Annotated in this window: 51 protein-coding genes and 1 pseudogene (2 of these 52 only partly in view); 26 read left to right on the top strand and 26 right to left on the bottom strand. The window is 71.6% G+C overall.

What is annotated here, in order from left to right; genetic code table 11:
* On the bottom strand, window positions 1–971 hold the 5' portion of the coding sequence (locus ACWIHY_RS25095; protein WP_454377921.1) for a zinc-binding dehydrogenase. Its footprint begins 1 nt before the window's first position; 971 of the gene's 972 nt are visible here — the first part of the coding sequence; it begins with the start codon at window positions 969–971; the stop codon is cut by the window's left edge — 2 of its three bases fall inside, at window positions 1–2.
* A 125-nt stretch (window positions 972–1,096) separates the two neighbouring features.
* Here ACWIHY_RS25095 and ACWIHY_RS25090 point away from each other — a divergent pair, with 125 nt between their 5' ends.
* Window positions 1,097–1,948, top strand: a complete 852-nt coding sequence (locus tag ACWIHY_RS25090; protein ID WP_454377920.1) for a GNAT family N-acetyltransferase — start codon at window positions 1,097–1,099, stop codon at window positions 1,946–1,948.
* 8 nt (window positions 1,949–1,956) lie between these two features.
* Here ACWIHY_RS25090 and ACWIHY_RS25085 read toward each other — a convergent pair whose 3' ends face one another.
* Window positions 1,957–3,087, bottom strand: a complete 1,131-nt coding sequence (locus ACWIHY_RS25085) for a TetR family transcriptional regulator (RefSeq protein ID WP_454377919.1) — start codon at window positions 3,085–3,087, stop codon at window positions 1,957–1,959.
* Window positions 3,088–3,202: 115 nt separating this feature from the next.
* Between ACWIHY_RS25085 and clpX the strand changes: the two genes are divergently transcribed.
* The 3 genes from clpX (at window position 3,203) to ACWIHY_RS25070 (ending at window position 6,687) form a co-directional block, all read left to right on the top strand.
* Entirely contained in the window at window positions 3,203–4,549 is a 1,347-nt protein-coding gene (clpX, locus tag ACWIHY_RS25080) for an ATP-dependent Clp protease ATP-binding subunit ClpX (RefSeq protein ID WP_454377918.1), read from the top strand.
* A gap of 125 nt (window positions 4,550–4,674) precedes the next feature.
* Window positions 4,675–5,685, top strand: a complete 1,011-nt coding sequence (locus tag ACWIHY_RS25075; RefSeq protein ID WP_454377917.1) for a hypothetical protein — start codon at window positions 4,675–4,677, stop codon at window positions 5,683–5,685.
* Between the two features lie 219 nt (window positions 5,686–5,904).
* Window positions 5,905–6,687: a VOC family protein gene (locus tag ACWIHY_RS25070; protein WP_454377916.1), complete on the top strand. Its 783-nt coding sequence runs from the start codon at window positions 5,905–5,907 to the stop codon at window positions 6,685–6,687.
* Between the two features lie 134 nt (window positions 6,688–6,821).
* On the opposite strand, the gene ACWIHY_RS25065 is transcribed toward ACWIHY_RS25070, so the two are convergent.
* Window positions 6,822–7,025, bottom strand: coding sequence for a cold-shock protein (locus ACWIHY_RS25065; RefSeq protein ID WP_454377915.1), 204 nt, complete (start codon window positions 7,023–7,025; stop codon window positions 6,822–6,824).
* 233 nt (window positions 7,026–7,258) lie between these two features.
* Between ACWIHY_RS25065 and ACWIHY_RS25060 the strand changes: the two are divergent.
* Together ACWIHY_RS25060 and ACWIHY_RS25055 are read left to right on the top strand one after the other, a co-directional pair.
* Window positions 7,259–7,673 (top strand): annotated as a pseudogene (locus tag ACWIHY_RS25060) (arsenic resistance protein); the annotation flags it as partial.
* A 199-nt stretch (window positions 7,674–7,872) separates the two neighbouring features.
* Entirely contained in the window at window positions 7,873–9,120 is a 1,248-nt protein-coding gene (locus tag ACWIHY_RS25055; protein WP_454377914.1) for an MFS transporter, read from the top strand.
* Here ACWIHY_RS25055 and ACWIHY_RS25050 read toward each other — a convergent pair.
* Entirely contained in the window at window positions 9,077–10,525 is a 1,449-nt protein-coding gene (locus tag ACWIHY_RS25050) for a dihydrolipoyl dehydrogenase family protein (RefSeq protein ID WP_454377913.1), read from the bottom strand. The two genes, ACWIHY_RS25055 and ACWIHY_RS25050, sit on opposite strands and share 44 nt — an antisense overlap.
* Window positions 10,526–10,641: 116 nt before the next feature.
* On the opposite strand from ACWIHY_RS25050, the gene trxA reads away from it, so the two are divergent.
* Window positions 10,642–11,037 (top strand): thioredoxin, encoded by a 396-nt coding sequence (trxA, locus tag ACWIHY_RS25045; protein WP_454377912.1) that lies wholly within the window; start codon window positions 10,642–10,644, stop codon window positions 11,035–11,037.
* A 73-nt stretch (window positions 11,038–11,110) separates the two neighbouring features.
* On the opposite strand, the gene ACWIHY_RS25040 is transcribed toward trxA, so the two are convergent.
* Genes ACWIHY_RS25040 through ACWIHY_RS25030 form a run of 3 tightly spaced genes read right to left on the bottom strand, consistent with a single transcriptional unit; the run spans window position 11,111 to window position 14,939 of the window.
* Entirely contained in the window at window positions 11,111–12,547 is a 1,437-nt protein-coding gene (locus ACWIHY_RS25040; RefSeq protein ID WP_454377911.1) for a benzaldehyde dehydrogenase, read from the bottom strand.
* A gap of 12 nt (window positions 12,548–12,559) precedes the next feature.
* Window positions 12,560–13,750, bottom strand: coding sequence for a 4-hydroxybenzoate 3-monooxygenase (locus tag ACWIHY_RS25035; RefSeq protein WP_454377910.1), 1,191 nt, complete (start codon window positions 13,748–13,750; stop codon window positions 12,560–12,562).
* A gap of 4 nt (window positions 13,751–13,754) precedes the next feature.
* On the bottom strand, window positions 13,755–14,939 hold the full coding sequence (locus tag ACWIHY_RS25030) for a thiolase family protein (RefSeq protein WP_454377909.1): 1,185 nt from the start codon (window positions 14,937–14,939) through the stop codon (window positions 13,755–13,757).
* A gap of 160 nt (window positions 14,940–15,099) precedes the next feature.
* Between ACWIHY_RS25030 and ACWIHY_RS25025 the strand changes: the two genes are divergently transcribed.
* A complete protein-coding gene (locus tag ACWIHY_RS25025; protein ID WP_454377908.1) occupies window positions 15,100–16,770 on the top strand; it encodes an IclR family transcriptional regulator domain-containing protein in 1,671 nt (556 codons plus the stop codon).
* Window positions 16,771–16,852: 82 nt separating this feature from the next.
* Here ACWIHY_RS25025 and ACWIHY_RS25020 read toward each other — a convergent pair whose 3' ends face one another.
* Window positions 16,853–17,887, bottom strand: coding sequence for a LacI family DNA-binding transcriptional regulator (locus tag ACWIHY_RS25020; RefSeq protein ID WP_454377907.1), 1,035 nt, complete (start codon window positions 17,885–17,887; stop codon window positions 16,853–16,855).
* Between the two features lie 133 nt (window positions 17,888–18,020).
* Here ACWIHY_RS25020 and ACWIHY_RS25015 point away from each other — a divergent pair, with 133 nt between their 5' ends.
* Together ACWIHY_RS25015 and ACWIHY_RS25010 are read left to right on the top strand one after the other, a co-directional pair.
* On the top strand, window positions 18,021–19,286 hold the full coding sequence (locus ACWIHY_RS25015; protein WP_454377906.1) for an MFS transporter: 1,266 nt from the start codon (window positions 18,021–18,023) through the stop codon (window positions 19,284–19,286).
* A gap of 38 nt (window positions 19,287–19,324) precedes the next feature.
* On the top strand, window positions 19,325–20,020 hold the full coding sequence (locus ACWIHY_RS25010) for an alpha/beta fold hydrolase (RefSeq protein WP_454377905.1): 696 nt from the start codon (window positions 19,325–19,327) through the stop codon (window positions 20,018–20,020).
* Between the two features lie 77 nt (window positions 20,021–20,097).
* On the opposite strand, the gene ACWIHY_RS25005 is transcribed toward ACWIHY_RS25010, so the two are convergent.
* Window positions 20,098–21,213, bottom strand: a complete 1,116-nt coding sequence (locus ACWIHY_RS25005; RefSeq protein WP_454377904.1) for a glycosyl hydrolase family 18 protein — start codon at window positions 21,211–21,213, stop codon at window positions 20,098–20,100.
* Window positions 21,214–21,284: 71 nt separating this feature from the next.
* On the opposite strand from ACWIHY_RS25005, the gene ACWIHY_RS25000 reads away from it, so the two are divergent.
* A complete protein-coding gene (locus tag ACWIHY_RS25000; RefSeq protein WP_454377903.1) occupies window positions 21,285–21,737 on the top strand; it encodes a type II toxin-antitoxin system PemK/MazF family toxin in 453 nt (150 codons plus the stop codon).
* Between the two features lie 28 nt (window positions 21,738–21,765).
* Here ACWIHY_RS25000 and ACWIHY_RS24995 read toward each other — a convergent pair whose 3' ends face one another.
* Window positions 21,766–22,647, bottom strand: coding sequence for a TIGR02452 family protein (locus tag ACWIHY_RS24995; protein ID WP_454377902.1), 882 nt, complete (start codon window positions 22,645–22,647; stop codon window positions 21,766–21,768).
* A gap of 156 nt (window positions 22,648–22,803) precedes the next feature.
* On the opposite strand from ACWIHY_RS24995, the gene egtA reads away from it, so the two are divergent.
* The 5 genes from egtA to ACWIHY_RS24970 all read left to right on the top strand — a co-directional run bounded on the left by egtA (window position 22,804) and on the right by ACWIHY_RS24970 (window position 27,532).
* Window positions 22,804–24,081, top strand: coding sequence for an ergothioneine biosynthesis glutamate--cysteine ligase EgtA (gene egtA / locus ACWIHY_RS24990; RefSeq protein ID WP_454377901.1), 1,278 nt, complete (start codon window positions 22,804–22,806; stop codon window positions 24,079–24,081).
* Window positions 24,078–25,439, top strand: coding sequence for an ergothioneine biosynthesis protein EgtB (egtB, locus tag ACWIHY_RS24985; protein WP_454377900.1), 1,362 nt, complete (start codon window positions 24,078–24,080; stop codon window positions 25,437–25,439). Before egtA ends, egtB begins: the two co-directional genes overlap by 4 nt.
* Window positions 25,439–26,194, top strand: a complete 756-nt coding sequence (egtC, locus tag ACWIHY_RS24980; protein WP_454377899.1) for an ergothioneine biosynthesis protein EgtC — start codon at window positions 25,439–25,441, stop codon at window positions 26,192–26,194. The genes egtB and egtC overlap by 1 nt, the downstream gene beginning before the upstream one ends.
* Window positions 26,191–27,156, top strand: coding sequence for an L-histidine N(alpha)-methyltransferase (egtD, locus tag ACWIHY_RS24975; RefSeq protein ID WP_454377898.1), 966 nt, complete (start codon window positions 26,191–26,193; stop codon window positions 27,154–27,156). Before egtC ends, egtD begins: the two co-directional genes overlap by 4 nt.
* Window positions 27,157–27,316: 160 nt before the next feature.
* Window positions 27,317–27,532: a dodecin gene (locus tag ACWIHY_RS24970; protein ID WP_069925839.1), complete on the top strand. Its 216-nt coding sequence runs from the start codon at window positions 27,317–27,319 to the stop codon at window positions 27,530–27,532.
* Between the two features lie 26 nt (window positions 27,533–27,558).
* Here ACWIHY_RS24970 and ACWIHY_RS24965 read toward each other — a convergent pair whose 3' ends face one another.
* Complete coding sequence (locus ACWIHY_RS24965; RefSeq protein ID WP_454377897.1) at window positions 27,559–28,050, bottom strand: phosphatase domain-containing protein; 492 nt, start codon at window positions 28,048–28,050, stop codon at window positions 27,559–27,561.
* An 88-nt stretch (window positions 28,051–28,138) separates the two neighbouring features.
* Here ACWIHY_RS24965 and ACWIHY_RS24960 point away from each other — a divergent pair, with 88 nt between their 5' ends.
* Window positions 28,139–29,164, top strand: a complete 1,026-nt coding sequence (locus ACWIHY_RS24960; protein ID WP_454377942.1) for an MsnO8 family LLM class oxidoreductase — start codon at window positions 28,139–28,141, stop codon at window positions 29,162–29,164.
* Window positions 29,165–29,207: 43 nt separating this feature from the next.
* Complete coding sequence (gene uvrA / locus ACWIHY_RS24955; RefSeq protein WP_454377896.1) at window positions 29,208–31,619, top strand: excinuclease ABC subunit UvrA; 2,412 nt, start codon at window positions 29,208–29,210, stop codon at window positions 31,617–31,619.
* A gap of 7 nt (window positions 31,620–31,626) precedes the next feature.
* Here the strand turns inward: uvrA and ACWIHY_RS24950 are convergent, their stop codons facing one another.
* From ACWIHY_RS24950 to ACWIHY_RS24920, 7 genes are all read right to left on the bottom strand, one after another.
* A complete protein-coding gene (locus tag ACWIHY_RS24950) occupies window positions 31,627–32,046 on the bottom strand; it encodes a hypothetical protein (RefSeq protein WP_454377895.1) in 420 nt (139 codons plus the stop codon).
* Window positions 32,043–32,516, bottom strand: a complete 474-nt coding sequence (locus ACWIHY_RS24945) for a protease inhibitor I42 family protein (protein WP_454377894.1) — start codon at window positions 32,514–32,516, stop codon at window positions 32,043–32,045. The genes ACWIHY_RS24950 and ACWIHY_RS24945 overlap by 4 nt, the downstream gene beginning before the upstream one ends.
* Window positions 32,517–32,527: 11 nt before the next feature.
* A complete protein-coding gene (locus ACWIHY_RS24940) occupies window positions 32,528–34,102 on the bottom strand; it encodes a peptidoglycan-binding protein (RefSeq protein WP_454377893.1) in 1,575 nt (524 codons plus the stop codon).
* A 61-nt stretch (window positions 34,103–34,163) separates the two neighbouring features.
* Entirely contained in the window at window positions 34,164–34,589 is a 426-nt protein-coding gene (locus ACWIHY_RS24935; RefSeq protein ID WP_454377892.1) for a type VII secretion target, read from the bottom strand.
* Between the two features lie 87 nt (window positions 34,590–34,676).
* Window positions 34,677–35,426, bottom strand: a complete 750-nt coding sequence (locus tag ACWIHY_RS24930; RefSeq protein ID WP_454377891.1) for a succinate dehydrogenase/fumarate reductase iron-sulfur subunit — start codon at window positions 35,424–35,426, stop codon at window positions 34,677–34,679.
* On the bottom strand, window positions 35,423–37,381 hold the full coding sequence (locus tag ACWIHY_RS24925; protein ID WP_454377890.1) for a fumarate reductase/succinate dehydrogenase flavoprotein subunit: 1,959 nt from the start codon (window positions 37,379–37,381) through the stop codon (window positions 35,423–35,425). The genes ACWIHY_RS24930 and ACWIHY_RS24925 overlap by 4 nt, the downstream gene beginning before the upstream one ends.
* 1 nt (window position 37,382) lies before the next feature.
* Window positions 37,383–38,087, bottom strand: a complete 705-nt coding sequence (locus ACWIHY_RS24920; RefSeq protein WP_454377889.1) for a succinate dehydrogenase — start codon at window positions 38,085–38,087, stop codon at window positions 37,383–37,385.
* A gap of 92 nt (window positions 38,088–38,179) precedes the next feature.
* Between ACWIHY_RS24920 and ACWIHY_RS24915 the strand changes: the two genes are divergently transcribed.
* On the top strand, window positions 38,180–39,097 hold the full coding sequence (locus ACWIHY_RS24915) for a LysR family transcriptional regulator (protein WP_454377888.1): 918 nt from the start codon (window positions 38,180–38,182) through the stop codon (window positions 39,095–39,097).
* On the opposite strand, the gene ACWIHY_RS24910 is transcribed toward ACWIHY_RS24915, so the two are convergent.
* From ACWIHY_RS24910 to ACWIHY_RS24900, 3 genes are all read right to left on the bottom strand, one after another.
* Window positions 39,067–41,292 carry a putative bifunctional diguanylate cyclase/phosphodiesterase gene (locus ACWIHY_RS24910; RefSeq protein ID WP_454377887.1) on the bottom strand — a complete coding sequence of 742 codons (2,226 nt, stop codon included), beginning with the start codon at window positions 41,290–41,292 and terminating at the stop codon, window positions 39,067–39,069. The two genes, ACWIHY_RS24915 and ACWIHY_RS24910, sit on opposite strands and share 31 nt — an antisense overlap.
* Window positions 41,289–42,101 carry an SAM-dependent methyltransferase gene (locus ACWIHY_RS24905; protein ID WP_454377886.1) on the bottom strand — a complete coding sequence of 271 codons (813 nt, stop codon included), beginning with the start codon at window positions 42,099–42,101 and terminating at the stop codon, window positions 41,289–41,291. Before ACWIHY_RS24905 ends, ACWIHY_RS24910 begins: the two co-directional genes overlap by 4 nt.
* Window positions 42,102–42,332: 231 nt before the next feature.
* The gene (locus ACWIHY_RS24900; RefSeq protein WP_454377885.1) at window positions 42,333–43,328 is read right to left on the bottom strand and encodes an SCO0930 family lipoprotein; all 996 of its coding nucleotides are present in this window, start codon (window positions 43,326–43,328) and stop codon (window positions 42,333–42,335) included.
* 784 nt (window positions 43,329–44,112) lie between these two features.
* On the opposite strand from ACWIHY_RS24900, the gene ACWIHY_RS24895 reads away from it, so the two are divergent.
* Both ACWIHY_RS24895 and ACWIHY_RS24890 read left to right on the top strand, forming a co-directional pair.
* Window positions 44,113–44,877 carry a bestrophin-like domain gene (locus ACWIHY_RS24895; protein ID WP_454377884.1) on the top strand — a complete coding sequence of 255 codons (765 nt, stop codon included), beginning with the start codon at window positions 44,113–44,115 and terminating at the stop codon, window positions 44,875–44,877.
* A 369-nt stretch (window positions 44,878–45,246) separates the two neighbouring features.
* Complete coding sequence (locus ACWIHY_RS24890; protein ID WP_454377883.1) at window positions 45,247–45,792, top strand: hypothetical protein; 546 nt, start codon at window positions 45,247–45,249, stop codon at window positions 45,790–45,792.
* A 103-nt stretch (window positions 45,793–45,895) separates the two neighbouring features.
* On the opposite strand, the gene ACWIHY_RS24885 is transcribed toward ACWIHY_RS24890, so the two are convergent.
* Window positions 45,896–46,381: a hypothetical protein gene (locus ACWIHY_RS24885; RefSeq protein ID WP_454377882.1), complete on the bottom strand. Its 486-nt coding sequence runs from the start codon at window positions 46,379–46,381 to the stop codon at window positions 45,896–45,898.
* A 322-nt stretch (window positions 46,382–46,703) separates the two neighbouring features.
* On the opposite strand from ACWIHY_RS24885, the gene ACWIHY_RS24880 reads away from it, so the two are divergent.
* Window positions 46,704–47,363, top strand: coding sequence for a class F sortase (locus tag ACWIHY_RS24880; protein WP_454377881.1), 660 nt, complete (start codon window positions 46,704–46,706; stop codon window positions 47,361–47,363).
* Between the two features lie 57 nt (window positions 47,364–47,420).
* On the opposite strand, the gene ACWIHY_RS24875 is transcribed toward ACWIHY_RS24880, so the two are convergent.
* A complete protein-coding gene (locus tag ACWIHY_RS24875; RefSeq protein ID WP_454377880.1) occupies window positions 47,421–48,254 on the bottom strand; it encodes a polysaccharide deacetylase family protein in 834 nt (277 codons plus the stop codon).
* A 122-nt stretch (window positions 48,255–48,376) separates the two neighbouring features.
* Between ACWIHY_RS24875 and ACWIHY_RS24870 the strand changes: the two genes are divergently transcribed.
* Window positions 48,377–48,838: a universal stress protein gene (locus ACWIHY_RS24870; RefSeq protein WP_454377879.1), complete on the top strand. Its 462-nt coding sequence runs from the start codon at window positions 48,377–48,379 to the stop codon at window positions 48,836–48,838.
* A 106-nt stretch (window positions 48,839–48,944) separates the two neighbouring features.
* Window positions 48,945–50,378 carry an amino acid permease gene (locus tag ACWIHY_RS24865; RefSeq protein WP_454377878.1) on the top strand — a complete coding sequence of 478 codons (1,434 nt, stop codon included), beginning with the start codon at window positions 48,945–48,947 and terminating at the stop codon, window positions 50,376–50,378.
* A gap of 100 nt (window positions 50,379–50,478) precedes the next feature.
* Here the strand turns inward: ACWIHY_RS24865 and ACWIHY_RS24860 are convergent, their stop codons facing one another.
* Entirely contained in the window at window positions 50,479–51,654 is a 1,176-nt protein-coding gene (locus ACWIHY_RS24860; protein ID WP_454377877.1) for a CapA family protein, read from the bottom strand.
* Between the two features lie 270 nt (window positions 51,655–51,924).
* On the opposite strand from ACWIHY_RS24860, the gene ACWIHY_RS24855 reads away from it, so the two are divergent.
* Together ACWIHY_RS24855 and ACWIHY_RS24850 are read left to right on the top strand one after the other, a co-directional pair.
* Window positions 51,925–52,467, top strand: a complete 543-nt coding sequence (locus ACWIHY_RS24855) for a sigma-70 family RNA polymerase sigma factor (RefSeq protein ID WP_454377876.1) — start codon at window positions 51,925–51,927, stop codon at window positions 52,465–52,467.
* Window positions 52,468–52,704: 237 nt separating this feature from the next.
* Window positions 52,705–53,169: a hypothetical protein gene (locus tag ACWIHY_RS24850; protein ID WP_454377941.1), complete on the top strand. Its 465-nt coding sequence runs from the start codon at window positions 52,705–52,707 to the stop codon at window positions 53,167–53,169.
* Here ACWIHY_RS24850 and ACWIHY_RS24845 read toward each other — a convergent pair.
* Both ACWIHY_RS24845 and ACWIHY_RS24840 read right to left on the bottom strand, forming a co-directional pair.
* A complete protein-coding gene (locus ACWIHY_RS24845; protein WP_454377875.1) occupies window positions 53,145–54,419 on the bottom strand; it encodes a sensor histidine kinase in 1,275 nt (424 codons plus the stop codon). The two genes, ACWIHY_RS24850 and ACWIHY_RS24845, sit on opposite strands and share 25 nt — an antisense overlap.
* Window positions 54,416–55,338 carry the 3' portion of a sodium/solute symporter gene (locus ACWIHY_RS24840; RefSeq protein WP_454377874.1) on the bottom strand. It continues 823 nt past the right edge of the window, so the window shows 923 of its 1,746 coding nt (coding positions 824–1,746); the start codon falls outside the window, past its right edge; the stop codon is at window positions 54,416–54,418. The genes ACWIHY_RS24845 and ACWIHY_RS24840 overlap by 4 nt, the downstream gene beginning before the upstream one ends.

The raw sequence follows: 55,338 nt of genomic DNA, 5'->3' as shown, positions 1-55,338 counted from the left end.
CACGCCGTCAGCACCACTTTGCCCTCGGTCTCACGCGCTTCGAGGGCGGCGTGCGCCTCGGCGGCCCGCTCGAGCGGGAAGCGGGTGATCAGCGGGACGAGCCGGCCTGCCGCCGCCTCCTCCAGCGCCCGGTCCGCCAGTTCGCGCGGGCCGCCGGCCGGGACCATGTTCGGACCGATCGCCCAGGTCGCCGTCAGCTGCCGCTCGACCAGATCGCGCGTCGTGATCGCGGTCGGCTCCCCCGCGGCCCAGCCGTGCAGCAGGAAACGGCCACCGGGGCCCAGCAGTTCCAGCGCCTCGCGGCCGAGCCGCCCGCCCACGCCGTCGAGCACCACGCTCACCTCACGGCCGTCCAGCGCCTCTCGGACATGGGCCGACCAGTCCGGGTCGCGGTGGTCGACGGCGACGTCTGCTCCGAGCGTATGGACCCGCTCCACCTTCGCGGGCCCTCCGGCCACTCCCACGACAACGGCGCCGGCCCGGCGTGCGGCCTGCACGAACAGACTGCCGAGGCCGCCGGCCGCCGACATCACCAGCACCACGTCACGGGAAGTCGGCCGCGCGACGCCGAGCACGCCCCAGGCGGTGGCCCCTGTCGTGATCATCGCGACGGCGGTCTCGTCGTCCAGGTGGTCGGGGAGCGCGTGCAGCGAGTCGACGGCGGCGACCGCCTGCTCGGCGTACCCTCCGTGCTCGAGTTGCGCGACGACCCGGCGGCCGAGCCAGTCGGCGCCGACGCCGGGGCCGACGGCCCCCACGACGCCCGCGACTTCGGCGCCCGGGGTGACCGGCAGGGCCGGCGGCTCATGGGGGCCGACGGCCCGGCCGCGGCGCAGAGTGGTCTCGATCAGGTGAACTCCGCTCACCCGCACGTCTATCCGCACCTCCCCCTCGGCCGGAACCGGCCCGGGGACCTCCTCGTACGTCAGGTTCCCGGCGGGGCCGAAAGCGTGCAGCCGTATCGCGTGCATGTCATACGCTCCTGAACTGGTTCGACCGGCGGGGAGCCTGCCGGGTTCAGGACCACTGTTGAACATCAACCGCGCTTGGGGTCAAGAGACCGTCCCCCGGGCCGACGACGTTCTGGGAGCGAGACGTGCCGTCATTAAAGATCGAGGTCGCGAGCGCCGACGACATCGCGCTGCTGGGTGATTGGGCCGACGCCGAGGGATGGAATCCGGGGCTCGGCGACGGCTGCGCCTTCTTCGCCACCGACCCGCAGGGATTCCTGGTGGGTCGCCTCGACGGCGAGCCCGCGGCCTGCATCTCGGTCGTGCGCTACGGCGCCGGCTTCGGGTTCCTGGGCTTCTACATCACCCGGCCCCCGCTGCGCGGCCAGGGGTACGGCATCCAGCTGTGGCGGGCCGGGATGGCACGGCTCGACGGGCGCAATGTCGGGCTCGACGGCGTGGTGGAACAGCAGGACAACTACCGCAAGTCCGGCTTCCGTACCGCCTGGAACAACATCCGGTACGAAGGTGTGCCCTCCGGGGGCGGCGCCGGAACACCGGCCGGCGTCACCCTGGTGAAGGCCCGGACCCTGCCGTTCACCCAACTCGCCGCGTACGACCGCCGGTTCTTCCCGGAGGCTCGCGACCACTTCCTGGCGACCTGGATCGCCGCACCCCGGCGCACCGCACTGGCGGCGGTCCGCGACGGGGAACTGGTGGGCCTCGCCGTCATGCGCGCCTGCCGCGCCGCCTCGCGCATCGGCCCCCTCTACGCCGAGTCGCCCGGGGTGGCGGCCGCGCTGCTGAGCGCGCTCGCGGCGGCGACACCGGGCGAGCCGGTGGCGATCGACGTACCGGACACCCACCCGGAGGCCCTGCGTGTCGTGGAACAGCTCGGGCTGACGCCTGTGTTCGAGACCGCACGGATGTACACGGGCCCGGTGCCGGGGATCGACCGCTCGGGCCTGTTCGCCGTCACGAGCCTCGAACTGGGCTGACGCCCCTGTCAGACCCGGCTCTCGTCCTGGCGCGTCGTGCCGGCGTGTCCGGCGGCGTCGGTCGCGGCCGCTGCCGCGTGACACGCGCCCCGGCCGTCGGCACGGGCGACGATCCGGCCTCCCGCGACACGGACCGCGGCCTCGGTGCCGTCGCTCACGGCCGGTACGCCGACCGCTCGGGCGAGGGCGCCCGACGCGTCGTACACGACCTGGAGCCGCGGCCACGCCGACGGCGGGAACGCCCGCCGCAGGCAGCCGCACAGGTCGGCGACGGCCAGCCGAGCCAGCGGCAGCAGCTCGGCCGGCTCGCCGGTGACGAGGACGGCGGTGACGGTGGCCCCGGGCGGCGCGGCCCGTACGGCCTCCTCAGCGGCTTCCAGCCGGTGGAGTCCGAGGACCGCCACCACGCCGTCGCCCGCCAGCCGGGCCGGCTCGCCGCGTACGGCGTCCATGGCGGGCGGCGGCGACCAGGGCTCGTCGGCCGGGCGCGCGCGCGGAATGTAGGGCAGGTGCGGCGGGGACCAGGTGTCCTGGAGGTCGAGGCCCGCCAGCCGCTCGCAGGCGCTGACGACATTGAAGGGCTCGAGGAACCCCGGCGCGGCGTCGGCCAGCTGGCTCGCGCCGTGCAGCGTGGTGAGGACGGCCTCCGCCCTGCGCACGAGGCGGGCGGGCGGTGCGCCGGAGGGCCTCAGCTCCTCCAGCGCCAGACCGAGCAGGATCGCGTCCAGCTTCATCAGCTGCGCGAACGACCGGCGGATCCGCTCCTCCGAGAGAACCTCCGACATCAGGTGCCGGCCGAGGCGGGGCGATCCGGAACGACCGCCGGTGTCGGCGCCGACCAGCGGCAGTCCGGCGACCCAGACGCGGGCGAGCGCGCCGAGGGCTTCGGGTGCGGTGCGGCCCGGTTCGGGGTGCGGAGGCTCGGGCAGGCGCTCGGCGAGGTCGGCCAGTACGGCGAAGTACAGCGCCCGCTTGCCGGGGAAGTTGGAGTACACCGCACCTCGGGTGAGGCCGGCGCGCTCGGCGATCGCGTCGACCTTCGCGCCGGGGAAACCGCGCTCGGTGAACTCGTTCCTCGCCGCGTCGAGCACTCTGGCGCGGTTGTGCTCCTGCAGCTCCGCCCTGCTGAGCCGGCCCATGGTCCTCACTTGCCTGCGCGTTGCTGTCCGTGTCGGTTCAAGATACCGTCGGCATCCAGATGGTGAGGTCATATGGTGAGGCCATCTGAATGCGACGAGTGAGGATGTTTTCCGGGTGGCACGAATCGGTGACAGCGGCGACCTGTTGAAGTGCACGTTCTGCGGGAAGAGCCAGAAGCAGGTCAAGAAGCTGATCGCGGGCCCGGGCGGGATCTGCATCTGCGACGAGTGCGTCGGCCTGTGCAACGAACTCATCGCGGAGGAGCCGGACGGCCCGGACGGGGACGGGCCGCGGAAGCCTCCGACGCCGCACGAGATCCGTACTTTTCTGGACCAGTACGTCATCGGGCAGGACGACGCCAAGAAGGCGCTCGCGGTCGCGGTCTACAACCACTACAAGCGCGTCGGTGCGGCGGCCGGCCGCAACGGCGGCCTGCGCGCACCGAGCGGACAGGGTGGGCAGGGCGGGCAGGGCGGGCAGGGCGAGGTCGAACTCGGCAAGTCCAACGTCCTGCTGCTCGGCCCCACCGGATGCGGCAAGACGTATCTCGTCCAGACCCTGGCCCGGATGCTGGACGTGCCGTTCGCGATCGCGGACGCGACGGCCCTGACGGAGGCCGGATACGTCGGCGAGGACGTCGAGAACATCCTGCTCAAGCTGGTCCAGGCCGCCGACTTCGACGTCAGGAAGGCCGAGACGGGGATCATCTACATCGACGAGATCGACAAGATCGCCCGGAGGAGTGAGAACCCGTCGATCACGCGCGACGTGAGCGGTGAGGGCGTACAGCAGGCGCTCCTGAAGATCCTGGAGGGGACGACGGCGAGCGTGCCGCCGCAGGGCGGCCGCAAGCATCCGCAGCAGGAGTTCATCGCCTTCGACACGAGCAATGTGCTCTTCATCGTCGGCGGGGCGTTCGCCGGCCTCGAGCGGATCATCGAGCAGCGGGCGGGCGAGCGCGGCATCGGGTTCGGTGCGCCGCTCCCGGCCGCCAAGGCGGACCGGGAGGCGGAGGGCTCCCTCGCCGGGGTCATGCCTCAGGACCTGCTGAAGTTCGGGCTGATCCCGGAGATCGTGGGCCGGCTCCCGATGTTGTCGGCCGTACGGCCGCTCGACCGGGCGGCGTTGGTACGGGTCCTCACCGAGCCGCGCAACGCGCTGATCCTGCAGTATCAGCGGCTGTTCGAAATCGACGGTGTGGAGTTGGAGTTCACCGAGGAGGCCCTCGACGCGATCGCCGGCCAGGCGCTGTTGCGCCGCACCGGTGCCCGCGCGGCGCGCACGATCCTCGAAGAGCTCCTGCTCAACGTGATGTACGAGGTGCCGAGCCGGGACGACGTCGCCCGTGTCGTGATCGACCGCGACACCGTGCTCGGCAACGTCGCCCCCGCGCTCGTACCGCGCCCCCGGCCCGGCGACGAGCCGGACCGGAAGGCGGGCCGCAACGACCGGACCGCTTGAGCCGGGCGAAGCCGAGGAGCGGGGCGATCCGGGCAGGCACCAGCACCTTGACTTGATACCCCCCAGGGGTATGGTGTGGGCATCGGCCGCGACTTCGGCAGCGGCTCATACCGCCAGGGAGCGTCATGAACACCGGACTGAGGATCACAGCCTTCACGGCGGCGGTCGCCGCGACCTTCGGCACGGCCTACGGCATCGGCAAGGGAGTCGGTCCCGTCGTGGCGGACGAGCGGCCCGCGGAACACGGTGGGCACGGGGAGTCGGAGGAGACGGAAGCCGCCGCAGGGGGCGGACGTGGTGAACACGACGCGGCGCCCGCCGTGGGCGGCCTGCAGATCTCGGAAGGCGGTTACACGCTCGCCCTGGAAACCCCCCGGGTCACCAGCAGCGACCGCACGAAGCTCCGCTTCTCCATCCAGGACGAGAACGGCCGCAGAGTGACCGCGTTCGAGCGGGAACAGGGCAAGGAACTGCACTTCATCGTCGCCTCCCGTGACCTCACCGTCTACCGACATCTCCACCCCACCCGCGCCGCGGACGGCACGTGGAGCACATCCGCCGACCTCCCCGCGGCCGGCGGCTACCGGGCCCTCGCCGACTTCAAGCCCGCAGGACAAGGCTCCCGGACCCTGAACCTCGGCGCCGACCTGGCCGTCTCCGGCACCTACGCCCCCAGAGCACTTCCCGCCCCGGCCACCACCGCCAGGACCGACGGATACGAGGTCGCTCTCACGGGCGCGCTGCGCCCCGGAAAGAGCGGCGAGCTACGACTGAACGTCACCAAGAACGGCAAGGCCGTCACCGACCTCCAGCCCTACCTCGGCGCGTACGGCCACCTCGTCGCCCTGCGCTCCGGCGACCTCGCCTATCTCCACGTCCACCCCAACGGCGAACCCGGCGACGGCACCACCGAGCCCGGCCCCGGGGTCTCCTTCACGGCCACCGCACCGAGCGCCGGAACCTACCGGCTCTTCCTCGACTTCCGGCACAACGGCAAAGTCCACACAGCCGCCTTCACCGTAGAAGCGGGTAAGAACGAAGCCGACATGGACAAGGGGCACGAGGACACGGGGCACGAAAACCCCGCGCCGACCCATGGCAAGCAGGAGCAGGAGACACCCGGGCACCGGCACTGACGGGCCGCACCGGTGCGGCCGTGTACCCGCCGGGGAACGCGACCGGCGTCCGGCCGCCCGCCCCCGCGCCGGACCCGCGTGTGTCCGCTGGTCCATGAGGATGAAACCGGGCCCCTGCCCCTGCGATGGCCGGCACCCGCACGGAAGCGATCGGCAAGGCTGGCAGGTGCTCCGTCGGCACCCCCGCGGGAAACCTCCAGAGAGGCAGGGCGTACCAGCATGCTCAGCACCGACTTCGTCACCGGGTCCCCCAACTGGCTCGACCTCGGCAGCCCCGACACCTCGGCCGCCGCCGCGTTCTACGGAAGCGTCTTCGGCTGGGACTTCCTGTCGGCGGGCCCGGAGGCGGGCGGGTACGGCTTCTTCCAGCGGGACGGCAAGACGGTCGCCGCGCTCGGCCCGCTGACGGAGGAGGGGGCGAGTTCCGCCTGGACGGTGTACTTCCAGACGCCCGACGCGGACGCCACGGGCAAGGCGGCCGAGCAGAGCGGCGGGAGCGTGCGCGTCGAGGCGTTCGACGTCATGAACGCCGGGCGGATGGCCTGCCTCACCGACCCGGGCGGCGCGGAGTTCGCCGTATGGCAGCCGACCGCCGTCAAGGGACTGGAGAAGACCTCGGAAAACAACACCCTGTGCTGGGCCGAACTGCACATCGGCGATCCGGCGGGTGCGCTGCGCTTCTACGGTTCGCTGTTCGGCTGGCGTGCGCAGGAGATGAACGCGCCGGGCATGACGTACACGGTGCTCTCCACCGCCGAAGGCGACCAGGAGGACGCATCGTTCGGCGGTGTCACGCCACTGCGGGACACGTCCGAGGAGTCGCGCTGGATTCCGTACTTCGCGGTGGAGGACCCGGACCAGGTCGTCGCCAGGACGCAGGGGAACGGCGGATCGGTCGTGATGCCCGCAGCGGACATCACGGACGTCGGCAGAATCGCCTGGCTCGCCGACCCCTTCGGCGCGACCTACGCCGTCCTCAAGCCCGCGCCGCCCCAGCCCTGACCGAACGCGGCCGCGAAGCCGACGCCCACAGGCCCGGTCTCGTACGGGCGGCGCGTGCTCAGCGGCGTGACGCACGACGAACGGGTGCCCCGTCCCGGCGGCCAGTCCGCCGGGACCGGGCACCCCCAGGGGCGCTACCCGACGGTGACGTTCTCCGCCTGCGGTCCCTTGGGGCCCTGAGTGACGTCGAATGCGACCTTGTCGCCCTCGTGGAGCTCCTTGAAGCCCTGGGTCTGAATGGCGGAGAAGTGGACGAACACGTCAGGGCCGCCCCCGTCCTGCTCGATGAACCCGAAGCCCTTGTCCGCGTTGAACCACTTCACAGTGCCTGTTGCCATCAGTTCGTTCCTTTGTTCCGTGCCACGGCCCGACCATCGCCGCGCCGGCCGCAGTCATGTCGCAACTGCGGCTCCTGCACCTTGCCATCCCGACCCGGCTTCCCAATCGTCCTGTTTTCCGTGTCGGTGGAACTCCGCCCGACTCGCCGGGAACAGCGCCGGAAATCGGACGTCCGCGGCTCCGTCGGCGACACTTACCCGGAGATCTCCGGGGCGATCTTCTCGATGAGCGCCACGTCGTCGTCTTCCTCGGGGTCCCGCTGCTGGCCGGCTTCCTGACCCGCCTCGTCGCGAGCGGAGGATGACCCGCGAGCGGTACGAGTCGCAGTTCCTGCCGAAGATCGGCCCCTGGGCGCTGTACGGCCTGCTCTTCACGATCGTCGTCCTCTTCGCCCTCCAGGGAAAGACGATCACCTCACAGCCGCTGGACGTCGTGCGCATCGCGCTGCCACTGCTGGTGTACTTCGCTTCGAGCTGGCCATCGCCGTCGCCATCGGGACCTTCGGCGTGACATCGGGTCAGGCATTGTCCGGCGTCGTCGGCCCGCTCATCGAAGTCCCGGTGCTCATCGCGCTCGTGTACGTGTCCCTGGCCTGGCGGAGGAAGTTCGCACCGGCCGCCGTCGCCGCCCCCGGCCGCAACGGCTGACGTACGCCGATGCGGTGGTCATCGGCGGCGGGCAGGCCGGGCCCGCCGCCGGGCACCACCCGCGCCGCCCCGGCCTGGACGATCGCTGGAGCCGAGCTCATTTTGAAGAGCGTCTATGTTGACGTTCGTCGAAGCAGATGCGAGGCTGACCCCACGGACCATCGACGGATGTCGAACCAAGAGGGGTCGGCGATCGACGATGACAGGTCTTCACCACGGTGGGGCCGCGACCGAGGCCGCCGAGCCGTCCCCGGTTCCGCCCCGAGGCGCACTGCCAGCCCTGTGCGCCACCCAGATCACCGGATGGGGCGTCGTCTATTACGCCTTCCCCGTCCTCCTCCCCCGCCTGACGGCGGACACGGGCTGGTCGACGAGTGCCACCACCGCCGCGTTCTCCGCCGCCCTGCTGGTGTCGGCCGCCGCCGGGATCCCCGTCGGCCGCGTCCTCGACCGCCGGGGACCCCGCGCCGTGATGACCACCGGCTCGCTGATCGCCGTGGCGTCCGTCCTGATGATCGCGGCAGCCCCGAACCTCCATGTCTTCACGGCCGCATGGCTGGTGGCCGGCGTCGGCATGGCCGCGACCTTCTACCAGCCGGCCTTCGCCGCCGTGACCCGGTGGTGGGGCGGGGACCGCGTGCGCGCCCTGACGATCGTCACCCTCGCCGGCGGGCTCGCCAGCACGGTGTTCGCACCGCTGACGGCCGTCCTGGCGGACCACTTGAGCTGGCGCACCACCTATGCCGTACTGGCCGCGGTGCTCGCCGCCGTCACCATCCCGGCCCACGCCTTCGCCCTGCGCGCCCCCTGGCCCGCCGCCCCGGCCGCCGCCCCGGCCGCCGGCCGCACGCCGGTCACCCGCAGCCGCCCCTTCCTCCTCCTCACCCTGGCATTCGCCCTGTCCGGCTTCGCGATGCACGCGGTCGTCATCGGCCTCGTCCCGCTCCTGGCCGAACGCGGAGCCACCGCGACAACTGCGGCCTGGGCCCTTGGACTTGGCGGCGCGGGCCAGACCCTGGGGCGTACCCTCTACGCCACGCTCGCCCGCAGAACCGGCGTCACCGCGCGCACCGCCTCGCTGATCGCCGCGGGCGGGGCCACCACGGCCGCGCTCGCGTTCGTACCGGGGCCGGTGCCCGTGCTCGTCCTGCTGGCCGTGCTCGCCGGAGTCGTACGCGGCAACATCACGCTCCTCCACGCCACCGCCGTGGCCGAGCGCTGGGGCACCGCCGACTACGCCCGCCTGTCCGCACTCCTGGCCGCCCCCGCCACCGTGGCCGGAGCCCTGTCCCCCTGGGCCGGCGCGGCCCTCGCACCGGCCCTCGGCGGCTACCCCGCCCTCTTCGCCGTACTGGCCGGGACTTCCTTCCTGGCAGCGGCACTGGCGGCCGCCTCCGCGCGCCTCAGCCCCGGTAGGTCTCCAGCAGGCGCAGCCATACCTCGCTGATCGTCGGGTACGCCGGGACCGCGTGCCACAGGCGCGGGATCGGGACCTCGCCCGCCACCGCCACCGTGGCCGAGTGCAGGAGTTCGGCGACGCCCGGGCCCACGAAGGTGGCGCCGAGTACGGTCTCGCGGTCCAGGTCCACGACCATGCGGGCGCGGCCCCGGTAGCCGTCGGCGTACAGGCCGGAGCCCGAGACCGACGCCATGTCGTAGTCGACCGCCCGCACCCGGTGGCCCGCCGCCTCGGCCTCCGCGAGGGTGAGGCCGACCGCCGCCGCCTCGGGGTCGGTGAAGACCACCTGAGGTACGGCGGCATGGTCGGCGGTGGCGGAGTGGGTGCCCCAGCGGGCGGTGTCCAGGGTTTCCCCGTGGGCCCTGGCGGCGATGGCGGCGCCCGCGACACGTGCCTGGTACTTGCCCTCGTGCGTCATCAGCGCCCGGTGGTTGACGTCACCCACGCCGTAGAGCCAGTCGCTGCCCTCGACCCGGCAGGTCTCGTCGACCTCCAGCCACGTGCCCGGCTTCAGGCCGACCGTTTCGAGGCCGACGTCGTCGGTGCGCGGGGCGCGGCCGGTGGCGAAGAGGATCTCGTCGGCCTCGATCCGCTCGCCGCCGTCGAGGACGACGGTGACCGGGCCGCCGCCGCCCTCGCTCCGTTCCACCGCGGCAACGGACGTTCCGGTGCGTACCGTGGCGCCGGCTTCCGTGAGGGCCTCGGCGATCAGCTCGCCAGCGAACGGCTCCATCCTCCCCAGCAGGCCCTTTCCGCGTACGAGCACGGTGACCCGGGAGCCGAGCGCCTGCCAGGCCGTGGCCATCTCCACGGCGACCACTCCCCCGCCGACGACCACGAGCCGGCCGGGCACCGTGCCGGCGCTGGTCGCGTCACGGCTGGTCCAGGGGTTCGCCCCGGCCACTCCGGGCAGGTCGGGCACAACGGCGCGGCTACCGGTGCACACGGCCACCGCGTGCCGCGCCGTGATGGTGTACCGCTCGCCGGAAGGGGGCTCGACAGTGACCTGCCGGGGGCCCGCGAGGCGGCCCCTGCCCCGGTGGATGTCGACTCCGATCGACTCGAGCCAGCTCACCTGGCCGTCGTCCTTCCAGTTCGACACGTAGTAGTCGCGGTGCGCGAACACCTCGGCGGCGTCCAGCGGGCCCTGCACCGACCCGCACAGTCCGGGCACGCGGCGCGCGTCGGCGCGCGCGGTCACCGGGCGCAGCAGCGCCTTGCTGGGCATGCACGCCCAGTAGGAACACTCGCCGCCGATCAGCTCGTTCTCCACCACCGCCGTCGTCAGCCCGGCCGCGCGTGCGCGGTCCGCCACGTTCTCACCGACAGGTCCGGCTCCGACCACTACGACGTCGTACTCCGCCGCATCCGCCGCATGCACTGGATTCGTCATACGGGCAGTCTGGTCGGGGGTGTGCGCCGTGGCCAGCCGGGCAGGCGGAATATCGCGAGCCCGCATGCCGTTGTGCGGGACGGCTTCGCCCGTTATGCCAGAAAGAGGAGCACACCATGGCCACCGTCGAGCTCACCAAGGAAAACTTCGATCAGGTCGTGTCGGACAACGACTTCATCCTGATTGATTTTTGGGCTTCCTGGTGCGGTCCTTGCCGGCAGTTCGCCCCGGTCTTCGAGAGCGCGTCCGAGCGCCACGACGACCTCGTGTTCGCCAAGGTCGACACCGAGGCGCAGCAGGAGCTGGCCGCGGCCTTCGAGATCCGCTCGATCCCGACGCTGATGATCGTGCGCGAGAACGTCGCGGTGTTCGCCCAGCCCGGCGCGCTGCCCGAGGCGGCGCTCGAGGACGTCATCGGGCAGGCCCGCAAGCTGGACATGGACGAGGTCCGCAAGTCCGTCGAGGACGCGAAGGCGGCGCAGGGTACGCAGGACATTCAGGAAGCGGGCTAGGCCCGGAGCGGTGTGCGGAGGGAGGGCCCCGGGCGTTCGCGACCGGGGCCCTCCCTCCGCCCGTACCCCGCCTCTAGAAGGGGTGGCCCGCCGGTTCGCGGCGTACCGTCGTCCAGCGCACCTCGGTGAACGCCTCCAGGTTCGCCTCGCCGCCGAAGCGCGCACCCGTGCCGGAGGCGGCGACTCCGCCGAAGGGCGCGACCGCCTCGTCGTTCACCGTCTGGTCGTTGATGTGGACGATGCCGGTGGGGATACGGTCCGCGAGCTGTATCCCGAGCGCGGTGTCGCGGGTGACGATACCCAGCGAGAGTCCGTACGGGCTCGCCGACGCCAGGGTCGCGGCCTCCTCCAGGGTGGAGAAGGAGCGGACCGGCGCGACGGGGCCGAAGACCTCCTCGGCGTACGCCGGTGTGTCGTCGTCGACGCCCGCGAGCACGGTCGGCCGGTAGAAGAGGCCGCTGTGCGTGCCGCCCGCCACGAGCTTCGCGCCGCTCGCCGTGCTGGCCTCCACCAGGCCGTGGATTTTGTCCAGTTGCCCCTGGTCGATGATCGGACCCAGGTGCACCTTCTCGCGGTGCGGGTCGCCGACGGCCAGGGACTCCGCCTTCGCGGCGAGCCGTTCGACGTACTCCTCGTAGAGCGAGGCGTGCACGAGGTGGCGGCCGGTGGTCATGCAGATCTGGCCCTGGTGGAAGAAGGACCCCCAGGACGCCTGGGCGACGGCGCCTTCGAGGTCGGCGTCCTCCAGGACGACGAGGGCCGAGTTGCCGCCCAGTTCGAGGTGCGTGCGCTTGAGCCTGCGCCCCGCGGCCTCGCCCACCGCGCGCCCCGCGGCCGTGGACCCGGTGAAGGAGACGACCGGCACGCCGGGGTCGGCGACGAGCGCCCGCCCGGCCTCGGCGTCGCCCGGCAGGACGTGCAGCAGCCCTTCCGGCAGCCCCGCCTCGGCGAATACGGCGGCCAGCGCCAACCCGCCGCAGACCGCGGTACGGGGATCGGGCTTCAGCAGTACGCCGTTGCCGAGGGCGAGTGCGGGGGCGACCGAGCGGATGGAGAGGATGAGCGGAGCGTTGAACGGGGCGATGACACCGACGACTCCGGCCGGCACCCGTCGCGTGTACGACAGCCGGGGAGCCTCGCTCGGCAGTACCTGCCCGGCGGGTCGGGAGGCGAGCGCGGCCGCCTCGTAGCACTCCTGGGCGGCGACATGGAGCTCGAAGTCGGCCTTGCCGGGTATGGAGCCGGATTCCCGTACGAGCCATTCCCGCAGCTCGTCGGCGTGCGCGGCGAAGAGGTCACCGGCGCGGCGGAGCACGGCGGCCCGCGTGAAGTGGGGCGTACGGGCCCATGCGATCTGGACGACCCCGGCGGTCCGGGCGGCCGTGCCGATGTCGTCCGCGCCGGCGAGGGTGACGCGGCCGAGTGATTCACCCGTGGCCGGTTCGACGACGTCCGACTCACCGCCCGAGAGCCGGAAGGGCTGCCAGGTGCTGGGGTCGAGCAGGGGCATGCGGATCTCCAGTCAGAGAGGAAGTCCTGTGTAGTTCGCGGCCAGTTCCGCGGCCGCGGGCCGGGAGGCAGCGAGACGGTGCAGCCGTGCGAGACGCACTCGGGTGTCGAACACGCTCTCGCTTGGTTGAGTGTGCAACATCGTAGTCATGTCGTACGAGAAACGGGTGGCTTGCCACACGCGTCGCAGACACAAGTCCGAGTAGGAGTCCAGTAGTTCGTCCGATCCGGTGCGATGGTGGTGCTCGAAGGCACGGGCCAGTATCTGTACGTCGGACACCGCCAGATTGAGCCCCTTGGCGCCGGTGGGCGGCACGATGTGCGCCGCGTCGCCGGCCAGGAAGACGCGTCCGTACCTCATCGGCTCGGTGACGTGACTGCGCATCGGCGTAACCGACTTCGAGGTGATCGGGCCGCGCGCCAGGCTCCAGTCGCCGTCCACCGCGAAGCGCCGGTCCAGCTCGTCCCAGATCCGGTCGTCGGACCAGTCGGCGGGGTCGGTTCCGTTCGGGACCTGGAGGTAGAGGCGCGAGACGGTGGGCGAGCGCATGCTGTGCAGCGCGAAGCCGTCCTCGCCGCGCGCGTAGATCAACTCGTCGCAGGACGGCGGGACATCGGCCAGGATACCCAGCCAGGAGTAGGGGTAGGTGCGCTCGTACGTACGCCTGATCTCGTCCGGGATCACCGTGCGCGCGACGCCGTGGAAACCGTCGCAGCCGACCACGTAGTCGCACTCGAGGGTCTGCTCCGTGCCTTCGTGGGTGAAGCGGACCACGGGGTGGTCCGACTCCGGTTTCTCGACGGCGAGCGCCTCGGCGCCGAAGAACAGGGTCGGTCCTTCGGCCAGTTGGAGTGCGACGAGGTCCTTGACGACCTCGGTCTGCGCGTACACCATCACCGACCGGCCGCCGGTCAGTCCGGGGAGGTCGATGCGGTGGCTCTGCCGGCCGAAGCGCAGTTCGATGCCGTCGTGCACGAGGCCCTCGGCGTCCATGCGGGCGCCCGCCCCGCAGGCGCGCAGCGCGTCGACGGTGCCCTGTTCGAGGATTCCGGCGCGCTGGCGCTGTTCGATGTACTCGCGCGACCTGTTCTCCAGGACGACGCAGTCGATGCCGACGTGGTGCAGCAGCCGGGCGAGGAGCAGGCCGGCGGGGCCCGCTCCGATGATTCCCACCGTGGTACGGGCTGACGGGGTCGACGGCATGCGGTCAGCGCTCCAGTACGAGCGCGAGGCCCTGGCCGACGCCGATGCACAGCGCGGCGAGTCCCGTACCCGAACCGGCGGCGGCGAGCTGGTGGGCGACGGACCCGGCGAGGCGGGCGCCGGAGGCCCCGAGCGGGTGGCCGATGGCGATGGCGCCGCCGCGCGGGTTGACGACGGCGGGGTCCAGGTCGGGCCATTCCGCGAGGCAGCCGAGCGACTGGGCGGCGAAGGCCTCGTTGAGCTCGAAGGCGGTGAGGTCGGCGAACGACCTGCCCGCCTTGGCGAGCGCGCGCCGGACCGCCTCGACCGGGCCGAGGCCGAAGAGCTGCGGCTCGATGCCGGTGACGGCGGAGGTACGGATGCGCGCGAGCGGCTCGCGGCCGGTGGCGCGCAGACCCTCCTCGTCGACGATCAGGAGCGCGGCGGCGCCGTCGTTGAGCGGCGAGGCGTTGCCGGCCGTGACGCTGCCGGTCTTGCGGAAGACGGGCTTCAGCTTGGCCAGGGCCTCCATGGTGGAGCCCTCGCGGATGCACTCGTCGCGGGCGAGGTCCACTCCGTCGTACGGGACGACCTCGCCGTCGTACAGACCGTCGGCCCATGCCTTCGCCGCCTTCTGGTGGCTGGCCAGCGCGAAGGCGTCCTGCTGGTCGCGGCTGATGCCGTGCTTGTCGGCGATCAGCTCCGCGCCCTCGCCGAGCGGGACGGTCCACTCGTCGGGCATCCGCGGGTTGGTCATGCGCCAGCCGAGCGTCGTCGAGTACAGCTCCTGGTGGCCGGCGGGGAAGGCGCGCTCGGGCTTCTGGAGCACCCAGGGGGCGCGGGACATGGACTCCACACCGCCCGCTACGGCGACGGAGGCGTCACCCAGGGCCACGGCGCGGGTCGCCTGGATGACCGCCTCCAGGCCCGAGCCGCAGAGGCGGTTGACGGTGACGCCGGGGACGGTGACGGGGAGCCCGGCGAGCAGCACGGCCATGCGGGCGACGTCCCTGTTGTCCTCGCCGGCGCCGTTGGCGTCACCGAAGTAGACGTCGTCGATCCTGGCCGGGTCGAGGTCGGGCGTACGGGTGACGAGCGACTTGACGACGTGGGCGGCGAGGTCGTCGGGGCGTACGGAGGAGAGGGCACCCCCGAACTTGCCGATCGGGGTGCGGACGGCGTCGACGATGTAGACGTCGCGGATGCTCATCGGGTCTCTCCCGGAAATCGTGGAGTGCTCGCCGGCCGCTGGGCGGCGGGTCGCTGTCGCTGGATGTTGTTCGCGGAGTGAACTATCGTTCATATTTGATCTCGATCCGAGTCTCTGCCGAGCGCCGTCCGGTGTCAACGGCCTGCCTGGAAGGAATCCCATGTCGAGCGCCGAACCTGCCGGGCCTGCCGACGCTGTCGGCTCCGTCGGGGCCGTGGGCCCTCTGGAGCGCGGGCTCGACGTGCTGCGCGCCCTGTCCGCGCCGGACGCCGACGACCGGATGCGCCACAGTGACCTCGTACGGACGACGGGCCTGGCCCGCTCCACGGTCGACCGGGTGGTCTCGACGCTCGACCGGCTCGGCCTCGCGCGCAGCGACGGGCGCGAGGTCGCCCTCGCGCCGCTGCTGATGGAACTGCCCGGCGCGTACCTCGCGGCGTGCGGGATCCCGGCGGCGCTCGGGCCCGCGGCGGAGCGGCTCGCGGACGAGTTCGACGAGTCGGTGTCGGTGGCCGTGCCGGACAACGGGGTCGCGGGGGCGCGGTTCGTACTCCAGACGAAGCGGCAGCGCACGATGTCGCCGGCCTTCCGGATCGGCGATGTGCTGCCCGCCGAGCGGTGCGCGCCCGGGGCCCTGTTCGCGGCGGAGTGGGACGCGCGGCGGTGGCGGGCGTGGCGCGAGCGGCGGGACACGGACCCGCTGGGCGCGGGGTTCGCCGCGGTGCCGCCGCCGGGTGACGTGGTGGGCCACGACGGTTTCGAGCAGCGGGCGGCGCGGGCGGGTGCGGACGGCTGGGCGGGCGACGACCAGCTGATCGAGCCGGGGCTCGTGGCGGTCGCCGTGCCCGTACGCGACGGGGCGGGGCGGATCGTGTGCGCGGTGAGCGTGGTCAGCCACACCAGCCGGCGCACCCTGGAGTCACTGCGGGAGACCGTACTGCCCCGACTGTGCGCGGTGCGGGGCGAGTTGGAGGCCGCACTGGCGTTGTCGCGCCCGGCGGCGGAGGCGGCGCCCGCACGGGACACCTCGCTGGAGGCGAAACGTGAGCTGGGGCCGGGCTTTCTGCAGTCCCTGGCGCGCGGGCTCGCCGTCCTCGGCTCGCTCGGCGCCGACCGGGGCGACGGGATGGCGCTGACGGCGGTCGCGGAGGCGACCGGGCTGGCCAGGGCGACCGCGCGGCGCGCGCTGCTGACGCTGGAGCAGCTGGGGTACGTCGCTCCGGACGGACGCCGGTGGCGGTTGCTGCCGCGCGTGCTCGACCTGGGCTGCGCGCGGTTGTCCGCGCTGGGGCTCGCGGACATCGCGCGGCCTCATCTGGCGGCGCTGGTGGCGCGCGTGCGCGAGTCGGCGTCGCTGGCGGTGCTGGACGGTGCCGACATCCGGTACGTGGCGCGCGTCCCCACAGTACGGATCATGAGCGTCAACATCACGGTGGGTACGCGCTTCCCGGCGTACGCGACGTCGATGGGCCGGGTGTTGCTGGCGGGCCTGGCACCGGACGAGCGGCCGCCGCTCCCGGAGGCACTGCCGGCGCTGACGCGGCGCACGGTGACCTCGCCGGCCGAGCTGGACCGGATCGTCGAGCGGACGGCGACCGACGGATACGCCCTGGTGGACGAGGAGTTGGAGGAGGGCCTGCGCTCGCTGGCGGTACCGGTTCGGGACGCGCGCGGCCGCACCGTGGCCTCCGTCAATGTGGCCCGGCACGCGGGAGACGGTACGCCGGGCGAGATGCGGGAGGCGCTGCTGCCCGCGCTGAGGGAGGCGGCGACGCTGATCGAGTCGGACCTGTGGGCCCTGGCCACGACGGGCCGACCGGTCTCGCTCTGACGGGGGGAGGGCGGTCGCCGACGGCCCGCTGCCCGCCGCCTTCCGAATCCGGGCCGCCGCCAGGCTTCGCCGTTGCCCGTGGTCAGCTGGACTCTCTGGGGACCGTGTGCGCCGCCATCAGATCGTGCCGCTCGACCGCGCCGTCCGGGTCGCGCACCACCCGGTCGACCAGCTCCGCTATCTCCCGCCCCGTGGGCAGCTCGATGTGCACCGTACTCAGCCGGGGTCGCAGCAGCTTGCCCAGCAGCAGGTCGTCGGCGCCGACCACCGCGCACTCCCCCGGTACGTCGATGCCCGCGTCCTGGAGCGCCCGCATCAGCAGTTGTGCGTACTCGTCGTTGTAGGCGTACACCGCGTCGAGGCCGAGATCACGCCAGCGTGCGGCGAGCGCGGCGGCGGATTCCTCGTCGTACGCCATGGTCAGCGGCTCCACCCGGGCCCGGGAATCCGCACCCGCGTCCGTCACCGCCTTGCGTATGCCCGCCAGGCGCGGCCTGGAGAACAGCTCCAGCCCCGGCTCCGCGGGCACGACCACGCCGATCGCGCGCCGGCCCCGCTCCAGCAGGTGCGCCGCCGCCGCACCGCCGACCGCCCGCTGATCCATGACCAGGGCGTGCGCGCCCTCCACCCGCTGCGGGCCGAGCGTGATGACGGCCTTCGCACCGGAGCGCTTGAGCACTTGCACACCCTGCGGGCTGAGCGCGATCTCGCCGAGGGAGAGCACCGCCACGGGACGCAGCTCCGCCCAGGCGCGGGCCGCCTCGTCGGCGCCCAGGCCCAGGCTGCCGTACTGCACGACGGTGTAGTCCAGTGCCCGAAGAGCCCACTGGACCTCGTTCAGGAACCGGCTGAAGAGGGGCCCGACAGGTACGTGCGCGGTCGGCAGGAGCACCATCCGGCTGTGCCCCGCCCGCAGGCTTCGCGCGGCGGCGTGCGGCACGTACCCCAGCTGCTCGGCGGCCTCGCGCACCCGGCGTCGGGTCGGCTCGCTGATGCGCACCGCCGAGGTGTTGTTCAGTACGTACGAGACCGTGGCGCGCGAGACTCCGGCCAGGCGCGCGACATCGGTGCTGGTCGGAACGGGATGATCGGCGGACTGCTTCGGTGTCTGGCTCATCGCGTTCGGCATCTTTCCAGATCGGTACGAAGCAAGGTCTGGCGGATGGCCGGAATGGGGTGCTACACAATGCTGACACGTGTCACCATCTCCCGTTCGCTCGTCTCCGCAGACACTCCTCATGGAGGGCAGCGTGGCCCTTTCCCCGCCCGGCACACCCGGCACACCCGGCACCCCCAGCACGCCCGAAACCGACCGCACCCCCTCGTCCCGGCCGAGCCGCGGGCTGCTGCCCCTGCTCCTGATGGGCAACACCACCATGTACGCGCTGTACATCGGTGTCGGCGGCGTGCTCCTCGCCCTCCAGGTCGAGGCCGTCGACCCGGCGGACAAGGTGGCCAACCTCGGCCTCGTCGCCGGGGTCTCCGCGATCTTCGCGACCGTCTTCAATCCCGTCGCCGGCGCCCTCTCCGACCGCTCCGGCCGCCGGAACCCCTGGATACTCGGCGGCGGCCTGTTCGCCGTCCCCGCCATGTTCCTGCTCGGCAGCGTGCACACGGTCCTGACGATCACCATCGCCTGGTGCCTCGGCCAGGCCGTCATGAACGTCTATCAGGCCGCCCTCACCTCCGTCGTCCCCGACCGCGTCCCGATGACCGCGCGCGGCAAGGCCTCCGCAGCCGTGGGACTCGGCCTGCCCTTCGGCAGTACGCTCGGCGCCCTGACCGGCGCCGCGTTCTCGGACGACTACCGCACCGGATACCTCATCTTCGGCGCGCTGGTGGCCGCCTCAGCCGTACTGTTCACCTCATGCGCCCGCGAACAGCGCATGCCGGCCCGGCAGTCACTCCCCGTACGGGAACAACTGACCGCGTTCGCCGGGGCCTTGAAGTCGCACGACTTCCGCTGGGCCTTCATCGGCCGCGCCCTGCTGATCCTCGGATACTTCGCCGTCAACGGCTTCCTCCTCTACATCATCAAGGACCACACCGTCCTGCCCGCCGGGCTGAAGCCCGAGGACGCGGTGGCGGTCCTGATGCCGGTCACCAGCGTGGCCATGATCGTCTCGACGGTCCTCGGCGGATACCTGTCGGACCGCTTCGACCGGCGCAAACTGTTCGTCGGTGCTTCGGCCGCGCTGTCGGCCGTCGCCCTGGTCATCCCGGCGGTGTCGACGAGCTGGGCGGCGATGACCGCCTTCGCCACCGTCAACGGCATCGCGTTCGGCTGCTACATGGCCGTGGACACCGCACTCGTGACGATGGTCCTGCCGAAGGCCGAGGACGCCGCCCGCGACATGGGCGTACTCAACATCGCCAACGCGGGACCGCAGATCGTCGCCCCGTTCATCGCCTCCGTCATTGTGGGCGTCGGCGGCTACACGGCCCTCTTCCTCGTCGCGGCGGGGCTCGCCGTGCTGGGCGCGCTCGCCGTACGCCCGATCCGCTCCGTGCGCTGATCCCGTACCCACCCCCATCCCGTCAGAAAGGCACCACCGTGCAGCTCCACACCCGCACCTGGGGCGAGGGCGACCGCCTCGCGCTCCTGATCCACGGCATCATGGCCGACCACCGCACCTGGCGCCGGGTCGGTCCCGCTCTGGCCGCGAAGGGCTACCAGGTCATCGCCGTCGACCTGCGCGGACACGGCGTCAGCGGCCGGGGCGAGTACACCCCGGAGATCTTCGCCGACGACGTCGTCGAGACCCTCCCGGCGGGCGCCGAACTCGCCATCGGCCACTCTCTCGGCGGCCTCACCCTGTCGCTCGCCGTGGACCGGCTGCGGCCGCGGCGCGCGGTCTTCTCCGACCCGGCGTGGCACCTCGCCACAGCGGAAGAGGGCTTCGGACCGGAGATGTTCGCCCAGTTCAAGGCGGCTCCCCGGGAGCGGATAGCGGCGATGAATCCGCGCTGGGACGCGGCGGACATCGACATCGAGCTGGAGACCCTCCGCGTCTGGGACGAGGCGTCGGCGCTCGGCCTCGCCGCGCTGTCCGGCGTCGATCTGCTGCCCGCCGAGCCCGTCGTCCCCTCCCTGGTGCAGCTCGCCGACCCGAGCTTCCTCATCGACGCGGCGAAGGCGGCCGTGCTGGCGGAGCGCGGGTTCGAGGTGCGTACGGTGCGCGGCGCCGGGCACACCATCCACCGTGACGACTTCGACGCGTTCATGACGTCGCTGGACGGCTGGATCTGATCTCTCGTGTGTGTACGGGCCGGACGGCACACCCGGGGGCCGGCCGGCCCGTAGACCGCTTCAACCCCGTCAGCCGCTCAGCCGCGCGCCAGGACCGCCCACAGGTCCGGGTCCTCGAAGTTCAGCGCCCACAGGGCCGTGTTGGCGACGCCGTACTTGCGCAGCACCGGCAGGTGTTCGGCGACGCCCGGCGCGTCCTGGTACCAGACTTCGCGCCGCTGCTCACCGTCCCAGTAGCTGAAGTGCGGTGTCCGGGACACCGGGTCGAGGGTGTACGGCGCGCCCTTCGCGCGGCGCAGCGCCTCCGCCTCTTTCCATGTGACGTGCTTCGCCCGGGACCTGCCGTCGGCCGGCCAGTCCCACCCGTACGCCGGGAGCCCGAGCTCGATCTTGCCGGCCGGGACCGCCGCGGTGGCGGTGCGCAGGATCTCGTCGTACCACCGCGGGGTGGAGAGCGGGCCCGGTTTGCCGCCCTTCCAGTGGTGGTCGTACGCCATGATGCGCATCCGGTCGGCCGCGCGCCCGATGGCGGTGTAGTCCCAGATGCGACCGCTGGACGCCGTCTTGGGCGCCACGGTGACGACGCACTGCTTGTCCACCTTGCGCAGTGCCCGGCAGACGCCTTCGACCAGCTTCGCGTAGCCGGCCCGGACCTCTTGGTACGTGGCGTCACCGGTCGCGCCGATGGACTCGTAGTCGAGATCGAGACCGTCGTAGTGGCGGCTCTTGGCGATTTCCAGGAGCGCACGAATGTGAGTCGCGCGGCGCGTGGGGCTGGTGAGGATCGAGCCGAGTGCGCCGGGTTTCATCGTCTCCATCACGGTCGGCACGACCTTGACGCCGGCGGCGTGGAGCCCGTCGACGACGCGCCGCTCTCCGGCTCCGGGGTGGCCGTCGATCCGCCCGGCCGAGACGGCCCGGTACCAGAAGGGGCTGACGGTGTGCAGTTGCGCGGCGTGATCCAACGCGTCGCGGTACGCCCCTTCCTGGTCCCAGTACGGAAGCCAGGCGGAGACCGTACGGGGCTCCGCGGCGCGAAGGGGGGCAGCGCGGGGACGGGCAGGGGCCGGTCCGGCTGACGCCGTTCTCGCGGGGGCCTGTCCGGCGTGGTCCGGTCCGGCGGGGTCCGGAAGCTGCGTCGCCGTGACTATGAGTCCGGCTGCGACGAGGGCGATCAGGATACGTGTGGCCATGGACCGAGCCTGTGGTCCGGCAGCGGGGCCCGCTCCGCGGACTGGGCCGTCCAGGCCCTAACCTCACCCGGGTGACGACTTCTTCCGACGACATCACCGAACAGCCCGGCCGGCGCGGCCCCGCCGCGACCACCGAGGCCGACCCCCGTACGACCGGTCCGGTGCGGACCTCCTACGCGCCGGACCGCGACGGAGATCCCGACCCGGGCGAGATCGTCTGGACCTGGGTGCCGTTCGAGGAGAACGACGGGCGCGGCAAGGACCGGCCGGTGCTCGTCGTCGCCCGCGAGGCGACCGGCACGTTGCTCGCCGTACGGCTGTCCAGCAAGCGGCACGACCACGACCGCGAGTGGGCGGCGATCGGTTCGGGTCCCTGGGACGCCCTGGGGCGCGAGTCCTGGGTCGACCTCGACCGGGTGCTGCGGGTGCACGAGGACGGGATGCGCCGGGAGGCGTGCGCCCTGGACCGGCCGCGCTTCGACCGGGTGGTGCGGCGCCTGCGGGAACGCTACGGCTGGAGCTGAGCGGCGCCGTGCCCCTCCGTGCGGCGGACTACGCCTGCGGGACGGGACCTGCCTGCGCGTCGGCCCCCGCCCGCGCGCCGGGCCCCGTCTGCGCGGCGAACACCGTACGGAAGGCGTTCAGCACGGACGCCTCCCGCGTGCGGTCCAGTACTCCGAAGACCACCTCGTCGAAGTGCCCGGAGAATCGGCCCTCGCCGGTGAGGTGCGCGTGGAACGCGCCCGCCACGGCCGCGGGATCGTTCATGAAGACGCCGCATCCCCAGGCCCCCAGCACGAGCCGCCGGTAGCCGCAGGCCGCGGCCGTCTCCAGGACCCGCCCGGCGCGAGCCACGAGCGCCGCCGGGATGCGGTGCGCCTCCCCGGGCTCCCGGCTGCGGATCACCCCCGCGTTGGGCGCGGGCGACGTCAGGAACCCCACGGTGTACGGCGCTGCGAGCAGCGCGCCGCGGTCGTCGCGGAAGACCGGTACTCCGGGCGAGTGAATGACCCGGTCGGAGTAGAAGGGGCTGCGGTCGGCCCGGTGGTGGGCGTAGAACCCGGGGGCGCGCAGAAGCGTCGCGTACAGCGCGGAGGCGCGGCACAGAGCCTCCTCCTGCGCCTGTGCGCCGTTCAGGTACCCGCCGCCCGGATTGCGCGCCGAGGCGAAGTTGAGCACGACGACCGGGCCGGGTCGTGCGCCGTTCAGCCTGCGCGCCGCCTGCAGGCTGCTCTCTGCGGTGACCTCGAAGGCCGTCGTACGGTCCGTGTCCGGCACCACGACGACCGGGTCGGGGCCGTAGACCCTGGTCCCCGCGAGCGCGGCGGCCAGCGCCTCGCCGATGGGCACGCCACGGCCGCCCGGGGCGGCGTACCGGCCGGCCCGGACGATCTCTTCGGTCTCTTTCGCGATTCCGCGCAGTCGTGCACTCACAGTGAGATCGTCGGCGAGGGCGGTGCCCGGGCGCAACGGGGTTTCCGCGCCGACAGGACACTCTTGTGCGATTCTGCGTCTGTGGCTTTAGCTGGGGTGCGATGCCCGTCCCGGTCCCGGGGCGGACTCCACACGATCAGGCAGGAGGCGCAGGCCATGCCCACGGGTGACTTCGTACCAGAAGGCCCGCCGGTCACCGAGGCCGGTGCGGAAGCATTACTGCGCGGTATCTGTTTCAAGACGGGTCCGCCGAGCACTGTAGGCGTCGAACTCGAATGGTTCGTCCACGAGCTCCACCTCCCCGAACTTCCCGTCGAACCCGCCCGCCTCGAAGCGGCCATGACCGCACTGCGGACTCTGCCGCTGCACTCGGCCCTCACTGTCGAGCCGGGCGGCCAGCTGGAACTCAGCTCCTTCCCGGCCCCCTCCCTGACGGAGTGCGTCGACTCCGTCTCCGCGGATCTGGACGCCGTACGCGCCGTTCTGCGCTCCCGGGAGCTGGGCCTCACCGGTATCGGGACCGATCCCTGGCACCCCCCGAAGCGACTCCTGCGCGAACCCCGTTACGACGCAATGGAGACGTATCTCGACCGGGCGGGTCCGGCAGGCCGGGCGATGATGTGCTCGTCGGCCTCCGTCCAGGTCTGTCTGGACGCGGGTCACGAGGAGCCGGGCCCGCTCGGCTACGGGCGGCGCTGGCTGCTCGCCCACCTCCTCGGCGCCGTACTGTCGGCCGCGTTCGCCAACTCCCCCTTCCACCACCGGCGCCGTACCGGCTGGCGGTCCACCCGGCAGGCCCTGTGGACGGAGATCGAGCCCGGCCGCTCCTTCGCCCCGCCGCTCGACGCGGAGCCGCGCGGTGCGTGGACGGACCGTGTGCTGGACGCCCCGGTGATGTGCGTGAGAGGCGTGGCCGACGAGCCGTGGCACGTCCCGGAGGGGCTGTCGTTCCGCTCCTGGATACGCTCCGGGGCGCCCCGGCCGCCGACCCGGGCCGACCTCGAGTACCACGTGAGCACGCTCTTTCCACCCGTGCGGCCGCGCGGCCATCTCGAGCTGCGCATGATCGACGCGCAGCCGGGCGAGGACGGCTGGATCGTCCCGCTCGCCGTGACGACCGCGCTCTTCGACGACCCAGCGGCCTCGGAAATCGCGTACCGGACGGTCAAACCCCTCGCGGAGACCGCCGGTTCGGCGCCCGCGCCGCGCAATCCGCTGTGGATCAACGCCGCGCGGTACGGGCTGGCCGACGCCGAGCTGCGGGCCGCTGCCGTGATCTGCTTCGACGCGGCGCTCGACGCGCTGCCCCGCCTGGGCGCTTCCACTGCCGTGCAGTGCGCCGTCGCCGCGTTCACCGAGCGGTACGTCATCCACGGGCGATGTCCCGCCGACGATCTGCTCGACCCCGCTCACGGGAAGGACATCCGCACATGAGCGACCCCTCCGGCACCACGGACCCGGAAGCCCTGCGCACCCGGGCCGTCGACGCCCTGCTGAGGGCGCGCGAACGCACCGCCGGGCTCACCGACTGCGTGGACGACGGCGAACTGACCGCCCAGCACTCCCCGTTGATGTCGCCGCTGGTCTGGGACCTGGCGCACATCGGCAACCAGGAGGAGCTCTGGCTGCTGCGGACGGTCGCCGGTCGCGACGCGATGCGCCCCGAGATCGACTCGGTGTACGACGCCTTCGAGCACCCGCGCGCCGAGCGCCCCTCGCTTCCGCTGCTCGCACCTGCCGAGGCCCGGGTGTACGCCGCCGACGTACGCGGACGGGCCCTGGACGTACTGGAGCGCAGCCCGCTGGGCGGCACTCCGCTGCTGGACGCCGCCTTCGCCTTCGGCATGGTGGCGCAGCACGAGCAGCAGCACGACGAGACCATGCTGATCACCCACCAGCTGCGGCGCGGGCCCGTCGCACTGACCGCTCCCCCGCCGCCGCGCCCGACGGTCGCGACGACGGCGGACCTGCCGCGCGAAGTCCTGGTACCCGGCGGCCCGTTCAGCATGGGCACCTCCACCGAACCGTGGGCGCTCGACAACGAGCGTCCTGCGCATCACCGCTTCGTCCCCGCCTTCTTCATGGACACGGTGCCGGTGAGCAACGGCGCGTACCTGCGCTTCATGGAGGACGGCGGCTACACCGACGAGCGCTGGTGGGCGGCCGAGGGCTGGGCGCAGATACGCAAGCACGACCTCTGCGCGCCGCTGTTCTGGCGCCGCGAGGGCAGCCAGTGGCTGCGGAGGCACTTCGGTGTCATGGAGCCCGTGCCGCAGGACGAGCCGGTGCTGCATGTGAGCTGGTACGAGGCCGACGCCTACGCGCGGTGGGCCGGCCGGCGGCTGCCCGCGGAGGCCGAGTGGGAGAAGGCGGCCCGGCACGATCCGGTGGCGGGGCGCTCCCTGCGCTACCCGTGGGGCGACGCCGACCCGACCCCGGAGCGGGCCAATCTCGGCCAGCGGCATCTGCGGCCCGCTCCGGTGGGGGCGTACGCCGCCGGGGCTTCGCCGCTCGGGGTCCGCCAGCTGATCGGCGACGTATGGGAGTGGACGTCGAGCGACTTCCTGCCCTACCCGGGCTTCGCCGCCTTCCCGTACCGCGAGTATTCCGAGGTCTTCTTCGGCAGTGCGCACAAGGTGCTGCGCGGCGGTTCGTTCGCCGTCGACGCGGTGGCCTGCCGCGGCACGTTCCGCAACTGGGATCTGCCCGTACGCCGCCAGATCTTCGCGGGGTTCCGCACGGCGAGGGACGCGCCGGACACCCGTGACGTGCCGGGCGGGGTGATGTCCTGATGTGCCGTCATTTCGCTTGCCTGGGGCCGTCGGTGCCCCTGGGTGATCTGCTGGTGAAGCCCGCTCACGGGCTGTACCGCCAGGCGTGGGCGCCGCGCCTCCAGCGGTACGGGACCGTCAACGCGGACGGGTTCGGCGTCGGCTGGTACGCCGAGGGCGACCCGGTGCCGGCCCGCTACCGGCGCCCGGGCCCGATGTGGGCCGATGCCTCCTTCGCCGACCTGGCCCGGGTCGTACGCGCCGGAGCCGTGCTGGCGGCGGTCCGCGACGCCACGGAGGCGGGCGCCGACGGGGAGGCCGCGGCGGCTCCGTTCGCCGCCGGGCCCTGGCTGTTCAGCCACAACGGGGCGCTCAAGGGCTGGCCCGGCTCGGCCGCGCTGCTCGCGGGCGGGCTGCCCGCGGCCGAACTGCTCACCCTGGAGGCGCGGTCCGACTCGGCGCTGATCTGGGCGCTCGTACTGCACCGGCTGCGCGACGGCGACGAGCTGGGCCAGGCACTGGCCGACACCGTTCTGGAGCTCGCCGTGGCCGCCCCCGGCTCCCGGCTGAACCTGCTGCTCACCGACGGCGAGACGATCGCCGCGACCGCCTGGGGCGACACCCTCTGGTACCACGCGGAGCCGGGCCGTCGCACGATCGTGGCCTCCGAGCCGTACGACGACGATCCGCACTGGCGCGAGGTCCCGGACCACACCCTGCTCGCCGCCACCCGCACCGATGTCCTGCTGACCCCGCTCAAGGAGCCCACTGCGTGAGCCCGTTCCTGCTGACCCGCACCCTGCCCGAGGACGCGACGGACGCCGATCTGCGCGCCGACGTACTGCACGGACTGACCCGCACGCCGAAGGTGCTGCCGCCCAAGTGGTTCTACGACGCGCGCGGCAGCGAACTCTTCGAGGAGATCACCCGGCTGCCCGAGTACTACCCGACCCGCGCCGAGCGGGAGATCCTGATCGCCCGCGCGCCCGAGATCGCGGCCGCGACGCGGGCGCGCACGCTGGTGGAGCTCGGCTCGGGTTCCTCGGAGAAGACCCGGCACCTGCTGGACGCGCTGCTGCCCGCGCTCGACAGTTACGTCCCGGTCGATGTCAGCGAGAGCGCGCTGACCGCCGCGGCCGCGTCGCTCCTCGAGGAGCGGCCCGCCCTGTCCGTACACGCGCTGATCGCGGACTTCACGCGAGGGCTCGCCCTGCCCGGAACGCCCGGGCCGCGCCTGGTCGCCTTCCTCGGCGGCACGATCGGCAACCTCCTGCCGGACGAGCGGTCGGTCTTCCTGAAGTCCGTACGGTCGCTGCTGGCGCCGGGGGACGCGCTGCTGCTCGGCACGGACCTGGTGAAGGACGAGGAGACGCTCGTAGCGGCATACGACGACGCACAGGGCGTCACGGCCGCGTTCAACAAGAACGTCCTGTCCGTCATCGACCGCGAGCTGGGCGCGGACTTCGATCCCGACGACTTCGACCATGTCGCGGTGTGGGACCGCGGGCACGAGTGGATCGAGATGCGGCTGCGGGCGCGGACGGCTCTGACGGTGAAGATCCGGGAGCTGGACATCGCGGTGGCGTTCGAGGCGGGCGAGGAGATCCGCACCGAGATCTCGGCGAAGTTCCGCCGGGAGGGGGTACGCCGGGAACTCGCCGGGGCGGGGCTGGATCTGCGCGAGTGGTGGACCGACGGGGACGAACGTTTCGCATTGTCGCTGGCGGTGGCGGTGTAGCGCCGGCGGCACCCGCCGGCCCCTGCGGCGTTTGAGGAGCGGGGTGTGGGCACACGGACAGTGCCAGAAGCCGAACGTGCGGCCCGGCGCCTGCTGGGGCACGGTGGTAGCAGCGCGCGCCGGGACGTACCCCGCGCCGCAGGAACAGAGGGAGCGCCGCATGTCCGACCACACGTACCGCGTCACCGAGATCGTCGGCACCTCGACGGAGGGCCTGGACCAGGCGATCCGCAACGGCATCGACCGCGCCTCCCAGACCCTGCGCGGCCTCGACTGGTTCGAGATGACACAGGTGCGCGGCCACATCGTCGACGGCCGGATCGAGCACTACCAGGTGGGCCTCAAGGTCGGCTTCCGCCTCGAAGACACCGCGTGAGACACGTCATCGGGTGACCCGCCTCATCAGGTGCGGCCCTCGCGCTCCTGGGCGTCCTTGAGCGCGGCCGACGTGGCGGCCCAGCGGGCGCGCACGACCGTGAAGCCCGCCTGCTCGGCCGCCACACAGACCAGTTCGTCGTCGTCGACGAGCATCCGGACCTTCCGCCCCTGGGCGCCCAGCCGTTTCAGGATGTCCAGCTTGGTGTGACGGGCGGGCCGCCGGTCGTTGTCTCGGCGCATCCAGATCCGCCCCTCGGGAAGTCCCTGGGCGGCGAGCCACGCCAGCGTGTCGCGCCGGCATCGCTCCGGGCGCCCGGTGAGGTACACGACCTCGCACTCCTGCGCACTCTCCAGGACCATCCGCACGCCCTCGGGCAGCGGCGGGTCCTCGGGCGCCGCGCCGAAGAAGCCGTCCCAGTCCCGCGGCGTGCGTTCCAGGAAGCGCTGGCGGTGCGCCGTGTCCGCGAGGGTTCCATCGAGGTCGAATACGGCCAGTGGCCTGCTGCTCTGCGTCATTCCGGCACCTTAGGACGTGGCCGGCGGATTCGTCCGCGCCGGCCGGGAATCCCCACGCGGGTCAGGCGTTGAAGTGGGTGTGAGCTCAGTGATCGCGCAGACCCGGTTCTCCGTCCTCGACCGTTCCCGTACGCGTGAGGGGCACGACGCCCCGCAGGCACTGCGGGACACCGTGGACCTCGCACGGAAGATCGAGGCGCTCGGATATCACCGCTTCTGGGTGTCGGAGCACCACAGCGTGCCCGGAGTCGCCGGTTCCGCGCCGACCGTACTCGCCGCCGCTGTCGCCGCCGCGACCTCCACCATCCGGGTGGGCACGGGCGGGGTGATGCTGCCGAATCATCAGCCGCTGGTGGTCGCCGAGCAGTTCGGCGTGCTGGAGTCGCTCTTCCCCGGCCGCATCGACATGGGGCTCGGCCGCTCGGTGGGGTTCACCGACGGGATACGCAGGGCCCTGGGCCGGGACAAGAAGGACGCCGGGGACTTCGCCACCCGGCTCGGCGAGCTGCTGGGCTACTTCACCGGCGACCAGAGCGCGCACCCACAGGTCCACGCCCATCCGGCCGAAGGGCTCCGGATCCCCGCGTTCGTACTGGCGACAGGGGCCGGGGCGCGGGTCGCGGCGGCTGCGGGACTGCCGCTGGTGATCGCGGCGGCACGCGGCGAGGACGAGATGCTGCGGGCGGTCGACGGCTACCGCGAGGCGTTCCGCCCCTCCCCCTGGAGTGAACGGCCGTACGTCGTCCTGTCGGGCACGGTGGCCGTGGCGGGCAGCTCCGAGGAGGCCGGGCGGCTCCTGGTGCCCGAGGCCTGGGCGTCGGCGTACTCCCGCACGCACGGATCGTTCCCTCCGCTCGCATCCGTCGACGAGATCCTCGCCCGGCCGATGAGCGACCGCGAGCGGGGCCTCTTCGACGCATCGCGGCGCGGGCACGTCCACGGCACCGAGGACGAGGTGACCGACGCCCTGGAGAAGGTGCTCGGCCGCAGTGGTGCCGACGAGTACCTGGTCGCGACGAGTACGTTCGACCGTGCGGCGCTGCTGGACTCGTACCGGCGGCTGGCCCGCGTCGTGGGGCTCACGGGCGCGGACGGCGGCACGGACGCCGTCTAGTATCGAACTGTTTGTCGCAACAATCCCCGCGTACGGAGTCCCGATGCACCCTGCCCACGACCCGTATGTGCGCGTGCGCGGCGCCGACGAGCACAACCTCCGGCACGTCGACGTCGACATCCCGCGCGACGCGCTCGTCGTCTTCACCGGCGTCTCCGGTTCCGGCAAGTCCTCGCTCGCGTTCGGCACCGTCTACGCCGAGGCCCAGCGCCGTTACTTCGAGTCCGTGGCGCCGTACGCGCGCCGCCTGATCCACCAGGTCGGCGCGCCGAAGGTCGGCGAGATCACCGGTCTGCCGCCCGCCGTGTCACTGGAGCAGCGCAGGTCGGCGCCGACCTCGCGCTCGTCGGTCGGGACGGTCACCACCCTCTCCAATTCCCTGCGCATGCTGTTCTCGCGTGCGGGCACCTATCCGCCCGGCGCCGCGCGCCTGGACTCGGACGCCTTCTCACCGAACACGGCGGCCGGCGCCTGCCCCGGATGCCACGGTCTCGGCCGGATCCACCGCACGAGTGAGGAACTGCTCGTACCCGACCCGTCGCTCTCCATCCGTGAAGGCGCGATCGAGGCCTGGCCGGGTGCCTGGCAGGGCAAGAACCTGCGCGACGTGCTGGACGCGCTCGGGTACGACGTCGACCGGCCCTGGCGCGAGCTGGAGCAGCGGGACCGCGACTGGATCCTGTTCACCGACGAGCAGCCGGTCGTCACCGTGCACCCGGTCCGCGACGCGGGACGCATCCAACGCCCGTACCAGGGCACGTACATGAGCGCCCGGCGTTACGTCCTGCACACCTTCGCCGACTCCAAGAGCCAGACGCTGCGGACGAGGGCCGAGCGCTTCCTGACCGCCGAGCCGTGTCCGGTGTGCGGCGGCAGCAGGCTGCGCCCCGAGGCGCTGGCGGTCACGCTCGGCGGCCGTACGATCGCCGACCTGGCGGGGCTGCCCCTGTCGCAACTCGCGAGGGTGCTGGGCCAGGCGGCGGGCGGGAACGAGACCGCGCGGGTCCTGACGGGTGACCTGCTGGCGCGGATCGCGGTGGTCACCGAGCTGGGTCTCGGCTACCTGAGCCTCGACCGTACGACGCCCACGCTCTCCTCCGGCGAACTCCAGCGCCTGCGGCTGGCGACGCAGCTGCGCTCGGGGCTCTTCGGTGTCGTGTACGTACTGGACGAGCCTTCGGCGGGCCTGCACCCGGCCGACACCGAGGCCCTGCTGGTCGTCCTCGGCCGGCTGAAGGCGGCGGGCAACTCGGTCTTCGTCGTGGAGCACCATCTGGATGTGATGCGCAGCGCGGACTGGCTCGTCGATGTCGGTCCGCACGCGGGCGAGCACGGCGGGCGGGTGCTGCACAGCGGGCCGCCCGCCGGTCTGGCCGAGGTCGCCGATTCGGCGACGCGCCGCTTCCTGTTCGGCCACGAGCCCGCTCCCCCGCGCGAGGTCCGCAAGCCCTCGGGGGTGCTGAGGCTGAACGGTGTCGAGCGGCACAACGTACGCGGTGTGGACGCCGAATTCCCGCTCGGCGTGTTCACGGCGGTGACCGGTGTGTCGGGTTCCGGGAAGTCCAGTCTCGTCGGGCAGGTGCTCGCGGGCGTCCTGGCGGACCGGACGGCCACGGGCACGGCGGCAGCGGCGGGCTGTGCCTCGGCCGAGGGACTGGAGGCGGTGGACCGGCTGGTGCAGGTGGACCAGCGCCCGATCGGCCGTACGCCCCGCTCGAATCTGGCGACGTACACCGGCCTCTTCGACGTCGTACGCAAACTCTTCACCGGCACGGAGGAGGCGCGGGCTCGCGGGTACAAGGCGGGGCGGTTCTCGTTCAATGTGGCCGGCGGGCGGTGCGAGACCTGCCAGGGCGAGGGGTTCGTCTCGGTGGAGCTGCTCTTCCTGCCGAGTACGTACACTCCGTGCCCGGACTGCCACGGCGCGCGCTACAACCCCGACACCCTGGAAGTGACCCTGCGGGGCCGCAGCATCGCGGAGGTGCTCGATCTGACCGTCGAGGCGGCGGCGGAGTTCTTCGTGGGTACGCCGGCGGCCGAGCGCAGTCTCCGGGCGCTGCTGGACGTGGGCCTCGGCTATCTGCGCCTGGGGCAGCCCGCGACCGAGCTGTCGGGCGGCGAGGCGCAGCGCATCAAGCTCGCGAGCGAGCTCCAGCGCACGCGCCGCGGCCACACGGTGTACGTGCTGGACGAGCCGACGACCGGGCTGCACCCGGCCGATGTCGAGGTACTGATGCGGCAGTTGCACGGACTGGTCGACCAGGGCCATACGGTCGTGGTGGTCGAGCACGACATGGCCGTGGTGGCGGGCGCCGACTGGGTGATCGACCTCGGCCCCGGCGGCGGCGACGAGGGCGGCAGGATCGTCGCGGCGGGGCCACCCGGCGAGGTGGCGCGGGTGGCGGCCGGCCGTACGGCGCCGTACTTGGCCCGGCAGTTCCGGCCCGCGGCCTGACCGCCGGTCAGCGGCCCCGGGCGCGGCTGGTACGGCGCAGGCCGATCAGTTCGGCCACGGACTCCAGCCAGCGGGCGGTGGTCTCGTCGCCGACGACCGGGCGGGCGACGGTCCCGGCCGCCTCCAGCCAGGGGCGGACGGTGTCCGTGGCTTCCGGGCTCGGGAGCAGCTCGGGGAGCTGGGCCGCGTAACGCACGCCGCCACTGCGCACGACCTTGGCGAGGAACGAGACCGATCGCGGCAGGACGTCGAGCCGGTCCAGGACGACCGCGGCTCCGATGGCACCGTCCCCGAACAGGGCGGTACGGTGCGGGCCTTCGGCGGGGATGCCGTAGCGCAGCATCCTGGTGGTGTCGAGGCGGGCGCAGTCGTCGTCGGTCTTGGTGGGGCGGGGTGTGGGGGGCATGGGGGCCTCGGATCCGGTCATCGGACGGTGACGGTGTAGACGAAGTACTCACGGTCGTGCTCGCCGGGGGATCCGCTCGCGACGGGGAACGGCGACTCCGAGGGCGAGGGCGACGGCGCGGGGTCGCCGAAGCTGGCGGCACACGTGCCGAGACGGCAGTGCAGCAGCTTGATCTTCGTGCTGCCCGGCTCGATCGCCCGGAATGTGAAGGACTGCGTTCCGCCACCTCCGCCTACATTTCCACCGTCGTCCTCATAGTCCTCGTCCTGGCCTTGGAGCCGGACGACGTCACGGTCGGGACGGGGGTCGGCCACGTACCAGTTCTCGCCGAGCGAGGGACTGGCCGGTACGGACAGCGTGAACTCGTCGCCCGCGTCGACCTCAACGGTCCTCTCTTCGACCTCGTAGGTCTCGGGGCCGAAAAGGCCGCAACCGGCCAGGGCCACGCCGGACAGCGCCAGGGCGAGGGCGGCTGCGATTCGATTGCGCATGACGGAGTTCCTCATTCGGCGGGAAGGTGGACGCCGGTGGCGTCGGGCATGCGGCTGTCGGAGGCCTTGTTCATGTGACCGTTGATGAAGTCGTCCTCGCTGACCCAAGTGGTGGTGCCCCAAGGGTTGTAAATCTGCAGCATGTCGCCCTCCTGACCGACGATCATCATCGAATGGCCGACCCAGTCACCGTTTTTGTCCTTCCCCTCGACAGTGATGGGTACGGGCTTGCCTTCCGCGACCGACTTCTCGACGTCGGTCAGGACATCACGCCGGGCGTCCGCACTGCCTGTCTCCCGGTAGCTGTACTCGCTGCCGGTGTGAGGGCTCATCTCATTGTTGGAAATCGTGGTCTTGCCCTCTTCGTCCATGCCAGCCGGGGTGCTGCCGAAGGGGAAGTCGTAGTCGTCGGCACCGTCGCCCTCCTCATGCAACCGCAGCTGTTCATCGTGCAACCGCTCGCGGAAGGCGGCCGGGTCGTCCTCCTGACCCGAGGGGCCACCGGTGAGTTCGAGGGCGTAGAGGGGATCAACCATGGCACGGCCGGTGACGACGGTCGACGGCACGCAGGTGAGGCCCTCCTGGGACCACTTCTCCCCCCCTTTGAACGTCTGAGCGTAGGTGGTGGTGTCGGTCTCGTCCACGTGAATCACGGGCGTCAAATGCTGCTGCAACCACTGAGGATCCTTGCCGTGGATCTTGTCGCGGAACTCCGAGACCTCGTTCAGGTCGTATCCGGCGGCCAGGGCCTTCACCAGGTACGCGCGCTCCTGGGGGCTCTTGGATTCGGCGAGCATCCGCTCGAACTCCGCCTGGTCGCGGGCATTCATGCGTTCCATGGCCTGGCCCGAGCGCTCCAGGTCGTTGGGCGTGAGCAACTCGTTCAACTCGGCCGACCTGCCCGCCACCCCGATGTCCGCCAGGACGAGACGGTCGGCGGCGGAGATGTTGTCGGTCTTCATCTTGCCCGCGCGGGCCTCGGCCGCGAACTTGTTCAGGTCGCGGGCGGCCTCACGGGCCGCGTCGTCGGCCTTCTCCGCCGCCGCGTGCATGGTCTTCGCTCCGGCGGAGGCGATGCTGCGGGCGCGCAGCCGCTCCGCCTCCTCGGCGTCCTTCTCGACCATGCCGTCGAAGAAGCCGTCCTCGCCCCCGAGCATGCCGAGCGCCTCGCGCAGTTGCTCACGGCCGCCCTTGTCCTCGGACTGCGCGGTGGTCAGGGCGTCGGAAAGGAAGATCAGGGCCCTTCGAGCGCCGCGGATCGCCTCGTCCATCTGCGCGGCCGCTCGCGCCGCCGCCGAGACCACCTCCTGGGCCTTGGCGCCGGTACTGCCCACCCAGGCGTCGGGCAGGCCCGTGAGGGCGACCTGCTCGACCCGGTCCTGTACGTCCCTCGCCGCATCGGCCTGCTTGGCGTACCGCTTCGCGATGTCGTCGAGGGTGCTCGGCGAGCCGACGGGCGCCGAGACGTTCAGGGCGTTCTGGATGGCCTCGATGAGGGTGTTCTTGTCGCCGGCACCGGCGATGGACCGCTGGTACCCGGCGAGCTTCTCCCGGCGGTCGGTGGTGGATTCGCCTGCGTCGGGCATGGCTTTGCGGCCTCCGGCTTTCGGTTCGGAGCAGTCAACAGAGGGAGGGAGAAGGCAGCGCTCAGCCGAAATCGGCAAGGCCGACCGGGGGCGAACCGGGGGCGGGGATGGTGCGCATGCCGGGTGCGGACCCGGCGGGCGCGGGCGCCGGCATGGTCGTCAGTCCGCCATCCCCGCTCGCCTGGAGTTCGTTCATCGCGCTGACGTCGGCGCCGTGGTAATTCGCCTTCGAGATACGGACCTTGTCCGCCAGCTCGTGCAGGGCGCTCTCCAGTACCTTGGCCTCGGCCTGCCACGCTTGGGAGAAGTTGTTGAACGCCGGGCCGGAATCCGAGCCGCCCAGGGCGTCCGGCGTGTAACAGAGCTGCTCCTGGAGAGCGGCGCCGATGTCACCGGTGTCGTCGCCCGCCCGGTCGAGCTTGTCCGCCTCGGCGTCCATCCCGCTCTTCTGAACGCGGTAGCCACCCTGTTGCGTCTGCCCGGCCATCTTCCCCCGCTTGCCAGCCGATCTCGATCTTGCGGGGGGAAGATTAGCAGCAGCCGGTGACATGCCCACAACCACCACGGCCGTGGGTCAGCGGCGCGGCGTCTTGCGCGTCGCGCGCAGCCACTCCTTGTTCATCGCGGCGATGGACGGCAGCGGAATGCCCTTCGGGCAGGCGGTCGCGCATTCGCCGGTCAGGGTGCAGCCGCCGAAGCCCTCGTCGTCCATGGCCGAGACCATGTCGAGGACCCGGGTCTCGCGCTCGGGCGCGCCCTGCGGCAGCACACTGAGGTGGTTGACCTTCGCCGAGGTGAAGAGCATCGCCGAGCCGTTCGGGCAGGCCGCGACGCACGCGCCGCAGCCGATGCACTCGGCGTGCTCGAACGCGAAGTCGGCGTCGGCCTTCGGCACGGGCGTGGCGTGCGCCTCGGGAGCCGCGCCGGTCGGGACGCTGATGTAACCGCCCGCGCCGATGATCCGGTCGAACGCCGACCGGTCCACGACCAGGTCCTTGACCACCGGGAAGGCGCCCGCCCGCCACGGCTCGACGTCGACGGTGTCGCCGTCCGCGAAGTGCCGCATGTGGAGCTGGCAGGTGGTGGTGCGCTCCGGTCCGTGCGCGTCGCCGTTGATGACGACGCCGCACGCGCCGCAGATGCCCTCGCGGCAGTCGTGGTCGAAGGCGACCGGCTCGTCGCCGCTCAGGATCAGCCTTTCGTTGAGCGTGTCGAGCATCTCCAGGAACGACATGTCCTCGGAGATGCCGTCCACGTCGTACGTGACCATGGCGCCGGGTTCCTCGGCGTTGCGCTGGCGCCAGACGCGCAGGGTGAGCCTCATGCGTAACTCCGCTGGGTGGGGTGGACGTAGGCGAATTCGAGGGCTTCCTCGTGCAGGACCGGAGCGTTGCCCGTACCGGCGAATTCCCAGGCGGCGGCGTACGAGAACTCCTCGTCCCTGCGCTCCGCCTCGCCGCCCTCGGTCTGGCTCTCCTCGCGGAAGTGGCCGCCGCAGGATTCGCTGCGGTGCAGGGCGTCGAGGCACAGCAGCTCGGCGAGCTCCAGGTAGTCGACGACGCGATTGGCCTTCTCCAGCGACTGGTTGAGCTCCTCGCCCGTACCCGGCACCTTGATCCTCCGCCAGAACTCGTCGCGGATCTCCGGGATGCGGCCGAGCGCCTTGCGCAGGCCCTCCTCGGTGCGGGCCATTCCGCAGTACTCCCACAGGAGTTCGCCGATCTCCTTGTGGAAGGAGTCGGGGGTGCGGTCGCCGTCGACGGCGAGCAGCCGCTCCAGGCGGTCGTTGGTCTCCGCGACGGCGCGGACCGACTCCGGGTGGCTCGCGTCGATGTCGTCGTGGTGGGGGTTGCGGGCCAGGTAGTCGTTGATGGTGGACGGCAGGACGAAGTAGCCGTCGGCCAGGCCCTGCATGAGGGCAGAGGCGCCGAGGCGGTTGGCACCGTGGTCGGAGAAGTTGGCCTCGCCGATCGCGAAGAGACCGGGGACGGTGGTCTGGAGGTCGTAGTCGACCCAGAGGCCGCCCATCGTGTAGTGGATCGCCGGGTAGATGCGCATGGGCACCTCGTACGGGTTCTCCGCCGTGATCCGCTCGTACATCTCGAAGAGGTTGCCGTACTTCTCCTCGACGGCCTCGCGGCCCAGGCGCCGGATCGCGTCGGCGAAGTCGAGGTAGACGCCCTGTCCGCCGGGGCCGACGCCGCGCCCCTCGTCGCAGACGTTCTTCGCGGCGCGCGAGGCGATGTCGCGCGGCACCAGGTTGCCGAAGGACGGGTAGATCCGCTCCAGGTAGTAGTCGCGCTCGTCCTCGGGGATGTCGGCCGGCGGACGGGTGTCGCCCTGCGCCCTGGGGACCCAGATGCGGCCGTCGTTGCGCAGCGACTCGCTCATCAGGGTGAGCTTGGACTGGTGGTCGCCGGAGCGCGGGATGCAGGTGGGGTGGATCTGGGTGAAGCAGGGATTGGCGAAGTACGCGCCGCGCCGGTGGGCGCGCCAGATCGCCGTGGCGTTGGAGTTCTTGGCGTTGGTGGAGAGGTAGAAGACGTTGCCGTAGCCGCCGCTGGCGAGGACCACGGCGTCGGCGAAGTACGTGTCGACGCGGCCGGTGATCAGGTCACGGGCGACGATGCCGCGCGCCCGCCCGTCGACGACGATCAGGTCGAGCATCTCGGTGCGGGCGTGCATCTCGACCTTTCCGGCCGCGATCTGCCGCGACAGCGCCTGGTAGGCGCCGAGCAGCAGCTGCTGTCCGGTCTGGCCCCGGGCGTAGAAGGTGCGCGAGACCTGTACGCCGCCGAAGGAGCGGGTGTCGAGCAGGCCGCCGTACTCGCGCGCGAAGGGCACGCCCTGCGCGACGCACTGGTCGATGATCTCGACGGAGATCTGCGCGAGCCGGTGGACGTTGGACTCGCGGGCGCGGAAGTCGCCGCCCTTGACCGTGTCGTAGAAGAGACGGTGGATGGAGTCGCCGTCGTTGCGGTAGTTCTTGGCGGCGTTGATGCCGCCCTGGGCGGCGATGGAGTGGGCGCGGCGCGGCGAGTCCTGGTAGCAGAACTGGACGACGTGGTAGCCCTGTTCGGCGAGCGTGGCGCCGGCGGCGCCACCCGCGAGGCCGGTTCCGACGACGATGACGGTGTGCTTGCGGCGGTTGGCCGGGTTGACCAGCCTGGCCTCGAAGCGGCGGGTGTCCCAGCGCTCGGCGACGGGGCCGGAGGGGGCCTTGGTGTCGACGACCGGCGCACCGGTCGCGTAGTCGGTGTAGTCCGTGCGGTCACTCATGTCAGCCCACCACTCCAGTCATGACGGCCACCGGTACGGAGACGAATCCGGCGGTCAGCACCAGCGCGAGGCCGTTGGCCACGGTCTTGAGGATCCGGTCGCGCCGCGCGTTGCCCACGCCCAGCGTCTGTGCTGCGCTCCAGAAGCCGTGCCGCACGTGCAGCCCGACGGCGAGCATCGCCACGAGGTAGATGACGTTGCCGTACCAGGTGCTGAAGGTCGCGACGACGTTCTCGTACGGGCGTCCCGGCCGCGCGTTCTCGTTCACCGTGAGCGTCGTCAGGTCCAGCAGGTGCCACACGATGAACAGCGCGAGGATGATCCCGCCCCACCGCATGGTGCGCGTCGCGTAGCTCGCCCGCCGCCGCTTGTGCACGTACTTGCTCGGCCGCGCCCGGATGTCCAGCCTGCTGAGCTGATACGCCGCCACACCGTGCAGCACCACCGCCGCGAGCAGCACCACGCGCACGACCCACAGCGCCCACTCGTAGTGCAGCAGCGGCTCGCCCATGGTCCGCAGCCAGTGCGCGTAGGCGTTGAACTCGCCGGAACCGAAGAAGATCTTGAGATTGCCGAGCATGTGGGCGACCAGGTACATCAGCATGATCAGGCCGCTCACAGCCATCACCGTCTTCTTGCCGACGGTCGATCCCCAGAACGAGCGCGTGAGCGACGGTTGCCTGTCCGTCCGCGTAGCCAGTGCCATGACCCCGACGCTAGAGCCGGAGTGCCTCAGAGGTCCAAGACATGGTCCGGCTCATGTCCATAGGCCAGGCCTATCGCCGATATCGTGGCCGTATGCAGTTCCAGCAGCTTCTGTACTTCGTGACCGTCGCCGAGACCCTGCACTTCACCCACGCCGCCGAGCGCGCGCACGTCTCCCAGCCCTCCCTCTCCCAGCAGATCCGCGCACTGGAGAAGGAGCTGGGCGCCGACCTCTTCACCCGCGCCCGCGGCAACATCGCCCTCACCGACGCCGGCGAGGCCCTGCTGCCGCTGGCCAGGCGCATCCTCGCCGACGCCGACACCGCCCGCCACGAGGTCCAGGAGCTCGCCCAGCTGCGGCGCGGCCGGGTGCGCCTGGGTGCGACGCCGAGTCTGTGCACCGGGCTGCTCCCCGACGTACTGCGCACCTTCCACGATCTGCATCCCGGCATCCAGCTGCTGATCGAGGAGAGCGGCTCGCACGACCTCGTGCGGGAGCTGGCGCGCGGCTCACTCGACCTGGCCCTGGTCGTGCTGCCCCTGCCCACGCCGTCGCCCGCCCTGACCACCGTCGAGCTGCTGCACGAGGACCTGGTCGTGGTGTCCGCCGCCTCGGTGCCCCGCCCCGGGCGCGGCAGATCCGTGCGCATCGCGGATCTGGAGGGCGAACCGCTGGTGATGTTCCGGCACGGGTACGACCTGCGCGAGCTGACGGTCGCCGCCTGCCGGGCCGAGGGCTTCGAGCCGTCGTTCACCGTGGAGGGCGGCGAGATGGACGCCGTACTCGGCTTCGTACGGGCCGGCCTCGGGCTCGCGGTGGTGCCGCGGATGGTGGCGGCGCGGGCAGGGCGCGACCTGCGGGTCACGCCCCTGGCCCGGCCCGGCCTCAGCCGTACCATCGCGCTCGCGCACCGCAGCGACGTGGCTCCGCCGCGCGCGGCGCGCGAGCTCCAGAACGTACTCCTCGCTTCCCGCGTCCGTCAGACCGCGTCGGCCAGCAGCAGGGAGTGAATGCGGTCGGGCGCTCCGGGCCGGGCGTAGTACCAGCCCTGCGCGGTGTCGCAGCCCAGCTCGCGTAACTGCGCGGCCTGCGCGCCTGTCTCCACTCCCTCGACCGTCACGGCCAGGCTGAGACTGTGCGCGAGTGACACGATCCCTTCGACGATCTTCACATCGACGGTGTCGGCCGGGTGCTGCTGCATGGACTGGGTGAAGGAACGGTCCAGCTTGAGCACGCTCACCGGCAGCCTGCGCAGGTTCGCGAGGTTGGAGTAGCCGGTGCCGAAGTCGTCGAGTGCGATGTCGACCCCCATCTCGGCGAGCTGCCGCAGCGGCTTGAGCAGGTCGTCGTCGGCGCCGATCAGCGCCGACTCGGTGACCTCCAGGCACAGCGCGCCCGGTTCGAGACCCGCACGCTCCAGTACGTCCACCGTGTCGGAGACCAGGCCGGGGTGGTGCAGCTGCATCGGTGAGAGGTTCACGTTGATGCGCAGCGGCCCGCCGTCGGAGTGCCGCTCCTGCCAGAACCTGGCCTGGCGTACGGACTCCTCGAGCACCCAGCGCCCGAGCGGGACGATCAGCCCCGTGTGCTCGGCGAGCGGGATGAACCGGTCGGGGCCGAGGACGCCGTGCTGCGGATGGCACCAGCGCACCAGCGCCTCCGCGCCGTGCACGCTGCCGTCACCGAGATGCACGAGCGGCTGGTACTCGATGAAGAACTCGCCCCGCTCCAGCGCGGCGGGCAGCGCGTTGGTGAGCCCGTGCCGGGTGATGGCGCGGGCGTCGGCCTCCGGGTCGGCGGTCTCGAAGCGGTTGCCGCCCGCCGACTTGGCCCGGTACATGGTGATGTCGGCGCTGCGCAGTACCTCCGCCGGGCCGCGTTCGCCCGCCGGGCCTTCGACGATGCCGATGCTGCCGCGCACGGTCAGATCGCGGCCCTCGATGCGGATGGGGGACGCCAGCGTGTTCAGGATGCGGGCGGCGAGCTCGTCCACCTCCTGGCGGGTGTCGGGGCCCGTGGTCAGGGCCACGAACTCGTCGCCGCCGAGCCTGGCCACCATCTCGCCGGGCGCCGTCGCACAGCTCTGCAGCCGGTCGGCGACCTCCACGAGGAGCCGGTCGCCGGCCGAGTGGCCGAGGCTGTCGTTGACCGCCTTGAAGCCGTCGAGGTCGAGGTAGCACAGGCCGAAGCGCATGCCGTCGCCCGCGGACAGGGCCTTCTCCAGGCGCTCGAAGAAGAGCGTGCGGTTGGGCAGCCCGGTCAGGGCGTCGTGGGTGGCCTCGTAGCGCAGCCGCAGGTTGAGGAGCCGCCGCTCGGTGGTGTCCTCCATGAGCGCCAGCTGGTACTGCGGCCTGCCGTCGGCGTCGCGCAGCAGCGAGACGGTCAGGTTGGTCCACAGAACGGTGCCGTCGGTGCGGTAGTACGGCTTCTCCACGCGGTAGCTCTCGCGCTCCCCGCGCACCAGCTCGCCGTACAGCTTCCACACGTGCGGCGTGTCCTCGGGGTGGACCCACTCGCTCACCTTCCGGCCGCGCGTGTAGTGGTCGAGGCCGCCGAACATCCGCATGAGCGCCTCGTTGACCTCCAGGATGTTGCCTTCGAGGTCGGCGATGCCGATGCCGATCGCCGCGCCTTCGAAGACCGCGCGCAATCGGGTCTCGGTGGTGTGCAGCGCCCGCTGGGCCTCGCTGCTCGCCAGGAGGGACGACCGCGCAAGGGCCTCCTGCTCGGCGAGGGTCCGCTCGCGCAGCGCCTTCGCGTAACCGGCGGCGATGGCGTGCTGGAGCCGGGCGCAACGGGCCCGGTGCTCCTCGGTCGTGGCGGGCGAGTCCTCCCCCCCGGCGCAGTACAGCACCAGGTAGGAGTCGACGACTCCGAGCGTACGGACCAGCGCGTCCGGGTCGGTGCAGTGGGCGGCGACCAGGGCGGCGCCGACCTCGTGGCCGGGCGCGGTGTCGAAGGGGCGCCGGTGGAGGGCGTCGCTCAACTGCCGTGCGAGCGGCAGCAGATGACGTTCGACCTCGGGCCGGGTCATGGACGTGGCGGTGACGGGGAAGATCGCCCGGCTCCAGATCGTGGCGAACCGGCCGAGTCTGCCGTCGTGGTCGTCCCGGTCCTCCCGGTCGCCCCGGTCGCCGAGGCCGGCCGCGGCCCGCCCGTCCGACGGTGCGGAGCCGGGTCCCGGTGCCTGCGATGGCACGCTCACGCCTTGCGTCCCACTCCTGCGAAGCCCGAGAAGGCGAACGGATCCTCCTGGGCGAGCGGGGTCTCCGGCCGCCACTCGGGCATCGCCACGAGTCCCGGCTCGACCATCTCGTACCCCTCGAAGAACCGCGCGACCTCTTCGCGCGAACGCATGATCAGCGGGTTCTTGATGTTCCTGTAGACCCCGACCGTGCCGCCCACCTGCTGCTCGGGCAGCGGAATCCCCTCGTAGGAGGCGTGGGTGAGGATCACGAGGCTGCCGGGTGCGAGGGCGTCGCGCAGGGTGGCCACGGCCGCCAGCGGATCGTCGGCGTCCTCGATGAAGTGGAGTACGGCGACGAGCAGCAGCGCCACCGGCCGCTCCAGGTCGATGAGTTCGCCGATGACGGGGCTGCTCAGGATGTCCTGCGGCTTGCGCAGGTCGGCCGCGGCTATGCCGGCCCGGTCGTTGCCCGCGAGCACGGCCTGGCTGTGCGCGACGGCGACCGGGTCGTGGTCGACGTACGCCACGCGCGCCTGGGGGTCGGCTGCCTGGGCGACCTCGTGGACGTTGCCGAAGGTCGGGATGCCTGATCCGATGTCGAGGAACTGGGTGATGCCCTCGTCCACGGCGAAACGCACCGCGCGGCGCATGAATGCCCTGTTCGCCTGCATGATCTTGGGGAGGCCCGGCATGAACTCCATTGCCTTGCGGGCGGTTTCCCTGTCGACCTCGAAGTTGTGCGAACCGCCCAGGTAGAAGTCGTAAATCCGGGACACGCTCGGCACCGTGAGGTCGATGCCCTGTGGTGCCCAGGCGGGTCGCTCCATCAATGTCTCCAACTCATCGCCACGGGACGACCGGTCATGAGCAAGACCGGTGTTCGAGCCGAGGCTACTGATCGGCAGGCATCAGAGCGAGCAAAAACGGAAATTGGCGGTCCGTTCTCGGTCACACGCCGCAGGCATGTGCGGCAAAGACGGCCGGCCCGCCCCTCCCGCGCGGGGCGGAGGGACGGGCCGGCCTGGGCCGGGCGCCACAGCGTGGGGACGCTGTCGGACCTACTTGGGCGCGCCGACCATCTTGCCCTCGGGCGAGACCGCGTACCACGTGCCGCCGACACCCTGACCGTTGGTGTCGCCCGGCTTCGCGTCGCCCGAGAAGGTGTAGACGGGCCAGCAGTCGATCGTCTGCTGCTTGACTCCGTCGGGGCGGTCGAAGACGACGAAGCCCTTCTTGAGGATGCCTTCCGTGTCGTTCTTCTCGACCGGCGGGACGACCGGCCACTTGTCGAGGCAGGCACCGGTGCAGGCCGTCTTCATGGGCCAGGCCGAGTCCTTCTCGAACCGGTAGACCGTCATGCCCTCGGAGTCCACGACGATGTCACCGAGCTTGGGGTCCTTGCGTACGGACATCCCCGCGAGGTCGGGCTTCTCGGCTTCGTCCGCCTCACCGCCGCCGGCCTCGGCATCGTCGCCGCCGGCCGCGCCCACAGCGGCCTTCTTGCCGTCGGGGGCAGAGGCGAACCAGGTGCCGCCGACGCCCTGGCCCTTGGCGTCACCGGGCTTGGCGTCCTTGGCGAAGCGGTACATGGGCCAGCCGCCCACGGTGAGCTGCTTGGTGCCGTCGGCCCTGGTGATCTCGCCGAGCGCCGAGGCGTCCGTACCGGGGGCCGCCGTGGCGTCACCCGCGAGCACGACCGGCCATGCCTTCGCACAGTCGCCCTCGCAATTCGACTTCGGCGGACTGACGGTGTCCTTGTCGAACCGGTAGAGCGTGAAGCCCTCGCTGTCGGTCAGCACCTTGCCGAGCTTCTTGCTGTCCCAGACGGCGAGTTGTCCTGCGGCCTTGGGCTCCGCGCCACCGCCGGCGGCGTCGTCACCGTAGCCGCCCTTGTCCGAGCCGTAGCCGCTGTCGGCGGGCTGCTGCGCGGGGTTGGCGTTGCCCACGGCCTGACCGTTGGGGGACTCGGTCGCTTGGTCCTGACCGCACGCCGTCGTCAGCGCCATCACAGCCGCCGCCGTCACCGCGAGCGAGACGTTCCGCCAGGTCTTCATGTCGACTCCTGTGCACCGAGGGTGTGTTGCGACGCTCAAGTGCGTCGCTCATGGTCCTAGGTACGGGCCGGAGGTGCCCCGGTGTTCAACGCGTTCGCAGAAATTTCCCCACGACCTTCGGGCCCCGCCCGCCCCGGTCCCAAACGCAAAGCCGGGAAAGTCCCGCCCATCAGGCGAATTGGACCGGATGGTGGCGTGGCGGGGACGCGCCGGGACCATGCTCCCGGACGTGCACTCTCCGCTCCCAGGACGCCTGTTGGCCGCCGTCACCCTGAGCTGGCTGCTGCTGAGCCCCGCACCGGCCGCGGCCGACAACTGTTCGTACTCCTCCATCTCACGCAGCGGTGAGATGTCGTCGGGCTCGGCGGTCGCCGTGGGCGGAAGCGCGATCTGCACGGCGGGCCCGAAGCCGAAGCCCCCGCCGGCTCCCACTCCGGCGCCACCGCCACCTCCCCCGCCACCTCCCCCGCCTCCTCCACCGCCGCCACCTCCGCCGCCTCCCGCCGCACCCGAACCGCCCCCTCCGCCTCCTCCACCACTGCCGGCGCCCCTCCCGCCGCCGGCCCCCGCGCCCAAGCCGTCTCCCACCCCCAAGCCCACCCCGTCCGCCCGGCCGAAACCTCCCTCGCCGGCGCCGGTCGCCATCCCCGTGTACCGCAAGGCCACCCGCAAGGAGCCGCAGAACGGTCCGTCCCTGGTCTCCCTCACCCTCCTGGTCACGGCCCCCGCGGTATTCGCCGCCGCCGTACTGCGCCCACGCTCCCGATAGCCGACGGAGATACCCATGTCGGAATGGCTCGTCCTGAGCATCGCGATGGCGTCCGCCTGCGCGGTCGTCCTCACCATCACGGTCATCAACCACCGCCGCGTCGGCGATGACGACGACCCGTCCGAGACCCCGGACGTCATCGAGTACATGACGATGATGATCGGCGTGGTCTACGCGATCGTCCTCGGCCTCGCCATCGCGGGCGTCTGGGAGGGCCGCAGCGCCGCCCAGGAGTCCGTACGCCAGGAGGCCCAGGCCCTGCACGAGGTCAGGGTCCGCTCGGAGGTCTACCCCTCCGAGGTCCGGGCCCGTATCCGTGGCGATGTCGACGCGTACGCCGCGTACGTCGTCAACACGGAATGGCGCCACATGGCCGACCACGGCAGCCTCACCGAGCGGGGCACCGAACTCCTCGACCAGCTGCGCCGCGACGTCACCGACTACGTACCGAAAACGGACCACGAGGGCCAGGCCTACCAGCCACTGGTCGATCAGGTGGCCACCGTGGACGACGCGCGGGGCGCCCGGGGCCAGGGCGCGGAGGCGACCATGCCCGGGGTGGTGTGGTTCGGCCTGATCACCGGGGCCCTGGTCGCGGTGGGCCTGATCTTCACCCTCCAGATCCGCCGCACGGGCCGTGAGCTGCTGCTGGCCGGTCTCTACAGCGCCCTGATCGCGTTCCTGCTCTTCCTCATCTGGGACTTCGACGCCCCGTTCGGCCGCGGCCTGTCAGCCACCGCCGGCCCCTTCGTGGACCTGTTCCCGAACGCGGCGAAGTAGTTCCGCGAAGACACGACGGCCGGCGCGGCGGCTGGGGCGACCGTGTCCCGGCTCCCGCCGAGTCGGCCCAGGCGGCTTCGCCTGATCTCGACGCGGTCGCGCTGGAGGGTCGCCGCGGCCGTGTGCCCCTTGCGCGTCAAGGGCTGCCAGGGCTGCGGCCGCGGTGCCGGATCGTCGCTGAAGCCGCGCATCGGCCCGGTGTGACGGCTGATGCCGGTGCGCCGGGCGGCGTACGCCGATACCCCATTTGCGCGACTGTGATCGCGCGGCGCCGTCGCCGCTCCTAGCGTTCGGGATATCGAGGTGCATTTCCTGCCATGTGTGGATAAAAATTCCGCCGCTGCTCCTCGAGGACCCGGAGGATTGTCCATGCGCGCGATACGTGTGACATCGGCCGCCGCGCTCGGCCTCGCCGCTCTCTCACTCACCGCCCCTGCCGCCTCGGCTGTCGACGGCAAGGCACCGGCGGTGGTCGGCACCGCGACCCCTTCCACCATCGCCGCGGGCGGACAGGTCACCCTGTTCGTCTCGGGATGCTCCAGTGACGCGGAAGCGTCCTCGTCCGTGTTCGACACCGTCACGGTTCCCCGGGGCGACACGGCGACAGCCACCGTCGACTGGGACGCGAAACGTGGGGCCATGTACACGGTGACGTACACCTGCCTGGAAGACGGCCGGCAGGGCACCTCGCAGCTCACCATCGCCGGCGACTCCCGGCCGACGCCCACCCCGACCGTCACGACCACCACCACGGCCACCGCCACCAGTTCCCCCGCCGGACCCGCCAGGGGCGGTGTGGGCGGCAGTCAGGGTGGGATCGACGCCGGGGAGATAGCGGCCGGTGCGGCGCTGGTCGTCGCGGCCGCCGGTGGAGTGGTGTTCGTGCTGCGGCGACGCAGCAGCCGCCAGCACTGACCAGCCGGAGCGGCTCGGCCCCGTACGCCCGTTGCCCCGCGTCCTCGTAAGGACGCGGGGCGACGGGCGTTCACGCGAGCACGGCCTGCGGGCAGCCGGGCGATCAGACCTCGCTGCGGTTCAGGCGGCGTCTGCGCGCGATGAAGAGGCCACCGCCGATGGCCGCAGCGGCGACGAGCCCGCCGCCGACCTGCATCTCCGTGTCGGAAGGGCCGAGCGACCCGCCGACACCGCCGCGCGCGCCCCGGCCGGCGAGAACGGTGAACTGATGGGTCGCCACCAGCCGGTTGTCGTTGCACTTGACGGCCAGGTTGTAGTGGCCGGGTGTGGCGTCGTGCTTGATCTTGGCGGTGGCGAACGACGTGGTGTCGCTCGCCGGAAGGTGGGCGGGCCGCTGGAAGGCGTTGGACGTCACGGTGCCGCCATGGCCGCACCCCGAGGCGCTGACCGTCAGCACCCCGCCCTGGTGGACCGAGAACGGGTTGACATTGACGTTGCGCGGGCCGTTGGTGGCGGTGGCAGTGGGGGCGACGAGTCCGACCGCCGCAAGGGCCGTCGCGGTCACCAGGCAGGCGCGTGAAACACGCATCGTAGAACCTCCACGGGACGGCGCCCCGGAGCGGTGCTCCGGGAAGATCGACGAGAACGCCTCCCATGACGAACACTCACCGCGCCCCGCGATTACCGCATTTCGGGCTGGTCCACCCCGGTGAGACGACACGCCGGTGCGGCGCGTCCGGATCTGACGGAGCCGCAGGTCACAGACCGTCAGATATCTTGTACGACGAGTTACCCGGATGGGTCACGGCATGGTTCCGCGTGCGGACACCGCGCCACCCGTTCGCCCCTCACGTCTCGCAGCCCCCACCCCGCGCACTTAGCGTCCGTACAGACGCGTCGAAGGGAGAGCCATGGGCCAGGAGTACAACGGCTCCGAGCCGAGAAAACGCTCGCCGTGGGGGGTCCTGGCCCTCGTCATGCTCACTGGCCTCGCGCTCATGCGCAACGGCGCCGACGTGTCCCTCGGCCCCCCGCAGCCCGCGTCGGCCGCCGCCCTGGACAGCCACACGGAGGTCGCCGGCGCCCGGACCCCGCACACCTCCGCGCGGCCCCTGCCGCATGCCCCCGCCTCCCGCATCCGTCTCCCCGACATCCGCGTCAACGCGCCCATCGTGGACGTGGGGCTCGACGCGGAGGGCTGGGTCGAGGCCCCGTCGCCGCAGGACCCCAACCTCGCGGGCTGGTACCAGAACGGCATCGCCCCCGGCCAGCGGGGCACCTCGGTGATCGTCGGTCATGTCGACAACGCGGTGGGCCCCGCCGTGTTCTACAACCTGGGTTCACTCAAGAAGGGCCACCGCATCGAGGTGGAGCGCTACGACGACCGCGCCGCCGTCTTCGAGGTCTACGGCGTCGAGGTCTTCTCGAAGGAGGAATTCCCCGGCCCCCGGGTCTACGGGGACCTGGGCAGGCCGGAACTCCGCGTGATCACCTGCGGCGGCGGTTACTCCAGTGCGAACGGCTACGCCGGCAACGTCGTCGTCTTCGCCCGCCTGGTCGCCACTCGCTGAACGGACGGCGGCCGGAGACCAGGAAGGCGTGCGGGCAGGGGCGTTCCGGTGGTGCTCTCACTCACGCCGCGCGGTGCTCGGCACCGTGATCCTGTACCCCTCGTCGAGCAGCTCCGGCAGATACGTACGCAGCGCCTCCACGCTCTGCCGCCGGTTGCCCCCCGCGTCGTGGGAGAGCACGACGACGCCGGGGCCGGCGCCGGAACGCACCCGGCGGACGATGGCCCCGGTGCCCGGCTCGCGCCAGTCGAGCGTGTCGACGGTCCAGCCCAGCGGCTCCATGCCCAGCTCCGCGCCGATCTCGAACGAGCGGCGGTTCCAGGCTCCGTACGGTGCCCGGTACCAGACCGGCGCGTGCCCGACGGTCCGCTCGACGACGTCGCTCGTACGCCCCAGCTCGGCGCGGATACCGGCCGGGGACAGGCGCGGAATCAGCGGATGCGACCAGGTGTGGTTGCCGACGACATGGCCGTCCTCGGCCATCTCCCGGAGCAGGTCCCGGTTCTCGACCGCCATCTCCCCGCACACGAAGAACATCGCGCGTGCGTCGTAGCGCCGCAGCGTGCGCAGGATGTCCGGGGTGTAGCGCGGGTCGGGCCCGTCGTCGAAGGTCAGCACCATGCTGCGGTCGACCCCTGCCATGCGCAGGAAGGGCCTGCGCCGCACCGGCGGCCTGGCGGGCCTGAACCTGGGCGGGGTGTACGCCGTCATCGGCCGCAGCCGGTACGCCGAGACCCTGACCGGCGCACCGGCCTGCGGCCCGGCCGCCGGGGGCGGCCCCGACGGGTAGCGTCCCGGCGTCTGGGCGGGGTCGGCGCCGAAGAACCGTACGGCGGTGGTGGCTCCGAGACAGACGGCGAGGCGCAGCATCGTCCGGCGTCCTGGAGACATCTGATCGTTTTTCATGACTTATAGCTCGCACGGCCGAAGCCCGCCGGACCCGACCCACACCGGGGGCGGGGGCCGAAGTACCCAATGGGACGAGCCGGTCGGTGCCGGATAGCCTCGCTGCTGTGACAGAGCAGCGACGCCATCAGTTCGAACGCGGCACCGACGGCCCCAAGGTGATCGTCGCCGGCCTGGACGGATCGGATTCCTCGTTGCGGGCCGTCGCCTACGCGGCCGGCCTCGCCCGACGGCAGAACGCGCTGCTGGCTCTGGTGTACGTACAGCCGCTGATGCCGGCGGGAGCCTCCCTCGGGTTGCCTATGGCGGGGACGACCGAGGAGATCGCCGAGGAACTGATGGCGGAGGTGCGTACCGCGGCGGAGCGGACGAAGGGCACCTTCGAGGTGCGCTGGGAGTTCCACACCTTCCGCGGCGACCCGTACAACGGCCTCGTGACCGCGGCGGACGAGCTCAAGGCGGACGCCGTGGTCGTCGGGGCGTCGGAGTCGGCGGGCCACCGGTTCATCGGCTCGGTGGCACTGCGCCTGGTGAAGGCCGGGCGCTGGCCGGTCACGGTCGTGCCGTAGGCCCGGCGGCGAGGGCGCCACTTGGCGTACGTCGCCTTTCGTCGTACCCGCGTCTGGGCCATCATGAGCCGCCATCAGCCGACAGTCGTCTGCGGAGGAATGACTCATGGCCGGACTCTGGACGGGACAGGGCGTACTGCGCCGCAAGCCCATCGAACAGATCGAGGAGGGGGACGCCAGCGAGCAGCTGACCAGAACCCTCGGTCTCTGGCAGCTCACCGCGATCGGCGTCGGCGGCATCATCGGCGCGGGCATCTTCACCCTTGCCGGTACGGTCGCGAACGGCACGGCCGGCCCCGCCGTCCTCATCTCCTTCCTCATCGCGGGCGTGGCGAGCGCGGCGGCGGCCTTCTCCTACGCCGAGTTCGCGGGCATGATCCCGAAGGCCGGTTCGGCGTACACCTACGGCTATGTGGTCCTCGGTGAACTGGCGGGCTGGTTCATCGGGTGGGACCTGCTGCTGGAGTACACGGCGATCGTGGCGGTGGTCGCGATCGGCATCTCCGGCTACTTCAACTTCCTGCTCGAGGACCTGGGCGCCGGGCTGCCCGACTGGATGCTGGGAGCGCCCGGTACCGGAGACGGCCACCGGGTCGATCTGTTCGCGGCTGTGCTGTGCATGTTCATCGCGTATCTGCTGACGCTGGGCATCAAGAGCGCGGCGCGCTTCGAAACGGTCGTAGTGGTGCTGAAGGTCCTGGTCGTGCTCGTCGTGATCGTGGTCGGTTTCTTCCACATCAACACCAGCAACTACAGCCCCTTCTTCCCCTTCGGGGTCGGCGGCGCCTTCACCGGTGCGGCGACGGTGTTCTTCGCGGTCTTCGGGTACGACGCCATGTCGACGGCGGCAGAGGAGTCCAAGGACGCGCAGCGCCACATGCCGAAGGCGATCATGTACTCGCTCGCGATCTCGATGGTGCTGTACGTGCTCGCCACCCTGGTGCTCACCGGCATGCAGAACTACACGGAGATCGACCCGGAGAGCGGCTTCTCGACGGCGTTCCAGTCGGTGGGGCTCGACGCGCTCGCGGATGTGATCGCGGTGGGTGCCATCATCGGCATCCTCACCGTCATGTTCACGTTCATGCTGGGCGTGACGCGCGTGTGGTTCTCGATGAGCCGCGACGGGCTGCTGCCCCACTGGTTCGCCAAGACGCACCCGACGCGGCATGTGCCGGTCCGGGTGACCTGGATCGTGGGGGTCGCGTCGGCGCTGATCGCCGGGTTCCTGCCGATCGGCGAGGCTGCCGAACTGACCAATATCGGCATCCTGCTGGCGTTCGCCGTGGTGTGCACCGCGGTGATCGTATTGCGCTACCGGAAGCCGGATCTGCCGCGCAGCTTCCGCACGCCGGGCATGCCGTTGGTGCCGGCGATCGGGGTGGTGGCCTCGATCTGGCTGATCACCTACCTGGCGTGGGAGACGTGGCTCCGCTTCGCGGTGTGGTTCGCCCTCGGCCTGGTCATCTACTTCGGCTACTCGTACCGGAAGTCGGCGCTGGCGAAGACGCCGAGGGCTGACACGGGTGGCAAGGAGTAACGCCCGGGGCGGTCGTCGGGCGGGGCCCCGGTTCGGGAAGCGGCCGGCAGCGGAACAGCCCCTTCCTGAACCGGGCAGGAAGAGCAGGGCGGGGCCGGGACTACCGGCCCATCACCAGGCCCTCCTCCCCCGCCCTCCGGCTCAGCACGACGTCCCTGATCCGGTCCCGGACAGATCCGTGGTCCGCGCCCCCCTCGGCCGCCGTGTTGAGGTGGACCACGCGCCCCGCCTCCGTGTCGAACCACTGCGGGATGAACTCCGCCTTGCTCACCTGCCACCGCTGCCCCTCCCGCTCCGGCGGCGCGAAGGTGAAGCGGCCGATCGTGCCCTGGTTGCCGCGTGCGTCGTGCGCGCCCGAGTGGTTGACCATCGGGCCGGCGATCTGGTCGCCCATGCCGTAGACGACCCAGGTGCCGTTGACCTTCTCGTACGCCTGCGGGACATGCGCGTGCGTGCCGATGATCAGGTCGATGTCGGGGCGGTCACCGGTTTTCGACGCCGTCAGGGCCTTGCCCAGCCGCAGTTGCTGCTCGTCGGGCGCGTCCTGCCACTCCGTGCCCCAGTGCAGCGAGACGACGACCACGTCGGCGCCCGCCTTCCGCGCCGCCCTCGCGTCGGCGACGATCTTCTCCTGGTCGATGAGGTTCACCGCCCACGGCCTTCCCTCCGGCAGCGGATAGCCGTTGGTGCCGTACGTGTACGCGAGCTGGGCCACCTTGGCGCTGCCCCCGTTCAGCCACGCCGGTTCCCCCGAATCGGCCTTGGTCCGGGCCGAGCCCACGTGCCGGATGCCGGCCTTGTCGAGCGTGTCGAGCGTCCTGTCGATCCCGTCCGCCCCGGCGTCGAGGCTGTGGTTCGAGGCGGTGGAGCAGGAGTCGTATCCCGTGGCGCTCAGCCCCTTGGCCACCTCGGGAGGCGACTTGAAGTTGGGGTAGCCGGTGTACGGGCCCCCCTCGGCGCCGTACACCGTCTCCATGTGGCAGATCGCCAGATCCGCCGTGGAGACCACCGGCTTCGCGCCCGCGAGCATGGGGGCGAAGTCGTAGCCGCTGCCGCCCGCGTCCGCGGTGGCCTGCCGGATGATCGACGCGTGCGGCAGTACGTCGCCCGACGCGACGAGGGTGAAGCCCCGCTGCTCGCGCCCGCCCGCGGCCTGCTCGGCCGGGCCGACGGAGCCGGGCGGCGAGGGCTCAGCGGGCGGTCCGGTGCAGGCGATAACGCTTTCGAGCAGCAGGACGGCCATGGCCGCCGCCCCTTGCAGTTTTCGCTTCACCATCAGACCGACTTTCAGTTTGTATGACTTTTACTGAAATCAATCCTTACCTGGTCGGGGGCAAGTCAAGGGACGCGGCCGTTCCTGTCACCGGAACGGACGCGCGAATTCGACCGTTCGTCGCACCATTCGTCGCACCGTTCGACCGCTCACCGCACGGCCCTGCCGCCCGTTCGGCCGCCGCGTCCCGCACAGCCGCGCACCGGGCGGGCGGCGGATATCTTCGCCGCCGTCCGGCCATCGGCAACCCGGTCTCCCGAAGGGGCGTCAACGGTGACTTCCTCCGCTTCCTCCCTCAAGCAGCACACCGACGAACGAGCCATCGCCGACCTCCAGCGCGAGCACGGCAAGGCACTCCTCGGCTTCCTCCTGGGCCTCACATACGGGGACAGGCAGCGCGCGGAGGACCTCCTCCAGGAGACGCTGGTACGGGCCTGGCAGCACCCGGAGGCGCTGGCGAGCGACCACGACTCGATGCGCCCCTGGCTCTTCACGGTGGGCCGCAGGCTGGCGATCGACGCCCGGCGCGCCCGCCGGGCCAGGCCCCACGAGGTCGGCGACGACGTCCTGGAACACTCCGCGTTCTTCGACGACCACGTGGAACGGTCGGTCACCGCTCTCGACGTCCGCCAGGCCGTCGAGGCGCTGCCCGGCGAGCACCGCGAGGTACTGACCCAGGTCTACTTCCGCGGCCGTTCCGTGGCGGAGGCGTCCGAAGCGCTCGGCATACCGGCGGGCACGGTCAAGTCCCGTACGTACTATGCTCTGCGCGCGCTGCGGAAGGTGCTTCCCGGCTACGGTCGCGACGCCGCCTGAGGCACCCTCGTACCACCCGCCCCGCACGTCAGATCTTCACCCTCCGTACCCGTGCAGAGCAGGCCGATTTCGAAACCACAGCGTCCAGTTGAGTAAAGAAGGCACGCTGTGCGTCTCTGAGAGTGAAGGCTCGGCGGTGCCCCGAAGAAACACTGAACAGATCAGTCCGGGAGAAGGTGGAGTGCTGTGCTGCCCGAGAGTACGAATGGCACCAGCGGAGGCAGGCTCGCGGTACCGATGGCTTGGCTGTACGCCGAGTACATCGCCGACGAACTGCTCCGTACGGGCAATCTGATTCCGCCCGGCACGATCGAGTTCCGGGCGGGCCGGGAGACGCTCGCGCTCACCATCTATCTGTCCGACAGCGCCGACGAGCTGTCCGGCATCCGCGTCATCTCCAGCCTCGACGAGTGGCTCTCGCTCACCACCTACGGCCACCCCTGGGAGACCTGGGTACGGGAACGACTCGCCGATCGCACCACCACCGCCGGCCGCCGCGACGAGGAGATCGGCCCGGATCTCGAACTGGCCCTGGCGTCATGGCGCTGGCTCAGCGGCACGGAACTCCTCGCCGCGGACCTCGGCGGGGCCGTCCCCTGGCACCAGGCGGCGGATCTCGGCGTGGACGAGAGCGAGAAGGTGTGGACGCCGGCCTGGCAGCTGGGGCTGCCCCTCGGTCACCTCGCCATCCACCTCTTCTGATCGCCGTCGGGGTCGCGGCCCCGGTCACGGTCGCGTTCACGCCCGGCGGGCGCCGAGGAGTGCACTCCCGCCCGGTACTTGGGGAACCGCAGCGTGATCTTCATGCCCGCCCCCACCCCTGTCTCGATCACGAGCCCGTAGTCGTCCCCGTACACCTGCCGCAGCCGGTCGTCGACATTGGACAGACCGATGCCCGACGAGGTGGTGTGCTCGCCCGCGAGGATCCGCCGCAGCCGCTCCGGGTCCATGCCGACGCCGTTGTCCTCGATGACGACCACGGCCTCGGCGCCGGCGTCCCGTGCGGCGATGGTGACCTTGAACTCGCTCGTGGAGTCCTCGAGTCCGTGCTTGACGGCGTTCTCCACGAGCGGCTGGAGACAGAGGAAGGGCAGCGCGACCGGCAACACCTCGGGGGCGACCTGGAGGGTCACCTTCAGTCGGTCGCCGAAGCGGGCTCCCGCCAGCGCCAGGTACTGCTCGATGGAGCGCAGTTCGTCGGCGAGGTTGGTGAAATCGCCGTGCCTGCGGAAGGAGTAGCGGGTGAAGTCGGCGAATTCCAGGAGCAGTTCGCGGGCACGCTCGGGATCGGTGCGCACGAACGAGGCGATCGCGGCCAGCGAGTTGAAGATGAAGTGTGGCGAAATCTGGGCCCGCAGGGCGCGGATCTCCGCCTCGATCAGCCGGGTGCGTGAGCGGTCCAGCTCGGCCAGTTCCAGTTGTACGGACACCCAGCGGGCCACCTCGGTCGCGGCTCGCACCAGTACCGCCGACTCCCGGGACCCGTACGCCACCAGCGCGCCCAGCACACCCTCCTCACCGGTCAGCGGCGCGATCACGACCCATCGCAGCGGGCACTGAAGGTCGTCGCAGTCGGTGCGTACGCTCTGGCTCCGCCCGGAGTCGAGCATCTCCCGTACCCGGCGCATCACCGGCTCGCCGTGGTGCCCGCCGCCCGGCCCGTCCCAGGCGAGCACGCTCTCGCGGTCGGTGAGGCACAGTGCCTCGGTCCCGAGCAGGGAGCGCAGCCGGCGGGCGGCCTTGCGGGCGGTGTCCTCGGTCAGACCCGCGCGCAGCGGCGGTGCGGCGAGCGAGGCGGTGTGCAGGGTGTGGAAGGTGGCGTGCTCGACGGGCGTACCGAGGTCGAGGTCCCCGCCGCGCCCGTGGCGGGCGGTGACGCGGCCGAGGACGACCCCCGCGGCGAGGAGTACGGCGCCGGCGGCGGCCACCGCCGCGATCTCGATTCCGGTCATCGCCCCGCTCCCCCGCTCACTCCGGCGCCGTCCTTCACCATCAGATCCTCCGGCAGGTGGAGCCGGGCCAGGGTGGCGGCGGTCCCGGCGGGTATGCGGTCCCGCGTCGCCAGCGACACCAGCACCATCGTCAGAAACCCGAGCGGCACCGACCAGACGGCGGGCCAGGCCAGCAGCGAGTGCGACCAGCCCCCGGCCGGCAGTCCCGCCCTGGTCGCCATCACTGCGGTCAGCGCGGCCCCGCCCCCCACGACGAGCCCCGCCACCGCGCCCGGCGGCGTGAGCCCCCGCCACCAGATGCCGAGCACGAGCAGCGGGCAGAAGGAGGAGGCGGACACCGCGAAGGCCAGGCCGACGGCGTCGGCGACCGGCACGTTGACCGTCACGATGCTCAGCGCCAGCGGGACCGCCATCGCGAGGACGGTGGCGAGCCTGAAGTGCCGTACGCCGCGGGACGGGAGGACGTCCTGGGTGAGGACGCCCGCGACCGACATGGTCAGCCCCGACGCGGTGGACAGGAACGCCGCGAAAGCGCCGCCGGCGAGCAGCGCCCCCAGCAGATCTCCGCCGACCCCGCCGATCATGCGGTCGGGCAGGACGAGAACCGCCGCGTCCGCCTCTCCGGTGAGGGACAGCTCGGGGGCGTAGATCCGGCCGAGCGCCCCGTACACCGGGGGCAGCAGGTAGAAGGCGCCGATCAGCCCGAGCACGACCAGGGTGGTGCGGCGCGCGGCGGTGCCGTTGGGGCTGGTGTAGAAGCGCACGGCGACATGCGGCAGCCCCATGGTGCCGAGGAACGTGGCGAGGATCAGTCCGTACGTCGCGTACAGCGGATGCTCCTCACGGCTGCTGGCCAGCGGCTGGGACCAGCTGGACGCGCCCGTCCGCTCGACGCCGGCCTTCTCCGGGACTTGGGCGT

The organism is Streptomyces sp. NPDC055287 (genome assembly GCF_053646035.1).
The sequence above is the reverse complement of the archived record's forward strand: the minus strand, read 5'-3'. Positions and strand labels throughout refer to the sequence as shown.

Excerpts from the sequence above, each read along its gene's own strand:
- ACWIHY_RS25085 (WP_454377919.1), bottom strand. The coding sequence starts at position 3,087 with ATGGGCCGGCTCAGCAGGGCGGAGCTGCAGGAGCACAACCGCGCCAGA.
- ACWIHY_RS25075 (WP_454377917.1), top strand. The coding sequence starts at position 4,675 with ATGAACACCGGACTGAGGATCACAGCCTTCACGGCGGCGGTCGCCGCG.
- ACWIHY_RS25070 (WP_454377916.1), top strand. The coding sequence starts at position 5,905 with ATGCTCAGCACCGACTTCGTCACCGGGTCCCCCAACTGGCTCGACCTC.
- ACWIHY_RS25065 (WP_454377915.1), bottom strand. The coding sequence starts at position 7,025 with ATGGCAACAGGCACTGTGAAGTGGTTCAACGCGGACAAGGGCTTCGGG.
- ACWIHY_RS25055 (WP_454377914.1), top strand. The coding sequence starts at position 7,873 with ATGACAGGTCTTCACCACGGTGGGGCCGCGACCGAGGCCGCCGAGCCG.
- ACWIHY_RS25050 (WP_454377913.1), bottom strand. The coding sequence starts at position 10,525 with ATGACGAATCCAGTGCATGCGGCGGATGCGGCGGAGTACGACGTCGTA.
- trxA (WP_454377912.1), top strand. The coding sequence starts at position 10,642 with ATGGCCACCGTCGAGCTCACCAAGGAAAACTTCGATCAGGTCGTGTCG.
- ACWIHY_RS25040 (WP_454377911.1), bottom strand. The coding sequence starts at position 12,547 with ATGCCCCTGCTCGACCCCAGCACCTGGCAGCCCTTCCGGCTCTCGGGC.
- ACWIHY_RS25035 (WP_454377910.1), bottom strand. The coding sequence starts at position 13,750 with ATGCCGTCGACCCCGTCAGCCCGTACCACGGTGGGAATCATCGGAGCG.
- ACWIHY_RS25030 (WP_454377909.1), bottom strand. The coding sequence starts at position 14,939 with ATGAGCATCCGCGACGTCTACATCGTCGACGCCGTCCGCACCCCGATC.
- ACWIHY_RS25025 (WP_454377908.1), top strand. The coding sequence starts at position 15,100 with ATGTCGAGCGCCGAACCTGCCGGGCCTGCCGACGCTGTCGGCTCCGTC.
- ACWIHY_RS25020 (WP_454377907.1), bottom strand. The coding sequence starts at position 17,887 with ATGAGCCAGACACCGAAGCAGTCCGCCGATCATCCCGTTCCGACCAGC.
- ACWIHY_RS25005 (WP_454377904.1), bottom strand. The coding sequence starts at position 21,213 with ATGGCCACACGTATCCTGATCGCCCTCGTCGCAGCCGGACTCATAGTC.
- egtA (WP_454377901.1), top strand. The coding sequence starts at position 22,804 with ATGCCCACGGGTGACTTCGTACCAGAAGGCCCGCCGGTCACCGAGGCC.
- egtB (WP_454377900.1), top strand. The coding sequence starts at position 24,078 with ATGAGCGACCCCTCCGGCACCACGGACCCGGAAGCCCTGCGCACCCGG.
- egtC (WP_454377899.1), top strand. The coding sequence starts at position 25,439 with ATGTGCCGTCATTTCGCTTGCCTGGGGCCGTCGGTGCCCCTGGGTGAT.
- ACWIHY_RS24970 (WP_069925839.1), top strand. The coding sequence starts at position 27,317 with ATGTCCGACCACACGTACCGCGTCACCGAGATCGTCGGCACCTCGACG.
- ACWIHY_RS24965 (WP_454377897.1), bottom strand. The coding sequence starts at position 28,050 with ATGACGCAGAGCAGCAGGCCACTGGCCGTATTCGACCTCGATGGAACC.
- uvrA (WP_454377896.1), top strand. The coding sequence starts at position 29,208 with ATGCACCCTGCCCACGACCCGTATGTGCGCGTGCGCGGCGCCGACGAG.
- ACWIHY_RS24950 (WP_454377895.1), bottom strand. The coding sequence starts at position 32,046 with ATGACCGGATCCGAGGCCCCCATGCCCCCCACACCCCGCCCCACCAAG.
- ACWIHY_RS24945 (WP_454377894.1), bottom strand. The coding sequence starts at position 32,516 with ATGCGCAATCGAATCGCAGCCGCCCTCGCCCTGGCGCTGTCCGGCGTG.
- ACWIHY_RS24940 (WP_454377893.1), bottom strand. The coding sequence starts at position 34,102 with ATGCCCGACGCAGGCGAATCCACCACCGACCGCCGGGAGAAGCTCGCC.
- ACWIHY_RS24935 (WP_454377892.1), bottom strand. The coding sequence starts at position 34,589 with ATGGCCGGGCAGACGCAACAGGGTGGCTACCGCGTTCAGAAGAGCGGG.
- ACWIHY_RS24930 (WP_454377891.1), bottom strand. The coding sequence starts at position 35,426 with ATGAGGCTCACCCTGCGCGTCTGGCGCCAGCGCAACGCCGAGGAACCC.
- ACWIHY_RS24925 (WP_454377890.1), bottom strand. The coding sequence starts at position 37,381 with ATGAGTGACCGCACGGACTACACCGACTACGCGACCGGTGCGCCGGTC.
- ACWIHY_RS24920 (WP_454377889.1), bottom strand. The coding sequence starts at position 38,087 with ATGGCACTGGCTACGCGGACGGACAGGCAACCGTCGCTCACGCGCTCG.
- ACWIHY_RS24915 (WP_454377888.1), top strand. The coding sequence starts at position 38,180 with ATGCAGTTCCAGCAGCTTCTGTACTTCGTGACCGTCGCCGAGACCCTG.
- ACWIHY_RS24905 (WP_454377886.1), bottom strand. The coding sequence starts at position 42,101 with ATGGAGCGACCCGCCTGGGCACCACAGGGCATCGACCTCACGGTGCCG.
- ACWIHY_RS24900 (WP_454377885.1), bottom strand. The coding sequence starts at position 43,328 with ATGAAGACCTGGCGGAACGTCTCGCTCGCGGTGACGGCGGCGGCTGTG.
- ACWIHY_RS24895 (WP_454377884.1), top strand. The coding sequence starts at position 44,113 with ATGTCGGAATGGCTCGTCCTGAGCATCGCGATGGCGTCCGCCTGCGCG.
- ACWIHY_RS24890 (WP_454377883.1), top strand. The coding sequence starts at position 45,247 with ATGCGCGCGATACGTGTGACATCGGCCGCCGCGCTCGGCCTCGCCGCT.
- ACWIHY_RS24885 (WP_454377882.1), bottom strand. The coding sequence starts at position 46,381 with ATGCGTGTTTCACGCGCCTGCCTGGTGACCGCGACGGCCCTTGCGGCG.
- ACWIHY_RS24880 (WP_454377881.1), top strand. The coding sequence starts at position 46,704 with ATGGGCCAGGAGTACAACGGCTCCGAGCCGAGAAAACGCTCGCCGTGG.
- ACWIHY_RS24875 (WP_454377880.1), bottom strand. The coding sequence starts at position 48,254 with ATGTCTCCAGGACGCCGGACGATGCTGCGCCTCGCCGTCTGTCTCGGA.
- ACWIHY_RS24865 (WP_454377878.1), top strand. The coding sequence starts at position 48,945 with ATGGCCGGACTCTGGACGGGACAGGGCGTACTGCGCCGCAAGCCCATC.
- ACWIHY_RS24860 (WP_454377877.1), bottom strand. The coding sequence starts at position 51,654 with ATGGTGAAGCGAAAACTGCAAGGGGCGGCGGCCATGGCCGTCCTGCTG.
- ACWIHY_RS24850 (WP_454377941.1), top strand. The coding sequence starts at position 52,705 with ATGGCTTGGCTGTACGCCGAGTACATCGCCGACGAACTGCTCCGTACG.
- ACWIHY_RS24845 (WP_454377875.1), bottom strand. The coding sequence starts at position 54,419 with ATGACCGGAATCGAGATCGCGGCGGTGGCCGCCGCCGGCGCCGTACTC.